The sequence below is a fragment of the Vibrio sp. 10N.261.51.A4 genome (assembly GCF_041471945.1).
Classification (GTDB): domain Bacteria; phylum Pseudomonadota; class Gammaproteobacteria; order Enterobacterales; family Vibrionaceae; genus Vibrio; species Vibrio crassostreae_C.
Genome location: NZ_JBFRPJ010000090.1, coordinates 57,672 through 115,342, shown reverse-complemented (window position 1 = coordinate 115,342; position 57,671 = coordinate 57,672). Strand labels below are relative to the sequence as shown.

The 57,671-nt window shown below is 44.4% G+C and carries 52 protein-coding genes and 1 riboswitch (2 of these 53 cut by a window edge); of the genes, 18 read left to right on the top strand and 34 right to left on the bottom strand.

What is annotated here, in order from left to right:
• Nucleotides 1–218 carry the final stretch of a siderophore-interacting protein gene (locus tag AB4384_RS19780; RefSeq protein WP_017070633.1) on the top strand. Its footprint begins 565 nt before the window's first position, so only the last 218 of its 783 coding nucleotides appear in the window; its start codon lies off the left edge, out of view; it ends in the stop codon at nucleotides 216–218.
• A gap of 134 nt (nucleotides 219–352) precedes the next feature.
• Here the strand turns inward: AB4384_RS19780 and AB4384_RS19775 are convergent, their stop codons facing one another.
• From AB4384_RS19775 to AB4384_RS19750, 6 genes are all read right to left on the bottom strand, one after another.
• A complete protein-coding gene (locus AB4384_RS19775) occupies nucleotides 353–1,255 on the bottom strand; it encodes a multidrug transporter (protein ID WP_372130011.1) in 903 nt (300 codons plus the stop codon).
• A gap of 137 nt (nucleotides 1,256–1,392) precedes the next feature.
• The gene (gene phnR, locus AB4384_RS19770) at nucleotides 1,393–2,097 is read right to left on the bottom strand and encodes a phosphonate utilization transcriptional regulator PhnR (protein WP_372130013.1); all 705 of its coding nucleotides are present in this window, start codon (nucleotides 2,095–2,097) and stop codon (nucleotides 1,393–1,395) included.
• A gap of 67 nt (nucleotides 2,098–2,164) precedes the next feature.
• Nucleotides 2,165–3,874 (bottom strand): putative 2-aminoethylphosphonate ABC transporter permease subunit, encoded by a 1,710-nt coding sequence (locus AB4384_RS19765; RefSeq protein WP_372130010.1) that lies wholly within the window; start codon nucleotides 3,872–3,874, stop codon nucleotides 2,165–2,167.
• Between the two features lie 21 nt (nucleotides 3,875–3,895).
• Nucleotides 3,896–5,005 carry a putative 2-aminoethylphosphonate ABC transporter ATP-binding protein gene (locus AB4384_RS19760; protein WP_136999162.1) on the bottom strand — a complete coding sequence of 370 codons (1,110 nt, stop codon included), beginning with the start codon at nucleotides 5,003–5,005 and terminating at the stop codon, nucleotides 3,896–3,898.
• Nucleotides 5,006–5,232: 227 nt separating this feature from the next.
• Nucleotides 5,233–6,654, bottom strand: a complete 1,422-nt coding sequence (locus AB4384_RS19755) for an FAD-dependent oxidoreductase (protein ID WP_372130009.1) — start codon at nucleotides 6,652–6,654, stop codon at nucleotides 5,233–5,235.
• 136 nt (nucleotides 6,655–6,790) lie between these two features.
• Nucleotides 6,791–7,801: a putative 2-aminoethylphosphonate ABC transporter substrate-binding protein gene (locus AB4384_RS19750; RefSeq protein WP_372130008.1), complete on the bottom strand. Its 1,011-nt coding sequence runs from the start codon at nucleotides 7,799–7,801 to the stop codon at nucleotides 6,791–6,793.
• A gap of 367 nt (nucleotides 7,802–8,168) precedes the next feature.
• On the opposite strand from AB4384_RS19750, the gene phnW reads away from it, so the two are divergent.
• The 4 genes from phnW to AB4384_RS19730 all read left to right on the top strand — a co-directional run bounded on the left by phnW (nucleotide 8,169) and on the right by AB4384_RS19730 (nucleotide 13,130).
• Entirely contained in the window at nucleotides 8,169–9,272 is a 1,104-nt protein-coding gene (gene phnW, locus AB4384_RS19745; RefSeq protein ID WP_372130007.1) for a 2-aminoethylphosphonate--pyruvate transaminase, read from the top strand.
• On the top strand, nucleotides 9,272–10,711 hold the full coding sequence (locus AB4384_RS19740; protein ID WP_372130006.1) for an aspartate aminotransferase family protein: 1,440 nt from the start codon (nucleotides 9,272–9,274) through the stop codon (nucleotides 10,709–10,711). Before phnW ends, AB4384_RS19740 begins: the two co-directional genes overlap by 1 nt.
• A 92-nt stretch (nucleotides 10,712–10,803) precedes the next feature.
• A complete protein-coding gene (gene phnX / locus AB4384_RS19735) occupies nucleotides 10,804–11,622 on the top strand; it encodes a phosphonoacetaldehyde hydrolase (RefSeq protein WP_136973801.1) in 819 nt (272 codons plus the stop codon).
• Nucleotides 11,623–12,059: 437 nt separating this feature from the next.
• Entirely contained in the window at nucleotides 12,060–13,130 is a 1,071-nt protein-coding gene (locus AB4384_RS19730) for an OmpA family protein (RefSeq protein ID WP_372130005.1), read from the top strand.
• Nucleotides 13,131–13,261: 131 nt separating this feature from the next.
• On the opposite strand, the gene AB4384_RS19725 is transcribed toward AB4384_RS19730, so the two are convergent.
• Entirely contained in the window at nucleotides 13,262–13,660 is a 399-nt protein-coding gene (locus AB4384_RS19725; RefSeq protein WP_017068628.1) for an OsmC family protein, read from the bottom strand.
• A 200-nt stretch (nucleotides 13,661–13,860) separates the two neighbouring features.
• On the opposite strand from AB4384_RS19725, the gene msrB reads away from it, so the two are divergent.
• The gene (gene msrB / locus AB4384_RS19720) at nucleotides 13,861–15,003 is read left to right on the top strand and encodes a peptide-methionine (R)-S-oxide reductase MsrB (protein ID WP_229647718.1); all 1,143 of its coding nucleotides are present in this window, start codon (nucleotides 13,861–13,863) and stop codon (nucleotides 15,001–15,003) included.
• Between the two features lie 98 nt (nucleotides 15,004–15,101).
• Here msrB and AB4384_RS19715 read toward each other — a convergent pair whose 3' ends face one another.
• Both AB4384_RS19715 and AB4384_RS19710 read right to left on the bottom strand, forming a co-directional pair.
• Nucleotides 15,102–16,469, bottom strand: a complete 1,368-nt coding sequence (locus tag AB4384_RS19715; RefSeq protein ID WP_372130004.1) for a TrkH family potassium uptake protein — start codon at nucleotides 16,467–16,469, stop codon at nucleotides 15,102–15,104.
• Nucleotides 16,470–16,488: 19 nt separating this feature from the next.
• The gene (locus AB4384_RS19710) at nucleotides 16,489–17,145 is read right to left on the bottom strand and encodes a TrkA family potassium uptake protein (RefSeq protein ID WP_017065605.1); all 657 of its coding nucleotides are present in this window, start codon (nucleotides 17,143–17,145) and stop codon (nucleotides 16,489–16,491) included.
• A gap of 186 nt (nucleotides 17,146–17,331) precedes the next feature.
• Between AB4384_RS19710 and AB4384_RS19705 the strand changes: the two genes are divergently transcribed.
• The 3 genes from AB4384_RS19705 to AB4384_RS19695 all read left to right on the top strand — a co-directional run bounded on the left by AB4384_RS19705 (nucleotide 17,332) and on the right by AB4384_RS19695 (nucleotide 21,564).
• Nucleotides 17,332–18,501, top strand: coding sequence for a mechanosensitive ion channel family protein (locus AB4384_RS19705; RefSeq protein WP_372130003.1), 1,170 nt, complete (start codon nucleotides 17,332–17,334; stop codon nucleotides 18,499–18,501).
• An 87-nt stretch (nucleotides 18,502–18,588) separates the two neighbouring features.
• Nucleotides 18,589–20,124 carry a mannose-1-phosphate guanylyltransferase/mannose-6-phosphate isomerase gene (locus AB4384_RS19700; RefSeq protein WP_372130002.1) on the top strand — a complete coding sequence of 512 codons (1,536 nt, stop codon included), beginning with the start codon at nucleotides 18,589–18,591 and terminating at the stop codon, nucleotides 20,122–20,124.
• A 15-nt stretch (nucleotides 20,125–20,139) separates the two neighbouring features.
• Nucleotides 20,140–21,564 carry a phosphomannomutase CpsG gene (locus AB4384_RS19695; protein WP_372123037.1) on the top strand — a complete coding sequence of 475 codons (1,425 nt, stop codon included), beginning with the start codon at nucleotides 20,140–20,142 and terminating at the stop codon, nucleotides 21,562–21,564.
• Nucleotides 21,565–21,674: 110 nt separating this feature from the next.
• On the opposite strand, the gene aroG is transcribed toward AB4384_RS19695, so the two are convergent.
• The 4 genes from aroG to AB4384_RS19675 form a co-directional block, all read right to left on the bottom strand.
• Entirely contained in the window at nucleotides 21,675–22,727 is a 1,053-nt protein-coding gene (gene aroG / locus AB4384_RS19690; protein ID WP_017061746.1) for a 3-deoxy-7-phosphoheptulonate synthase AroG, read from the bottom strand.
• Between the two features lie 313 nt (nucleotides 22,728–23,040).
• Nucleotides 23,041–23,256, bottom strand: coding sequence for a DUF3820 family protein (locus AB4384_RS19685; RefSeq protein WP_004730103.1), 216 nt, complete (start codon nucleotides 23,254–23,256; stop codon nucleotides 23,041–23,043).
• 13 nt (nucleotides 23,257–23,269) lie between these two features.
• A complete protein-coding gene (locus AB4384_RS19680; RefSeq protein WP_372130001.1) occupies nucleotides 23,270–23,941 on the bottom strand; it encodes a DUF3313 domain-containing protein in 672 nt (223 codons plus the stop codon).
• A 100-nt stretch (nucleotides 23,942–24,041) separates the two neighbouring features.
• Nucleotides 24,042–24,395: an XRE family transcriptional regulator gene (locus AB4384_RS19675; RefSeq protein WP_372130000.1), complete on the bottom strand. Its 354-nt coding sequence runs from the start codon at nucleotides 24,393–24,395 to the stop codon at nucleotides 24,042–24,044.
• A 323-nt stretch (nucleotides 24,396–24,718) separates the two neighbouring features.
• A riboswitch (cyclic di-GMP riboswitch) is annotated at nucleotides 24,719–24,808 on the top strand.
• A gap of 72 nt (nucleotides 24,809–24,880) precedes the next feature.
• On the opposite strand from AB4384_RS19675, the gene gbpA reads away from it, so the two are divergent.
• Nucleotides 24,881–26,347, top strand: coding sequence for an N-acetylglucosamine-binding protein GbpA (gbpA, locus tag AB4384_RS19670; RefSeq protein ID WP_372129999.1), 1,467 nt, complete (start codon nucleotides 24,881–24,883; stop codon nucleotides 26,345–26,347).
• 110 nt (nucleotides 26,348–26,457) lie between these two features.
• Here gbpA and cyoE read toward each other — a convergent pair whose 3' ends face one another.
• The 4 genes from cyoE to AB4384_RS19650 are packed head-to-tail and all read right to left on the bottom strand — an operon-like array spanning nucleotide 26,458 to nucleotide 30,086.
• On the bottom strand, nucleotides 26,458–27,432 hold the full coding sequence (cyoE, locus tag AB4384_RS19665) for a heme o synthase (RefSeq protein ID WP_372129998.1): 975 nt from the start codon (nucleotides 27,430–27,432) through the stop codon (nucleotides 26,458–26,460).
• Nucleotides 27,422–28,477: a heme A synthase gene (locus AB4384_RS19660; RefSeq protein WP_372129997.1), complete on the bottom strand. Its 1,056-nt coding sequence runs from the start codon at nucleotides 28,475–28,477 to the stop codon at nucleotides 27,422–27,424. The genes cyoE and AB4384_RS19660 overlap by 11 nt, the downstream gene beginning before the upstream one ends.
• A gap of 60 nt (nucleotides 28,478–28,537) precedes the next feature.
• Complete coding sequence (locus AB4384_RS19655) at nucleotides 28,538–29,146, bottom strand: hypothetical protein (RefSeq protein WP_372129996.1); 609 nt, start codon at nucleotides 29,144–29,146, stop codon at nucleotides 28,538–28,540.
• Nucleotides 29,139–30,086 carry an SURF1 family protein gene (locus AB4384_RS19650; protein ID WP_372129995.1) on the bottom strand — a complete coding sequence of 316 codons (948 nt, stop codon included), beginning with the start codon at nucleotides 30,084–30,086 and terminating at the stop codon, nucleotides 29,139–29,141. Before AB4384_RS19650 ends, AB4384_RS19655 begins: the two co-directional genes overlap by 8 nt.
• Here AB4384_RS19650 and AB4384_RS19645 point away from each other — a divergent pair.
• On the top strand, nucleotides 29,974–30,204 hold the full coding sequence (locus tag AB4384_RS19645; RefSeq protein ID WP_017066085.1) for a DUF2909 family protein: 231 nt from the start codon (nucleotides 29,974–29,976) through the stop codon (nucleotides 30,202–30,204). The two genes, AB4384_RS19650 and AB4384_RS19645, sit on opposite strands and share 113 nt — an antisense overlap.
• A 19-nt stretch (nucleotides 30,205–30,223) precedes the next feature.
• Here the strand turns inward: AB4384_RS19645 and AB4384_RS19640 are convergent, their stop codons facing one another.
• The 4 genes from AB4384_RS19640 to coxB are packed head-to-tail and all read right to left on the bottom strand — an operon-like array spanning nucleotide 30,224 to nucleotide 34,648.
• On the bottom strand, nucleotides 30,224–31,108 hold the full coding sequence (locus AB4384_RS19640) for a cytochrome c oxidase subunit 3 (RefSeq protein WP_009845661.1): 885 nt from the start codon (nucleotides 31,106–31,108) through the stop codon (nucleotides 30,224–30,226).
• A gap of 38 nt (nucleotides 31,109–31,146) precedes the next feature.
• Nucleotides 31,147–31,776 carry a cytochrome c oxidase assembly protein gene (locus AB4384_RS19635; protein ID WP_017064839.1) on the bottom strand — a complete coding sequence of 210 codons (630 nt, stop codon included), beginning with the start codon at nucleotides 31,774–31,776 and terminating at the stop codon, nucleotides 31,147–31,149.
• Nucleotides 31,777–31,787: 11 nt separating this feature from the next.
• Nucleotides 31,788–33,449, bottom strand: coding sequence for a cytochrome c oxidase subunit I (gene ctaD, locus AB4384_RS19630; protein ID WP_048612910.1), 1,662 nt, complete (start codon nucleotides 33,447–33,449; stop codon nucleotides 31,788–31,790).
• Nucleotides 33,446–34,648 (bottom strand): cytochrome c oxidase subunit II, encoded by a 1,203-nt coding sequence (gene coxB / locus AB4384_RS19625; protein ID WP_372129994.1) that lies wholly within the window; start codon nucleotides 34,646–34,648, stop codon nucleotides 33,446–33,448. The genes ctaD and coxB overlap by 4 nt, the downstream gene beginning before the upstream one ends.
• A 454-nt stretch (nucleotides 34,649–35,102) precedes the next feature.
• Here coxB and AB4384_RS19620 point away from each other — a divergent pair, with 454 nt between their 5' ends.
• Nucleotides 35,103–36,809 (top strand): phospho-sugar mutase, encoded by a 1,707-nt coding sequence (locus tag AB4384_RS19620; RefSeq protein ID WP_102393162.1) that lies wholly within the window; start codon nucleotides 35,103–35,105, stop codon nucleotides 36,807–36,809.
• 107 nt (nucleotides 36,810–36,916) lie between these two features.
• Here AB4384_RS19620 and AB4384_RS19615 read toward each other — a convergent pair whose 3' ends face one another.
• The 4 genes from AB4384_RS19615 to yegD form a co-directional block, all read right to left on the bottom strand.
• Nucleotides 36,917–37,549: a LysE family translocator gene (locus AB4384_RS19615; protein ID WP_017068640.1), complete on the bottom strand. Its 633-nt coding sequence runs from the start codon at nucleotides 37,547–37,549 to the stop codon at nucleotides 36,917–36,919.
• 150 nt (nucleotides 37,550–37,699) lie between these two features.
• Entirely contained in the window at nucleotides 37,700–38,332 is a 633-nt protein-coding gene (locus tag AB4384_RS19610) for a fumarylacetoacetate hydrolase family protein (RefSeq protein ID WP_102320581.1), read from the bottom strand.
• A gap of 288 nt (nucleotides 38,333–38,620) precedes the next feature.
• A complete protein-coding gene (locus AB4384_RS19605) occupies nucleotides 38,621–39,658 on the bottom strand; it encodes a porin (protein ID WP_372129993.1) in 1,038 nt (345 codons plus the stop codon).
• A 492-nt stretch (nucleotides 39,659–40,150) separates the two neighbouring features.
• On the bottom strand, nucleotides 40,151–41,503 hold the full coding sequence (yegD, locus tag AB4384_RS19600) for a molecular chaperone (RefSeq protein WP_372129992.1): 1,353 nt from the start codon (nucleotides 41,501–41,503) through the stop codon (nucleotides 40,151–40,153).
• 160 nt (nucleotides 41,504–41,663) lie between these two features.
• On the opposite strand from yegD, the gene AB4384_RS19595 reads away from it, so the two are divergent.
• Nucleotides 41,664–41,972 carry a DUF1289 domain-containing protein gene (locus tag AB4384_RS19595; protein ID WP_080582242.1) on the top strand — a complete coding sequence of 103 codons (309 nt, stop codon included), beginning with the start codon at nucleotides 41,664–41,666 and terminating at the stop codon, nucleotides 41,970–41,972.
• A gap of 134 nt (nucleotides 41,973–42,106) precedes the next feature.
• Here AB4384_RS19595 and AB4384_RS19590 read toward each other — a convergent pair whose 3' ends face one another.
• Nucleotides 42,107–42,457: a HopJ type III effector protein gene (locus tag AB4384_RS19590; protein WP_017061764.1), complete on the bottom strand. Its 351-nt coding sequence runs from the start codon at nucleotides 42,455–42,457 to the stop codon at nucleotides 42,107–42,109.
• Between the two features lie 194 nt (nucleotides 42,458–42,651).
• On the opposite strand from AB4384_RS19590, the gene AB4384_RS19585 reads away from it, so the two are divergent.
• Nucleotides 42,652–43,311: a PilZ domain-containing protein gene (locus AB4384_RS19585; protein ID WP_017064847.1), complete on the top strand. Its 660-nt coding sequence runs from the start codon at nucleotides 42,652–42,654 to the stop codon at nucleotides 43,309–43,311.
• A 59-nt stretch (nucleotides 43,312–43,370) separates the two neighbouring features.
• Here the strand turns inward: AB4384_RS19585 and luxQ are convergent, their stop codons facing one another.
• The 5 genes from luxQ to AB4384_RS19560 all read right to left on the bottom strand — a co-directional run bounded on the left by luxQ (nucleotide 43,371) and on the right by AB4384_RS19560 (nucleotide 48,575).
• Nucleotides 43,371–45,944 carry a quorum-sensing autoinducer 2 sensor kinase/phosphatase LuxQ gene (gene luxQ, locus AB4384_RS19580; RefSeq protein ID WP_372129991.1) on the bottom strand — a complete coding sequence of 858 codons (2,574 nt, stop codon included), beginning with the start codon at nucleotides 45,942–45,944 and terminating at the stop codon, nucleotides 43,371–43,373.
• On the bottom strand, nucleotides 45,944–47,038 hold the full coding sequence (locus AB4384_RS19575) for an autoinducer 2-binding periplasmic protein LuxP (RefSeq protein WP_371720949.1): 1,095 nt from the start codon (nucleotides 47,036–47,038) through the stop codon (nucleotides 45,944–45,946). Before AB4384_RS19575 ends, luxQ begins: the two co-directional genes overlap by 1 nt.
• 308 nt (nucleotides 47,039–47,346) lie before the next feature.
• Nucleotides 47,347–47,661, bottom strand: coding sequence for a GIY-YIG nuclease family protein (locus tag AB4384_RS19570; RefSeq protein WP_017061768.1), 315 nt, complete (start codon nucleotides 47,659–47,661; stop codon nucleotides 47,347–47,349).
• A complete protein-coding gene (locus AB4384_RS19565) occupies nucleotides 47,662–48,318 on the bottom strand; it encodes a YceH family protein (protein WP_017061769.1) in 657 nt (218 codons plus the stop codon).
• 56 nt (nucleotides 48,319–48,374) lie between these two features.
• Complete coding sequence (locus AB4384_RS19560; protein WP_017061770.1) at nucleotides 48,375–48,575, bottom strand: hypothetical protein; 201 nt, start codon at nucleotides 48,573–48,575, stop codon at nucleotides 48,375–48,377.
• Nucleotides 48,576–48,770: 195 nt separating this feature from the next.
• Between AB4384_RS19560 and AB4384_RS19555 the strand changes: the two genes are divergently transcribed.
• The 3 genes from AB4384_RS19555 to AB4384_RS19545 all read left to right on the top strand — a co-directional run bounded on the left by AB4384_RS19555 (nucleotide 48,771) and on the right by AB4384_RS19545 (nucleotide 50,312).
• Complete coding sequence (locus tag AB4384_RS19555) at nucleotides 48,771–49,085, top strand: DUF496 family protein (protein ID WP_004742367.1); 315 nt, start codon at nucleotides 48,771–48,773, stop codon at nucleotides 49,083–49,085.
• A gap of 197 nt (nucleotides 49,086–49,282) precedes the next feature.
• Nucleotides 49,283–49,909, top strand: a complete 627-nt coding sequence (locus AB4384_RS19550) for a D-Ala-D-Ala carboxypeptidase family metallohydrolase (RefSeq protein ID WP_017066096.1) — start codon at nucleotides 49,283–49,285, stop codon at nucleotides 49,907–49,909.
• Between the two features lie 166 nt (nucleotides 49,910–50,075).
• A complete protein-coding gene (locus AB4384_RS19545; protein WP_017061772.1) occupies nucleotides 50,076–50,312 on the top strand; it encodes a hypothetical protein in 237 nt (78 codons plus the stop codon).
• A 31-nt stretch (nucleotides 50,313–50,343) separates the two neighbouring features.
• On the opposite strand, the gene AB4384_RS19540 is transcribed toward AB4384_RS19545, so the two are convergent.
• Nucleotides 50,344–52,935: an ATP-binding protein gene (locus AB4384_RS19540; RefSeq protein WP_372129990.1), complete on the bottom strand. Its 2,592-nt coding sequence runs from the start codon at nucleotides 52,933–52,935 to the stop codon at nucleotides 50,344–50,346.
• Between the two features lie 966 nt (nucleotides 52,936–53,901).
• Here AB4384_RS19540 and AB4384_RS19535 point away from each other — a divergent pair.
• On the top strand, nucleotides 53,902–55,338 hold the full coding sequence (locus AB4384_RS19535; protein WP_017061774.1) for a glyceraldehyde-3-phosphate dehydrogenase: 1,437 nt from the start codon (nucleotides 53,902–53,904) through the stop codon (nucleotides 55,336–55,338).
• A gap of 239 nt (nucleotides 55,339–55,577) precedes the next feature.
• Here AB4384_RS19535 and AB4384_RS19530 read toward each other — a convergent pair whose 3' ends face one another.
• Together AB4384_RS19530 and hcp are read right to left on the bottom strand one after the other, a co-directional pair.
• The gene (locus tag AB4384_RS19530; protein ID WP_136982710.1) at nucleotides 55,578–56,639 is read right to left on the bottom strand and encodes a hybrid-cluster NAD(P)-dependent oxidoreductase; all 1,062 of its coding nucleotides are present in this window, start codon (nucleotides 56,637–56,639) and stop codon (nucleotides 55,578–55,580) included.
• A 101-nt stretch (nucleotides 56,640–56,740) separates the two neighbouring features.
• Nucleotides 56,741–57,671, bottom strand: the 3' portion of a protein-coding gene (gene hcp / locus AB4384_RS19525; protein WP_048608912.1) for a hydroxylamine reductase. It continues 731 nt past the right edge of the window; the window shows 931 of its 1,662 coding nt (coding positions 732–1,662); its start codon lies off the right edge, out of view; the stop codon is at nucleotides 56,741–56,743.

Here is a 57,671-nt window from a genome sequence, read left to right as displayed (position 1 = left end):
TTTCACAAACCGTGCGCAACACAGAATGGTTAGAAGGTCAGGTTTCAATATGGACAGCGTGTGAATTTGAAAGCATGCGTGAGCTAAGACAATACTTCCGCAACGAAAAAGAAGTCGCGAAAGAGAACATCTACATCAGCAGCTACTGGAAACGTGGTGTCACTGAAGATGGCCACAAAGTGTTGAAACAGCAAGATGCTCAAGATTTAGCGGGGTAAGTCTTTTACTACCTACAGCTTCTTACTAGATAAAGAGAAAACGCCCTTAACGAAGTTTGTTTCGCTAAGGGCGTTTTTTCATTTAACTTAATAGAGATACCTATTCACAAATCCCCAATCACTCAGGCGATCTTTTAAGTCAATGAGATAACTAAGCCAGCAATAATTAGAGATACGCCTACACCGCGAGTCGCGTGCCACTTTTCCTTTAAAAAGTAGATCCCCATCACTACGCCGAAAATGATACTCACTTGCCTAAGAGCAACAACCAAGCTGACATTTTCAGTCATGGTCATCGCAAACAGCACTAAGCCATAGGTCGAAGCCATCATAATGCCTGCAAGCGTGGCTTTCTTTCGCAGTATCCAAGCATTAGTAAACTCGATTCTTTGGTTGGTTACGAATAACCAAACACTCAACGGAATCACAATTGCCCAGAACTGGATACCTAGGTAGAAAATCGCGGTGTGCTTGTTAGTTATAACTGGTGTGCTCAAAGGATCGAGTAACAGAAGCGCTTCTTTATCAATGATGGAATAGCCCGTGGTACCAATGGCCGCGATTAACGCCCACAGTACGCCAAGGTTGAGATACGCTTTTAACCTAAGATCTGAAAACTTCTTAAGTGGTACAAACAAACAACCCAAGGTAATCAAGGTGAAGCCAAACCATTGATTAGGTGACAGCTCATAGCCTATCAACACCGTGCCTAAACCCACCATCAACACGGGCAGCGCTCGTGCCATCGGGTAAATCACCCCAATATCGGCCTGCTTGTAGGCTACACCTAAGCCGATTAAATAGATGATTTGGCAAATACCACTTAAAAGAAGTAGCTTCCAGAATAAAAGCGTGATATCCACAAAGCCGACACTGTAAATGAACCAAATCAAATAGGGAGTCAATATCGCAGCAGCGGCAAAGCCAGAGGCTAAGAAGAATGACGAGCCCGAGCCTTGATTAGATTTACCTAGAACGTTCCAACCCGCGTGAAGCAAAGCCGAAATGATCACGATTACAATCGCAGAGAATTCCATTTCATTCCTAAATTATTGATGAATTAGCACAACGGCTGACAACAGGTGATAAAAAAGGCCTCCGAATAAGAGACCTTTGAGCGTTTCAATTGGGCAATCCTGCATAATTGCAGATATGCCAACGTTATAACGTATGACTAGCGCTCTAGCTGTGCGATCGACTCGATGCTGATCGCGTCATGACGCCAATATTCAATATCGCAATCAATCAAATCACCGTCTTGATTGTAATTAACACGCTCGACAACCATAGCCGGAGAACCAGAAGTCGCACGCAGAGCTTGCGCGGTTTCGCCAAGCAAAGACGTTGTGCTCACTCGGTAGCGAATCTTCTGATACACCACACCAAAGTGTTCTCGGTAGATGTCCGTCAACGACTTAGACAAGTCGTAGTCAAGCAAGTTAGGGAACAACTCTGGTCGAATGTAGTTGGTCACATACACAACGGGCCTGTCTTCAAGATAACGAACTCTGTCTACTCGATAAACGTCCGAAAAAGGTTGCAGTTCAAGAAGCCTAGTTGCTTCCTTGGTCGCTAAAATGCCTTTCGCCGCCACCAACTCAGTTTTCGGCTGTCGATTCTGCGATAGAGCCATATTGGTGAAGTTCAGCGTTTGTGTTGGATCGTAACGAAGCGGCTCGGGAGAGATAAACCAACCACGTCGGTCTTCTCGATAAATGCGCCCTTCCGCTTCAAGTGAAGACAAGGCTTCGCGTAAGGTAACTCGAGTCGTATCAAACGATTCAGCCAGCTTACGTTCCGCAGGCAGCTTCTGTCGTGGTGTTAACATCCCCGACTCTATCTGCTCTACGATGACATCTTTGATTTTTACGTACTGCACTTCATTTCCTTTCATTCTTGTTCTTGTCGTCAGCCACTCCTTGGCCAACTGCAATATAAGTGGTTCGCTAGCATTTACGCCAAGCTTGGGTGCGCTTATCGAATAACTTGTTGATTAGCATATGAATCAACTTCGCACTCGCTGCAGATATCATGATCATCACCGCCATCGCTGCTGCTGCACCGGTTTGACCTGCATCGTCCATATTCAGTACTGATACTGACGCTGGAATCGTATTGGTAGAATACAAGAATACTACCGCAGATGTCGTGGTAAGTGCATTAATAAACAGGTATGTCGCAATATCTAAAATCGCCGGCAGACAAACAGGTACCGTCACCTTAAAGAACAGCTTGTATTGCGGTAAGTTTACCGAAGCCGCTGTTGCTTCAATTTCGGAAGGCAGTTGTTTCAATGCCGTTAACGCCGTCATGTGCCCTACCGTGTAGTAGTGAACCACGGTATTAATCACCAAGAACGCCATCGTGCCATACAAGAAGTTGAGTGGGTTACTCAAATCATTGAAGTAGAAGATATAACCCAAACCCAGAACCATACCCGGAACGGCCATCGGAACAACGCTGAGCATTTGCATTGCTTGACGAACAGGCCCGAATGCGCGGCCTTTCTCAATGCAGTATGCCCCTAGGAAAATCAGAACAGTACCAATTATCGCAGTCCAAGCACCAAGCGTTAACGAGTTGAAGAATGGCGCCCAACCATAGGTACTCATTTCTGCAAAGTTATAGTTGTTTAGCGTCAGCGCTTTGTTCCAAGGCCAGAAGGTGACCATCGAACCGTATATCGCCATGCCCAACACGATAACCACAGCAGCAGAGATGATGGTGCAATAAAGGAAACATAAGCCATCACGCAGAGAGCTAGGTTCAGGTTGGTACGCGACAGAACGAGTATCAAACAAGCTCTTCTGTTTCTTTTGAACCCAGCGGTCAACGGTAAACGCAAGCAACGCAGGCAATAGCAGTAAGATACTGGTTACCGCACCCATAGAGAAGTTCTGTTGACCAACCACCTGCTTAAAGATGTCAGTCGATAACACATTGTAGCTACCACCGATCACCTTTGGCACACCAAAGTCACAAACCACCAGCGTAAACACAACGATCAGGGTGCTGATCAAGCCGTATTTTGCCGCAGGTAACGTCACCATGAAAAAGGTTTTTAACGATGAAGTATTGAGTGCACGTGCTGCCTCATAAAGGCGAGCGTCAGAGGTTCTTAATGAGGTGGTCAGAATCATCAAGGCGTGTGGAAACGTCCAGAATATCAAGCCCAGTGAGATACCAATCAAGCCATAAACCGAGTTGCCACCTAAGACTTCTTTAGCGATACCTTGGTTACCAAATAGGAAGATAAGACTGATTGCAGGAAGCAGTGACGGAGCAAGAATAGGCGCAGAACCCAGCACTTGAAAAAGCCCCTTAAAAGGCATGCATGAACGAGTTAGCGCATAGGCATAACCAAACGCCAAGACGCCCACGACAACTGTCACTAGCAACCCAAGCGTGAAGGTATTGCCTACCGACTGCCATAAGCTTTGAGACGCAAAGTACGTTGCGAAATTCTCTAAGCCTACAAATTCTCCATCTGCGTTCTGAACACTCTTTTTCAACATCGCCCACAGTGGCATCAGGATAAACAACGTCATGACCACAGACAAAAAGGCCAACAGCCCAAACAGAATTACGTTGTCTTTGCTTAACCGAGCCAGAAAAGGTTGTACTCGTCGTTGAATTAGCAGCTTAGATTGCATCATTTGAGTCGATTCCATGATTGTTTACGCCGCCTCGTCTTTCATCACTTGCAGGCTTTTCGATGGGTAAGCTCTAAGGCCTTCTTGATCAAACGCCACGTAACGAATATCACTGCGACGCAGCTTCAATCGGTTGAACTCTTTGACGGGTACATCAACGATGATCTCTTTCGCCGTTGAGTCATGTTGCAATTGGCACTCAATACGATAAAACGCCCCTAAGAATTCGCTTGATACGATTCTCACTGGCAAGGATTCACTAAAACGATCAACAAACTGGATTTGCTCTGGACGAACGGCAATATCGAAAACATCACCCAGATTTGGCGTGAGATTATCTAAGCCAGGTAACGGCAGCATTGACTCAGCAATGCGCATCTTGCCTTGAGCCGCAACAGAAGCTTGGATAAAGTTCATGCTGCCAACAAACTCAGCAACAAAACGACTGACGGGTTTTTGGTAGATCTCTTGAGGAGCACCGACCTGCTCGATAACACCATGATTCATCACGACAATACGGTCTGCCATCGTTAACGCTTCATCTTGGTCGTGCGTCACCATAATAGTGGTGATACCCAGCTTGCGTTGCAGTTGGCAGATCTCATCACGTAGGTGTGTTCTTACCTTCGCGTCCAACGCAGAAAGTGGTTCGTCGAGTAGCAACAAGCCTGGAGATAACGCCAATGCGCGAGCCAGAGCAACACGCTGCTGCTGTCCACCAGATAGCTGATTTGGATATTTCTGACCAGACGTGGGTAAGCCGATGGTTTCTAACCAAGACTCAACCGTCTCAAGGGCTTCTTTGGTCGACATGCCTTGGTTTTTCAGACCAATCGCAATATTTTCTTCCACAGTGAGATTTGGAAACAAAGCGTAAGACTGGAACACGATGCCAAAGTCGCGCTTTTCTGGTGGCAAGAAGGTCGTATCATTACCGTTCTGCTCAATAGAACCTGACGTTGGTAAGTCTAGGCCTGCAATCGCACGTAATAAGGTGGTTTTTCCACAGCCAGATGGGCCAAGGAAGCAGACGAACTCGCCTTTATCTATCGATAGGGAGATGTCTTTTAACGCTGTAAATTGGCCAAATTGCTTTACAACGTTTTCAATATTCAAATAAGTTTGGTTGCTCATACTACAGCACTCTCTATATGGTATATACCAAATTTAAACTGAGAATATTGCAGTTGAGTGACAAATTTATAGTAGCTAAATGACAGTTATATTGCAGATATAATAAGCATTAAGGATTGCTATTTGTTCAGCATTAACAGTTCGTTCAACGTTGAAAGCCCTCAGTGACTTGCCCATAAATCACTGAGAGCCTTAATGTAAACTTCTAATTTAAACGCAAGATTAATCTATGATTCAACCTTGTCGGCTTTGCCCGCCGCACCTGCGAGTTTGGATAACTGTTTATCTAGCCACAATGGCGTGTTACCCGAATCTTCCGCGTTCTCTTTTCTTCGTACCGCATCACGCACCATCATCGCACCTACCCAACGAAATGGCTCTGGCGGGAAGTGTCCTAACGGGCCTTTAGTTAAACCGCTTCGTGTCCAAGCATTGTCGATATCGAGCACCATTGCTGACAAAATCTTCGCGCCCATACGGGTTTGAGCAACGCCATTGCCTGAATAACCAAGCCCATAATAGATGTTGCTTTGGCCTTTTAGGTTACCGAAAAATGGCAATCCGGTAACCGAACGATCTGAGCCGCCAGACCAGTTGTAATCGAATTCACTTTGTTCCAATTTAGGGAACAGTTTTTGGAACGATTGATTGAGAATCGGCAGGTAGTTAGTCGTTTGGTTAAACATGCTTTCAACTTGATTAGCAAACGAGAATTTATTGCCGCCTTTGCCCAACATGAGTCGTCCGTCCTGGGTATCTCGGTAGTAGTGGACAAAGATACGCGAATCCACCACCGCCGCCCCTTTCTCTGGGCCAAACTTCTTGAGCTTTTCAGGAATGGGCTTGGTCACCACCATATCTGAAGAGACAACCACAATGCTGCGTTTGAACTCTTTGAAGTGATCGAGCATCCACGCATTGAGTGCCAAAATCACTTTATCCGCAAATACTGACCCGCCTTTGGTTTGAATTCGAGCGGGAGAGCCATAGTCGAGTGATGTCATCTCTGTGTTTTCGTGAATTTCGACACCCAGTTCAAGCGCGACTCGGCGCAAACCTCTAGCCAATAACGCTGGCTGCACACTACCCGCAGCTTCTGAGTAGTAACCCTCAATATGGCGTTCAGATCCCGCTTTATCAGCCAAAGAATCGTCGCACTTCTTCCAGCTATTGATACCCTGCTTAACCAGCTCATTAACAACAGGCTCCATTCCACCCTTTTGAGCTTCATTGGTCGCCGTGTAGTAAGTTCCGCTGCGATATAGATGCGCGTCAATCTTGTGTTCGTTACAGAAGGATTCGATCTCGTATATAACCTTTTCCGATTCCTTAACCAACCATTTCGCTTGTTCTTTTCCATAGAGCTTTTTCAGCGTCGGATACTTGGTTGACCACGTCAGCATGCAACCGCCGTTCGCACCAGAAGCACCGCTACCACATAGGCCTTTTTCAATCACGACAACATGCTTTTCGGGTTGCTGTTGTTTGATTAAAATCGCCGTCCATAAACCCGTATAGCCACCGCCAACAATGGCGATATCACAGTTGACATCTTTTTGGAGCGGCTTAGCCGAATCTAGCCCCGCATTGATGTTGCCGAACTCTTGTTCCAACGCTTGCTTGAACCAATATGAGTAGTGCTTTGTCATTTGTTGTACCTTACTTAAAACCTGAAGGCGTAAAACTAAAAAAGGAAGACCGAAGCCTTCCTTTACTGATTTCTAACTTCTAATGAACTAAACAGTTAAATAGCTAAATAGTTAATTAACTGAGTAGCTCGATAGATTAAGATTTTGGCTCTGATTTAGCGTCAAACTTCTCAGACCATGTTTTCAATACGTCTGCACGCTCGCTGCCCATGCGAGCGAAGTCCATTTTTGCCATGTTCTTTTCTACATTAGGGAAGTTCTCTGCTTTGCCTGTCACATCTTTGTGACCAACAACTGGGTACATTTCGATGTAAAGCTCATTTGCCGCTTTAGAAATAGACCAATCGATAACACGTTGTGCTGCATCAGAAGGCTTAACAAGACCTACCGCTTCAGATTCCCAGCCGATGCCTTCAGGCGTAATCACTGAAAGTGGAGCGCCTTGAGTTTTCAGCTTAGCGCCACGGCTCGCCATAGAAATACCGATAGCGACTTCACCCATGCCAGCTTGAACACATGGCTTAGAACCAGAGTGCGTGTAGTGAGCAATATTTTGGTCTAACTTCTGCATGTAGTTCCAACCTTGGTCTTCACCCATGTTTTGTAGCCAAGCAGACACTTGCATATAACCCGTACCAGAAGACGCTGGGTTTGGCATCGCAATGTGGCCTTTGTAGATAGGCTTGGTTAGGTCATCCCAAGATTTAGGTGCTGGTAGGTTAAGTTGTTTCGCTACCGCTTCGTTGAAACAAACCGCATTGAAGAATGCATCGTTGCCATACCAAGCTTGAGTAGATTGCGGATCGTTGAGGTTTGAGCGCAGCGCTTCTACACCTTGAGGAGTGTAAGGCTTAAGAATGCCCTCCTCCTTAAGTAGAGCCATTGAAGAACCCGCAAGGCCCCACACCACTTCTGCACGAGGGTTGTTTTTCTCAGCCAATAATTTTGCCGTCATGATTCCTGTTGAATCACGAACCCATTTGATGTTGATGTCTGGGTTTTCGCTTTCAAAAGCATTTTTGTACTTCGCTAAGATGTCAGTTTCAAAAGCGGTATAAACCGTCACTTCCTGTGCCGCATAAGCGTTACCAGCTAATAGTGTGACTAATGCTGCAAGTGATCCTTTCATAAAACGGTTTTTCATCATTTTCTCCAGTCAGGCCCAACTCTAGAGTGAGAAGTTGCCAAAATTAAAAATTGCCAAAGTTAAAGTTGTTAAAGCTAGAAGCCCTATCGAGAGGCACCTATATTCAAAAATTCATTCCAGTTATTGGCACACACCCCTCACACTGGTATGTACCAGATTTCAATTATTAAGCTAACTGGCTTTTGTGACGATTAAATGAACGAAAAATGGCAATTTAAAGATCGGAAAATTTCTCAACACAAGTGACCATTTTTAATATGAAGCTTTTGTGAAAATGATGTTTGGGCTATTTACGACCGTTTAAATTGGTTGTTAAAGTAACTCTAAATATTGGTATAGTCCAAAATTAAAATCACGAGAGTTGAACATGAGAAACGAATACTTACTGCTGACACCGGGCCCTTTATCTACTTCTGAAACCGTTCGCCAAGCGATGTTAAAAGATTGGTGTACTTGGGATGATGAATACAACAAAGACGTTGTTGAAGTGATTCGTAGCAAGCTAGTGACTTTAGCGACTAAGCAAGCGGGATATACAAGCGTATTAATGCAAGGCAGCGGCACCGCTTCGGTAGAAGCAACAATCGGTAGCGTTATCTCTAACAACGGTAAGCTTCTTGTTGTTGATAACGGTGCGTACGGCGCTCGTATTGCTCAAATCGCAGAATATTTAAACATTCCATGCCATGTCGTTTCCCCAGGTGAAACATCACAGCCTGACTTGAACAAAATGGAAACGGCATTGGCCATGGATTCAGACATTACTCACGTGGCGATTGTGCACTGTGAAACCACGACAGGCATGCTGAATCCAATTGAAGACATTGCCAAATTGGCAAAACAGCACAACAAAACCGTCATTCTCGATGCAATGTCGAGCTTTGGTGGCATCCCTATGGATATCGCTGACTTAGGTATCGATTACATGATCAGCTCTGCAAACAAGTGCGTCCAAGGTGTACCGGGCTTCGGCTTTGTTATTGCTAAGCAATCGGAACTGGCAAAGTGCAAAGGGCAGGCTCGTTCACTAAGCCTTGACCTGTTTGACCAATGGTACTGCATGGAAAGCAACCACGGTAAATGGCGTTTTACCTCTCCAACTCATACAGTGCGTGCTTTCTATCAAGCTCTACTTGAATTGGAACAGGAAGGTGGTATCGAAGCTCGTCATAATCGCTACCAAACAAACCAAACCACACTGGTTGCAGGTATGCGCTCTCTTGGTTTTGAACCTCTGTTAAATGATGAACTTCATTCACCGATTATCACCTCTTTCTATTCTCCAACTCATAGCGATTACCAATTCAAGGAATTCTATGACCGTTTGAAAGAACAAGGTTTTGTGATTTACCCGGGCAAGGTTTCAAACGCCGACTGCTTCCGAATCGGTAACATCGGTGAAGTGTATCCGTCAGACATTGAAGCTCTAATTGGCGCAGTTAAGAATGCTATGTACTGGGGCATCAAATAATGACGATGGCCAATCAAGATTCTGTTCTAAAGGCGACACACTTTCGAAGCGAAGGCGATGTGAACACCACGCCAGCGCGTGAGAAATGGAACGAGTCGCTAAACGATGATGCGACTCAAGCGATGTTAAAGCGTGATGCTGACGTGTTTCTTCATCAAGCCATGTCAACACCTTGCCTAGACACGCTTGAAACCGCTGAAGGCATCTACATTCAAGATGCAACGGGCAAGAAGTACATGGACTTTCACGGTAACAATGTTCACCAATTAGGTTATGGCCACCCACATATTATTAATAAAGTGACTCAGCAAATGGCGTCATTGCCGTTTTCACCACGTCGATTCACCAATGAGACGGCCGTTCAGTGCGCTGAAAAACTCACACAGATCTGCGGTGGTGATTTGAATCGCGTGTTGTTTGCGCCAGGTGGTACATCGGTTATCGGTATGGCACTGAAACTGGCTCGACATGTCACTAACAACTTCAAAGTCGTTTCATTGTGGGATTCCTTCCATGGTGCGTCGCTGGATGCAATTTCAGTGGGTGGCGAAGCGTGTTTCCGCGAAGGCATGGGGCCATTAATGGCTGGCGTAGAACGCATTCCACCAGCGGTTTCCTATCGTGGTGCTTTTCCGCTTAATGTCTCTTTATCGCGTTGCGGGCAAAACTCAGGCGATAACAATGAGACGGCATGTGATGTGCACTATGCCGATTACCTTGAGTATGTGATTGAAAAAGAAGGTGGCATTGGTGCCTTCATTGCGGAAGCAGTGCGTAACACAGACGTTCAAGTACCAAGCAAAGCTTACTGGAAACGTATCTGTGAGATCTGCGATAAGCATAACGTCATGTTGATCATCGACGACATTCCAAACGGTATGGGTCGCAGTGGCGAATGGTTCACTCACCAAGCTTTTGATATCGAACCTGACATTCTTTGTATCGGTAAAGGCTTTGGCGGCGGCTTAGTACCAATCGCAGCCATGGTCACTAAAGACAAATACAACACGGCAGCGCAAGTATCACTTGGTCACTACACCCACGAGAAAAGTCCTATTGGCTGCGCGGCGGCACTGGCTACGATGGAAGTGATTGAGCAAGAAAATCTACTTGAAAAAGTACAAGCGGACAGCGCATTCGTGCGTGAACAACTGCTTCAAATGAAAGAGAAATACCCAGTCATTGGTGACGTTCGCGGCATCGGCCTGCTCTGGGGAGTGGAATTGGTCACTGACCATATCACCAAAAACCGAGCGTTCGATGAAGCAGAAGCAGTACTTTACCAATGTCTGAACGATGGCCTGAGCTTTAAGGTGTCACAAGGTAACGTGATTCAATTAAGCCCGCCATTGATCATCAGTCGCAGCGAGCTAGAAGTCGCTCTGTCTGTATTCGAAAAAGCGATAGCCAAAGTCTGCAAAGATTTTGAATACCTTTAATTCTCGAAATCAACATTTAAACCAATAACCTTAAACAACCATTTGTTTCCCAGAACTTTGAACTGGGAGTGACACAAAAATAGGACACTATTATGAACACGACATCACCTATCCAAGCGGTTATCTTTGACTGGGCCGGCACTATCGTTGATTTTGGGTCGTTTGCTCCAACTAGCATCTTCGTTGAAGCATTCAAACAAGGTTTCGACTTTGACATCGACTTAGCTGAAGCTCGTGAACCTATGGGTATCGGTAAATGGGATCACATCCAAGCGGTGGGTCGAATCCCTGCTGTTGATGCTCGTTGGAATGCCCAGTTCGGACGTTCGATGACCAGTGAAGACGTTGATGCGATCTACGCGGCATTCATGCCTCTTCAAAAAGCGAAAGTAGCCGACCACGCAGCGCCAATTTTAAACGCGATTGAAGTAGTAAATAACCTTAAAGAGAAGAACGTAAAAATTGGTTCTTGTTCAGGTTACCCACGAGAAGTGATGGACGTACTGATTCCAGCAGCCGCAGATTATGGTTATCTTCCTGACAACGTAGTAGCGACTGATGACTTACCGCAAGGCGGTCGCCCAGCTCCATTCATGGCACTTAAAAACGTCATTGACCTAGGCGTGACGAGCGTTGCAGCGTGTGTGAAAGTGGATGACGCAGCACCCGGCATTGATGAAGGTCACAACGCAGGCATGTGGACGGTAGGCCTTGTTCTATCAGGTAACGAAGCAGGCTTAACGTATCAAGAATACTTAGACGCAGACGAAGCAACTCTGGCAACGGCGCGTGAAAAAGCAAGCGTGAAGCTGAACAAATCAAACCCTCATTACCTGATCGATACCATTGCAGACTTACCTAGCGTAATTGCAGATATCGAGAAGCGTTTATTGGCGGGTGAGCGTCCGTAAACAAAGTCGAGCTATTACGTGATGTAAAACGTGAAAATACCGCTATAGCTTCAATTCAAATCCCTATCTAATCATGTACTCAACCGAGTTAGACATGGTGGATGGGGATTTTGCGTTTAATAAGCATGATAAAGCGCAAGTTTTTTACTTATTCCCCTCAGAGTCACTGGAAAATACACGAGGCTAGGCTATAGCTTTAAATATAGGCATTCCAACAAATGATAAAACTAATAATAAAAGCCATCTAAATATATAATATCTAACAATTCCATTGACTCCAATACGCAATCAGATTAACAATATAAGTACTGAGAAAGAAATAGGTTCAGCTGAACCAACACCTTGATTTACTTATTATAAGCAGTGTCGTAACCCAATAAGTGATCGTTTTACTGGTAAGTTCAGATAACAATAAGAGTTAATCCAAGGATAAGATTATGAAAAAACTGTCGAAAATCATGTGTGCTGTTGTTGCCGCTTCAGGCCTAGCAGCAGCGCCTTCTATCGCTGCTACAACTTATGTTGGTGCTAAAGTGGGCGTGGGCTGGTTAGATAGCGCATGCGTAAGCGGTGAAAAATGTGATGATGATGCAATCGGTGCTGGCATCTACTCTGGCTACAATTTTAATGACAAGTTTGGTATTGAGCTAAGCTCTGATTTCCTTGGTGATTACAAGACAAGCTTTTCAAAGAACGGCACAACCGCTGCGTTCAGCGATCCACTAATCGCAATCTCACTAACGCCAATGTACCGCCTTCCAGTACAGCAAGAGTTTGACGTATTCTTCAAAGCAGGTCCTGCTTACATCTCGCACGGTGGTGAAGATGACGTTGTACTTTCTGCTGGTATCGGTGTAGAGAAGCAACTTTCTTCTGATTGGGCACTACGCGTTGAGTACCAATACTTTGATGACTTCGACGACAACTACGTTCAAGACCTAAACTCAAACCTACTGTCTGTTGGTGTTAGCTACAACTTCGGTACTGGTAACACAACTGCATCAGCGGCAGCAGCAGCAGCTTCTGCGGCAGCAGTGACACAAGCACCATCTGAGCCAATCACAGAGCCTGCAGTTGTTGTTGAAGAGAAAAGTACTGTTGTTGTGACTAAAGCACAAACAGAGAGCTACTCTCAAGAAATGTTCGCAACTAACAGCACAGAATTGTCTACAGACGGTAAGATTGCACTACAACCTCTAGTTGAAGTTCTTAAAGCTCACCCTCAATCGACTGTTGTTGTTGTTGGTCACACTGACTCAACAGGCGCTGCTGAATACAACATGATGATCTCTAAGAAACGGGCTGCTGCAGTTGCTGCACACATCGAAGAGCAAGGTATCGAAGCTGAGCGTATCACTGCTACTGGCGAAGGTGAAGAGAACCCAGTTGCATCAAATGATACAGCTGAAGGTCGTGCTCAAAACCGTCGTGTTGACGCAACGATCCCTGGTTTCGAATACCAAGAAGAAGTACAAGTTGAAGAAGTTATCGTAGAAACTGCTGAATAACAGCACTCTACCTTAGCCGAAATAATAAGGGCGGAGCACTCAAAGTGCTCCGCCCTTTTCTGTATCTGTCTTTACTAATAAGCCGTAAGCCGAAAAGTACCGGCCCCAAGCTAGGCTGTACAAACCGAAAACTAAACGATTTCCCAGCTGTGAGTCATTTCTACGCCAGCACCTAACATTAGACATACTGAACAGTATTTTTCTAACGAATCAGCACATACTTTAGCCACTAACTCAGGATCTAGGTTGTCACCAGACACTTCAAAGTGAATGTTAATCACAGTAAAGATTTTTGGTGCTGTTTCACGACGTGTCGTTTCAAGTTTTGCATTACAGCCTGTGATGTTCTGGCCTGCAGATTTCAAACCATCGACGACATCAACAGAGCTACAACCACCAGCGGCCATAAGGACCATTTCCATTGGGCTTGGCGCGGTTGCACCACCACTGCCATCCATTACTACAGAGTGGCCAGATTGAGATTGACCTAGGAATTTAAAGCCTTCGACCCATTTAACTTCTGCTTGCATGTTGTTCCTTAGATGTACGATAACCGCCATCGCTGTCAATTATTGGATATCAATACTGACACCCTACTACTGGCGGCATTTATGAGCAAGATTTTCTCGGCGACATATTTTTTTGTGAATGATGCAATTTTTTCCATCTAAAACCTGTCTCTATTCGTACATTCAAAATCGAATGAGAAGAACGTCAAGATGAGGTATCTATGAATAAATTATCTAAAATATTGGTATCACTCGTGGTTGCGCTACCACTGATTTCGCTGTTTGTAAGCCAGACTGGCACTGCCAATACAATGGATAAAACGGCTAATTCAGGTAAAAGTGAAATCGCGACACTGGCTGGTGGCTGTTTTTGGTGTACGGAGTCCGATCTAGAGAAGCTAAAAGGTGTAACCGACGTTATCTCTGGATACTCTGGTGGTGAACTGGAAAACCCAACCTACAAACAGGTCTCTTCGGGTAAGTCAGGTCACATCGAAGTGATCAACGTGACCTATAACCCTGATGTGGTTAGCTACGAACAGGTTCTTGACCAATTCTTCCGACACATCGACCCAACCGATGACAAAGGTTCTTTTGTAGACCGAGGCCGTCATTATCGACCAGCTATTTTCTATCATAACCAAGCACAAAAAGATGTTGCTCAGAACTTCATGATGGAAATCGACAAAGCTAATATCTTTGGTGAACCACTAAAAACAGAACTGATTGAATTTGAAAAATTCTGGCCAGCGGAAGACTATCACCAAGACTATTACAAGAAGAGTAAAGTTCGTTATAACTACTACCGCTATGCTTCTGGCCGCGATCAGTACCTAGATAAAATCTTCGGTGATGATAGAAAGGACAACCCTAAAACACTACGTCAGATCATCGACAGTAAGAATGCGACAGCCAATGCTAAAACCTACGTTAAGCCGTCTGACGCGGAGATCAAAGCCAAGCTAACGGCACTTCAGTACGATGTAACGCAAGATGACGCGACAGAACGCCCGTTTGATAACAAATACTGGGATAACAAACAGGAAGGAATCTACGTCGACATCGTTACTGGTGAGCCGTTGTTCTCATCAAAAGACAAATACAAATCAGGTACGGGTTGGCCGAGCTTCACCCAACCAATCAGCGAAGCTTATGTCGTTACAACTACTGACTACAAGCTGCTTTACCCAAGAACAGAGGTTCGAAGTAAGTTTGGCGATTCCCACCTAGGGCATGTATTCAAAGATGGTCCAAAACCAACAGGGTTACGTTACTGCATGAACTCAGCCGCAATGCGCTTTATCCCTGCGGATAAATTAGCAGAAGAAGGCTATGAGGAATACGTTGAGATGTTTGAGGGATAGGCATTCAGCAATTAACGATCAGCCTATGACAACAAAGCCAGCATATCGCTGGCTTTGTTTTTATTTACAGAGCTTTATTTATCAGCCCATGGACCTAATTAACCCGTTAACACCGTGTCTTCAGGGTATTTCAACAAGGAAGGTTCTGGGCGAGCTAGCATATAAGCCAAGGTCAGGGGGCCGATACGTCCAATCACCATAACCACAATCATGATGTATTTACCTGGCTCAGTCAGGTTTGCGGTTAAGCCAGCTGTTAAACCAACCGTTGCAAAGGCAGAAATCACCTCAAACATGACTCGATCAAACGCTGCCTTTTCAGTAAGCATTAACAAAAACATCGCGGTGGTTAATAACGCCCCACTTACCACAATAATGGCCAATGACTTTGTTACCGCTTGCCAAGTCACAGTGCGCTTAAACATCACCACGTGCTTTTTCTGACGGAGGAAGGTCCACGTTGCGACAAAGGCTACTGCAAAGGTCGAAACCTTAATACCACCACCTGTTGAGGTAGAACCTGCACCAATCAACATCAGTACAATCATTACCAGCAACGCAGGCTGTGTGTACTGAGACAAATCCACACTATTAAAGCCAGCAGTACGAGCACTTGCCGACTGAAAAAATGCGGCTAGCCACTGTCCTTGAGTCGATAACCCTTCCATGGTTGCTGAGTTATTTCTTTCTAGCAGCCAGAACAATACCGTACCTACCAACAATAGAGTCGGAGTGGCGGTTAGCATAATCTTGGTGTGTAAATGAAGATGTCGAAAACCTTTACGCCAGTTACTCGATAGGTCGCCGACGACTGTGAAGCCTAGCCCACCGAAAATGAACAAGCCAGCTAAGGTGAAGATCACCAGCGGATCATCAACAAAACTCATCATACTGTCTGAAAACAGTGCAAAACCTGCGTTATTGAATGCAGATATCGCATGAAATAGAGCATAAAAACTGCCCGTTGACCATCCCATCTCAGGTACCCAGCGGAAGCAGAGCAATACAAAACCGATAAATTCAGCCACTAATGCAAAGATGATGATCTTCTTAACCAATTTACGAAGGTTAATCTTACGATCTTGGCCAAGCGCTTCTTTCGCGAGTGCTTGTTGTTTAAGGCTTAACCTAACACCGAACATGTAAAGCAGTACCGCAGATAGAGTCATCTGCCCTAACCCGCCGACTTGCATCAAGAACATCAGTAAGATTTTACCCGCAAAGGTGAAATGCTCACCGGTATCGACAACACCTAATCCTGTCACACTGATCGCCGAGGTTGCTGTAAACAGTGCATCCGTAAAACTTAGGCCTGTCACAGAGAATACAGGCATCGTCAACAATATTGCAGAGGGGATAAGTACGCCTAAGAAGCTCGTAAGGATAATCTTAGGTTCAGAGCCTTTACGTGGCTTTTTATCACTCTTAAGCGTGTAGAAAGTACCTTTTCGTTTTAACGAATTCATACTGTTACCTTATTGCCAATTACCAATTGCGTAGCTTTCTAGATAAGGTCTCTTTCGGCCCAGCGATGATCACCACATCCCCAATTTCTAAACTCACATCCAGTTCTGGAGCTTTAGTTAGGTTCGGTCCTCGCTTGAAGCCAAGTACTTCAACACCATTTTCTTTACACAGCTTAAGGTCGCCAAGTTTCTTACCCAACAAATTAGAACCAATAACAATCTCCGTCATCGCTAAACCGCTGCCAAGATCGATAAACTCAAGAACGCGTCTATCCAACATTTTACGCGCAACACGAATGCCCATATCTCGTTCAGGCATGATGATATGGTCAGCACCAATCTTAGAGAGAATCTTGCCGTGAAACTTATCGTTCGCCTTTACCCAAACAGCTTTTGCGCCTGACTCTTTTACCACCAGAGTAGTCAGAATACTGGAATTAACATCAGAGCCAATCGACACCATCACCATGTCGTAATCGTCGAGTCTTAACTCTTTAACTGTCTCCTCGCTTGTACAGTTCGCAACAATCGCTTGTGAAACAAAAGCCGCCGCTTCTTTCACTCGCTCTTCATCAATATCGACGGCCAGTACCTGTGCCCCTGAACTTTGTAGCTCTTTGCAAACAGACAGACCAAATCGCCCTAAACCGATAACTGCATATTGTTTGTCGCTCATTTGAAATCCTGTTTAGAAATTTTAATTACACGGGATAGCCAAACCTACATTAGTTTCTATCTCAAAAAAAGTTAGTTCTGCAAGAATAAGGTTATACTATTGTCATAATCGCTTGATTTATAAAGGTAGAGAACAACTCGAGTTTCTGCTAATTTCCAATTCATAATTTCTGCGGCAGCACACACAATGAATGAATTCTTAACCCAAGTACAAACCTACATCAACCAGAGCCATAGTGATTGGGCAAACAGCGTCCTATTCATCACTATTGCGAGTTTTCTCGCTTGGGTAGCTTGGCGAATTATCCATAATCGCTTGGAAGTTCTGGTACAGAGAACCCACTTTCACTGGGATGACCTACTACTAGAGGCACTGAAAACCCCTGTCAGCACATTACTTTGGTGTTGGCCTGCTACTGTATCTGTCGGGCTCATCCTTCAAGACCAGTTTGGCAATGAAATCAACTGGTTAAAAACACTTAAGCACATATTAATTATCTGTACCTTCGTTTGGTTTACCTTACGAATGATCACTAACACAGAAGCCTATGTCTTAGAGCAAAAAACCAGAGACGAAACCACAGTACAAGCGATAGCGAAAGTCGCTCGCTTGTTCTTTATGGTGATGGGCGGCCTAACCATCATGCAGGCGTTTGGGCTCAGCCTTTCCGGCTTACTTACCTTTGGTGGTGTGGGTGGTTTAATCGTCGGTTTAGCCGCTAAAGATCTACTGTCGAATTTCTTTGGCGGCATGATGATTTACTTCGACCGCCCTTTTAAAGTCGGTGATTGGATACGCTCTCCCGATCGTCAAATCGAAGGTACTGTCGAACGCATTGGCTGGCGCATGACGATTATCCGCACTTTTGATAAGCGTCCTTTGTACGTTCCAAATTCGGTGTTCAGTAGTATTGTGGTAGAGAACCCATCGAGAATGTTGAATCGTAGAATCAATGAAACCTTTGGTCTTCGTTATCAAGATGCAGACAAATTGGCGCTCATTGTTGATGATGTAAGAACCATGCTCGAGAACCACCCAGATATTGATGCCAAACAGACGTTGATCGTTAACTTTGACAAATTTGGGCCATCAACACTGAACTTCTTTATCTATACCTTCACAAAAACGGTCAACTGGATCAGGTACCACAAAGTGAAGCAAGACGTTCTGTTACAGGTTCTGGCGATTATTCATAAACACAATGCAGACATCGCGTTCCCAACACAGACACTCAAGATTGACCCTCAAGACTTTTCTAATGTTCAAGGTCATAACAGCGTTCAAAGCCGAGGTGATAATCAGAATGTTAGCGATCCCAAAGATATGTTGAACTCCCCTACGGAAGGTCATCGATAGTCAACATCCTTCTTGGTTATCGATAAGTAATAAGCGTGAAGCGTGGTAATATGATGGCAGTATTCTAATGCACACAATTACCACTCTATGATTTTACCTGTCATCCTAGCTGGCGGCTCTGGAAGCCGCCTCTGGCCACTGTCTCGAGAGCTCTATCCTAAGCAATTCCTGAATATTGCTGGCGAACAATCGATGCTTCAGCAAACACTTCAACGCCTGCAAGGTATCGACGCACACCTAACGGATAGCAGCTGCGATGCGCCATTCATTATCTGTAATGAAGAGCATCGTTTTATCGCTGCTGAACAAATTCGCTCAACTAACGTCCTGCACAGTGGCATTCTATTAGAACCTGTCGGTAGAAATACTGCGCCAGCCATCGCACTTGCAGCCTTGCAAGCTTTGACCAAGTCTCATAGCACTAAAGGAGAAACGGCTGACCCAATCTTATTAGTGCTTGCTGCCGACCATCACATCGCTAAAACCTCTGAATTTCAACAATCGATTAACCGTGGTGTTGATTATGCAAAACAAGGCAAACTGGTGACATTCGGTATAACCCCAAATGCTCCAGAGACTGGCTATGGCTACATCAAACAAGGGCAACCTCTTGTCTCTAGTCTACAACTAGAAACCAACACTACAGACCAACCAACCCATTATGCTTACGACATTGAGTGCTTTGTAGAAAAGCCCGATAAAGCAACCGCAGAAGCATACATCCGCTCAGAACAGTACCTATGGAACAGTGGCATGTTCATGTTTAAGGCATCACGCTATCTTGAAGAACTCGCCGAACACCACCCCGAGATATTAGCGGCTTGTAAACTCGCTCTTGCAAAGCAAAATACCGACCTCGACTTTATCCGTATCGACGCTGAAGCATTCAAAAGCAGCCCAAGCGATTCCATCGATTATGCCGTGATGGAGAAAACCTCGCACGCAGCTGTGATCCCGATGGATGTCGGTTGGAATGATATTGGCTCATGGTCTGCTATCTGGGATGTAAGCGACAAAGATGAGCATAACAACGTCATTGAAGGTGACGTGTTAACCGTCGACTCTCAACACAACTACATTCATGCTGAAAACAAGCTAGTTGCTACTGTAGGTGTCGATAACCTGATTATTGTCGAGACCAAAGACGCTATATTGGTCGCAGATAAAGACAAGGTTCAGGGTGTTAAATCGATTGTTAGTCAACTAAGTCAAGCAGGTAGAACAGAGCATATTCATCACCGTGAGGTATTTAGACCTTGGGGTAAATACGATGTGATTGATTTAGGAAAGCGAGACAAAGTTAAGCGTATCACCGTAAAATCGGGTCATCAGCTTTCACTTCAGATGCATCATCATAGAGCGGAACATTGGGTAGTAGTAGCTGGCACTGCGAAAGTGACCAACAATGAGAAAACCTATCTGGTTGAAGAAGATCAATCCACTTACATCCCTTTAGGTCATATTCACAGCCTAGAGAACCCAGGGGATCTCCCACTCGAGATGATTGAAGTACAAACAGGCAGTCATTTAAGTGAAGGCGACATCATTCGATATCAAGACAGTTATGGGCGAGACGTGCGCAAGCAACAAGTCCACTCATCAAAGCACAACCAAACGAAATAAAGCAGCGACAAATCGATGAAACCAACATTAGACCTAAACTGCTTTAAGAACAACGATATCCGCGGCGTCATTGGTAAACAAATCAATGAGCCACTCGCCTACCTGCTCGGTAAGGCATTTGGCGAATACGTCCTATCCGCTAAGCCTGAAACCTCACTCGATGGTTTGGCGCAGGTAGTGATTGGTCGTGATAACCGCAAAACCTCCCTGTCATTACAAGAAGCCATGACCAAAGGCTTAATCGAGTCAGGGATTACCGTCATTGATCTAGGTATGACTGGCACTGAAGAGGTCTACTTTGCGACTCGTTACCTAAAAGCGATTGGCGGAATACAAATCACAGCCAGCCACAACCCAATCAATTACAACGGCATGAAAATGGTCGGTGTAGACGCTAGCCCTATCAGTAAAAACAGTGGTTTAGATGAAATCAAACGACGCATTGAAGAACTTAATCAAGAGCTGAACTGCAATTTACCGTTCGTTCATGCACAACCAAGTAACTCTAGTAGATCGAACAGTATTCTTGCTCCGTACGTCGAGCACCTACTCTCGTACATAACCCCATCAAAGCTGTCACCGATGAAGATTGTGGTTAATGCTGGGAACGGTGTTGCAGGACATATCATTGATGCTTTAGATAATAAATTTAACGAACTCGGTGTCCCTATCACCTTCATCAAAGTTCATCATAACCCTGATGGAAACTTCCCAAATGGTATTCCAAACCCTTTGATTAGAGAGAACCAAGCAGCCACTCGAGATGCCGTTTTAGAGCATTCTGCCAACCTTGGAATTGCTTGGGATGGAGACTTCGACCGATGCTTTTTCTTTGATGAGCAAGGCGATTACATCGAGGGTTATTACATTGTAGGGTTGCTTGCTGAAGCATTCTTGGTCAAACAGCCTAACACGACTGTATTGCACGATATGCGCATGACCTGGAACACAATTGAAATCGCAAAAACGCATGGTGGAAAAGCGATTGGAATTAAAGCAGGACACGCACTGATCAAAGAGAAGATGCGTGAAACGAATGCCGTCTATGGGGGCGAAATGAGCGCACACCATTATTTTCGTGATTTTGGATATTGCGATTCAGGCATGATTCCTTGGCTATTGGTTATCGAGCTGATGTCGAAAACTCAACAATCTCTTCACCAATTAACGAGTACTAGTATAGATAGATTCCCCTCTTCCGGGGAGATCAATCGAAGAGTCTCAGACCCAGAGCAGGTCATGGCTTGCGTGTTATCGCACTACCAAGATCATGCCGTTGAGATCGATCACACAGACGGAATCAGCATGAATATGGGCTCATGGCGCTTCAACTTAAGAAAGTCCAATACCGAGCCATTAATACGCCTTAACGTTGAAACCAAACAAGATAAAGCTTTACTGTCACTTAAAGTCGACGAGTTACTGTCTTTTCTCATTTAAGAATACAGACACTTCCAGTTTTCAACTAAGATCCACAAAAAAGCCCTTATTAGCTGTTGCTAACTAAGGGCTTTGAATTTTCAGTAGCTTAATCGCTGACTGTAATTAGTCTATTTGTTACGACGAGCTTCAACAGCGTCTGCCAGCTGGCGAAGTACTGTTTCAGTGTCTTCCCAACCAATACACGCATCAGTAACAGATTGGCCGTACGTTGCAGCTTTGCCCTCAACCAGGTCTTGGCGACCTTCAACAAGATGAGATTCAATCATCACACCAAAGATAGCTTTGTCGCCACCAGAAATTTGTGCGCTTACGTCATCAGATACGTTCATTTGACGCTTAAACTGCTTAGAGCTGTTTGCGTGGCTGAAATCGATCATCACTTTTTGTGGAAGACCAGAAGCTGCTAGCTCTTCTTTAATCTTACCAACGTGTTCTGCGCTGTAATTTGGCTCTTTGCCACCACGTAGGATGATATGACAATCAGGGTTACCTGCTGTTTCAACGATAGCTGAGTGACCGTACTTAGTTACTGATAAGAAGTGGTGAGAAGCGCTAGCAGAGCGAATAGCATCTGTTGCAATCTTGATGTTGCCATCAGTACCATTCTTAAATCCAACTGGGCAAGATAGGCCAGAAGCCAGTTCGCGGTGAACTTGAGATTCTGTAGTACGTGCGCCGATTGCACCCCAGCTGATTAGGTCAGCAACGTATTGAGGCGTGATCATGTCTAGGAATTCGCTTGCCGTTGGCATGCCCATGTCAGTTAGGTCCAGCAGTAGCTTACGTCCTAGACGAAGGCCATCATTTAGCTTGAACGTATCGTTCATGTACGGGTCATTTATTAGACCTTTCCAACCAACAGTTGTACGTGGTTTTTCAAAGTAAACACGCATTACGATTTCAAGGTTATCACCAAGTTCGTCGCGCAACACTTTCAAACGTTTACCGTACTCAAGAGCAGCTTCTGTGTCATGAATAGAACATGGGCCGACAATAACAAGCAAGCGATCATCGCTCTCTTCTAAAATATTGTGGATCGCTTTGCGGCTTTCAAAGGTTGTAGAAGAAGCAACTTCTGTCGCTGGAAACTTTTCTAAAACAGCAACAGGGGGTAATAACTCTTTTACTTTGTTAATTCTTACATCATCAGTCTGGAACATTGCTTACTTCTTCCTTTTTTCTATCCTTGAGCTGAATGTACGTTGTCTCACGTCACTTTCTATCAGCACTAATCTTCTTGTTCCCTGTAACTTAACTAGTAAAAACTCTAGTTTCAATCACTAATTAAAAATAAACGCAATTTTTTTTGTGTTTTATATTTAAAACACCCTGTATACCATTATTTACACGATATCGATTGCGTATTTTATAGCAAGGTAAGAAGAGCCATTCTTCAAGCTACATCATGCATGTAAAATTGTGTCGAACTCAAAAACAAAAAAGCTCACGTGATCAGCGTGAGCTTTTATTTAATTACATTCTTTTCAATGGCTTGACGACACTATCAAGCCCTTCAATTTTCAGAGCAAGGCACAGTTTCAATAAATCGCCGAGTTCACCAGACGGGAATCCCTTTTTATCAAACCACAGCAAATATTCTTCAGGTAAGTCAATCAGTGTACGACCCGCGTACTTTCCAAATGGCATCTGCATTCGAGCCAACTTAATCAGGTTCTCTTTCTCTAGCATTATTCGGTCTTTACTATGCGTCATCTATGTTGTGTAGAGTATCACCTAAACGTTCAACCCAATAGTTGATCGCGTCTTTGGCATCATCCAGCGAATCAATCATGGTTGAAAAATCTTTGTTACCCGCTTCACGGTCGATGGCTGCAAACAGTAGTGTGCCCTCTTGAGCATCACTGACCAATAACTCTACACTCGCACTCCCAACATTGGTGTGCTCACCAGTCGTGACCTTAGATATGGTTGACATCGCAAGGCCAAACGGCAGAACGCTGCTCGTTACAGCTAAGATCGGATTGGGCGTTTCAACGTTACTCAGAGCGATACTCAAGCGGAGCGTTTTTCCTGTCGGTTCATCGACAATCGTTTTATGAGGCGATATTTTATCTTCCAAGCGCGCAACCATGTGCTCTGTGAGTTCCTGAATCTCTTCCTGATCCAACGAACCTTCTTCTGTTAAAACAAAAATTTGGTCGATCACTACAGAATCGTAGTCATCTAACTTGGATTTCAAACGCTGCGCGTCACGTAGCCCAACCCTTGCCCAAACCAAGTCGACGCCTCCGTCAGGCCCAGCCTGAAAATCTTCGTAGCTGGTAAATTTAGTAGCGGTTCTAATTGGGCCGCCTGCACAACCAAGCAAGAAAATGCTGGTTGCAACAAGCAAAAGGACTTTTAAAGGGTTCATAACGCACTTAGTCAAAATTAAGGAATCTAATTAAGTATGACATACCCTATGTGAAAAGGTTGTAGAAAAAGGGGGTTAAAAATCAGAGCTAACTCTAAAATTAATCATGTTGAACAGTGTGTGCGTACTCTACAATTACCTGATTTCCTTCAATATAAGCATTTTGGATCTCACCATCAACACTCATTCTACTTTTCAGGTAGACCACTTTAGGCCCCGATTCATTGACCTCTTTTAGCGAGGGGAATACATTCCTTGGTTCCAAATGAAGTAAACGACAAAAATGACTAATGAAAGACATGGTTAATGGCGTCTCCCCTCTTAGCACTCTTGAGAAATCAAGCTGGTTCATGCCTAGCTTTTTTGAAAACTCCATCTGCGTAATTCGCATTCTCGATTTTTGTGACATCCACGTTTGATACAACGCGTCTCTGCCTAGTTCTGTGAATTCCATACCGGCTCCTTTATATAATTCATACCAATCAATTGTCCGGTTTTTCATACATGGCGTGTCAGGGTTCGGTTAGTGGAAACCAAAGGTTTGGTTTTGATATGTGCACAATTGTTGTACAGAGCGAAGCGAAACAACCCAAAGTCATTCACTAAAACGATTAGATCAAATGCTTTCTTTATTTATATCAATAATTTATACGTTAACGAACTAAACATATAGCAAGTTAATTTGTATCAAGAATTAAAAGTTCGAGATTGGCATTCCACATTTCAATCGATTGATTCGCATTTATAAAACTGGTTGGCTACATTTCGATTGCTCAAACGCACTTCTGGCAAACTATTTGAAAGAATAGGACGCAAAGCCACCGGTCTGTCGACAAATATTCTGTCTATGATAGCGGGGCCGCCACTTAATAGAATCTAAGTGTAAATGCATGCCGGGGTGTTCTCTTTTTTGTCGGCCAAATACAGTAAGGACAAATAATGAAACAACTCCAAAAAAAATCACTCATCGCGCTATCGCTTCTTAGCGTAAGCGGTGCAAGCTTCGGTCACGGTTATGTCTCGGCATACAACAATGGCGTAGCTGAGAGCCGTGTTGCCCTATGTAAGTTCCCTGCGAGTGATACGCAAGAGAAAAACACCAACTGTGGTGGTATCCAATACGAACCACAAAGTGTAGAAGGCCCTGAAGGCTTCCCAGAAGTTGGCCCTGCTGATGGGAAAATCGCCAGTGCGCAATCTTCTTTAGCAGCAGCACTAGACGAACAAAAGGCAGACCGCTGGGTTAAACGCCCTATCAAGTCTGGTTCTCAATACTTCGAGTGGACATTCACAGCTAACCACAAGACTCGCGATTGGAAATATTACATTACTCAACCCGACTGGAATCCAAACCAGCCGTTGGCTCGCAGCTCTTTTGACTTAACGCCATTCTGTGTTGTTGAAGGCAATATGGAACAGCCACCGATGCAAGTCAGTCACTTGTGTAATGTGCCAGAGCGTGAAGGTTATCAAGTGATCCTTGCCGTATGGGATGTAGGTGACACTGCAGCGGCTTTCTACAACGTTATCGACGTGAAATTTGATGGTGACGGCCCTATCATTCCTGATTGGGATCAAGGTGGTCAAATCAACCCGACACAAGACCTGAATGTTGGTGACGCTGTTTATACGCGTGTATTCGACCAGTCTGGTGAGAACGCTTCATACAGCACTGAGCTTGTGATTGAAACTTCTGAACAAGGCAAAGCCAATAACTGGTCTTACGCGCTTGCTTCTAAGATCAACCAAGAGCAGACGCAAATCAAAGCAGGTCAATTGAATGACCAAGGCGATTTCGCACCCGTTTACGGCACGAATCCTGTTTATCTAAAAGCAGGCTCTGGCTTTAACAGTGTCGAAATCGGCTACAAGATTGATACTCCAGAACCCGAGCATGATCTTGAAGTCTCGGGCTTAGAATCAGAGTACATTATCGATGAGAGCCAACCTACTCAGCTTGACCTTACGCTAGCGGCAACAGGCGATATTCAAGCTGAGCTTACCGTGTACAACCATCACCGTGAAGCACTTGCCTCTCAGAAATCGGACCTAACAGACGGACAAGTTGAAGATATTCAACTGACTCTTTCTAAGTCTGAAGCTGGTCACCACATGCTTGTGGTTGTGACGAAAGATGACCAAGGTAACTTAGTGGATCAGAACACGCTTGATTTCCACCTAATGGACGAGCAAACACCGCCACCAGCAGGCGACTACGACTTCGTGTTCCCAGAAAGCATTGAGTCTTACACAGCAGGAACAAAGGTTCTAAGCAGCGATGGTGGCGTTTATCAGTGTAAAGAGTTCCCATACTCTGGCTACTGTGTTCAATGGGCTCCAACAGCAACTCAGTACGAACCAGGTGTCGGTTCACACTGGCAAAGTGCTTGGAACAAAGTGGACTAATTGTTAGCGAGTTACTTATTTTCAAGTATGTGAGCTTGTGTAATTAGCCAAACAAAAGCGGATGCCCAGAGCATCCGTTTTCTTATTCAGCAACAGCAGAAATGCGGTTATCAAAGTAGATAGTGGTCTGCCAACAGAGCCACAAACAAGATCATGAGATGATAGATGGAGAACTTAAAGGTCTTCATGGCCATATTGGGTTCATCACGATATTTCAGTACCCAAGCGTGGTAAACAAACCCACCGTTGAGCACCAATGAAGCACTCAGATATATCCAGCTGCTCATGCCGACCAACACCGGCAATATACATACGATGCTAAGCAACAAGGTATAGAGCAGAATCGATGTTTTGGTGTAAGCAATACCATGGGTCACAGGCAGCATGGGGATATTCACCTTGGCATATTCGTCCCGACGATGAATTGCCAACGCCCAGAAATGAGGAGGTGTCCAAATAAAGATGATCATCACCAACAACCAAGCATTTGAGTGCAGTTCATTGGTAACCGCCGTCCAGCCCAGTAGCGGTGGCATTGCACCAGCGATCCCTGCTATCACGATGTTTTGCGGCGTCGCTCGCTTCAGATACATGGTATAAATCACTGCGTAACCCAACAAGCTTGCAAAGGTTAACCAAGCGGTGAGTTGATTGACCCACACCACAAGCATGACGAAACCAAGTAAGCCGATACCCGCGGCAAAGCTGAACACGCGCGCACTACTCAGTTCACCGGATGGTAAAGGTCGTCGATTTGTTCGAGTCATTTGTCCATCGATCTTTTTGTCGATCAAATGGTTAAACGCGGCTGCCGAACCTGCCATTAACCCTATCCCAATCATCCCGAATAGAGTTTGTTGCAAAGGCAATCCATTAGGCACAGCCAAACACATTCCAACCAGTGCAGTTAGCAGCATCAAAGCTACCACCTTCGGCTTGGTCAGCGTTAAATAAACTTTCCAAGTTGCTTTGTTTTTTGCAGCTATTTCGTTACTTAAAGCTGTGTCATTGTTGGCTGTTATCTTATGAATTAAGGCTGCGTCTTGAGCCACCACTTCATACTGTGTTGACGTTCTACTGACCATGATTACCTCCTTGTAATACACTGTTCTTCACCAAGCTCTCACTCGGTTTGCGTTGCCACACCACAAAATTGGTTACAACCATGCTGATGAGCAACATTGCTGCGACTAGGTTATGCAAAACCGCGACTGAGATTGGCAGGTGAAACCATACATTACTGATCCCAAGGCTGATTTGGGTAAACAGGACTATTGCGACAATCACGCTCAGCTTTTGGTGAGGCACTTGGCCAAATTTCCATAGCTGGTACACGATCATCAGCACCGTTAACGTCGCCACAATAGCCCCGAACCTGTGCATGACATGGATGGTAAGCCTTGCGGGATATTCCAACACACCAAACTCATAGTTATCGTGTCCATGTTGAGCAAAATCGAACGCATTTTTGAAGTCGAGGAAGCTCATCCAGTTACCTTCACAAATCGGTAATTGAGTACACACCAGAGCGGCATAATTAGACGATGTCCAGCCACCGAGCAGTATCTGCCCGACTACAATGAGTAATCCGAATAGTGCCGAGACTTTAAGTGATGAAGAATAGGTAGCCTCACCAAAACGGCTTTGGAATTGAGACAAACGACAGTAGAGCAGACACAGCAGTGACAGCAACGTGAAGCCCCCCATCAAATGCGCCATAACCACAACAGGCATCAACTTGAGAGTCACCGTCCACATTCCAAGCAAAGCCTGAAAAATCACAGTGGCAGAGATAAGTAATGGAAGACCAACTGGTGTGATGTTCTTTTTAATACACCAAGCTACAACGACAAAGATAAGCAACCCTAATGTTCCTGCAAAGTAGCGATGGATCATCTCTATCCACGCTTTGTCTGCTTCAAGAGCTCGCTCTGGAAATTGCAGATTGGCTTGACTCACCGCTTGGGCATCAGACGGAACGGTGATCTTACCGTAACAACCCGGCCAGTCAGGACAGCCAAGGCCAGCATCAGACAGGCGTGTATAAGCTCCGAGAACAATCACGGTAAGGGTTAACAAGATAGTTAATCTCATCACAAGCATCAGTAAATCAGGGGCTTTATTCTGCATCACTTATCTCCCTATACTTATTCCCTTTCGCTGCTTAAGCTCAAGCATTTGCGCCATCAACTACCCAACTCGTGACAGCTTAAGTAGCTTTCTTAAATCATGAATCATACCTTTGGATTGCCCGACTAACTGCGACGGTTCCGACACGCTTTTGTACTCCATAACCAACTGTCCTAGCGGGTCAATAATGACAATGGAAGCCGGCGAAAACTCGGTGCTTAACTGATCACCACCAGCTAACAAAGATAAATCAGGCTTGTTGAGCGAACCCGACAACGAGTTACCTTCTGAGACGAAAACAACGGCGGTCACTCGCTCTTTGTTTTTCCCTAACGCTAAGTAGCTTTGATTCAAATAATGAAGCTGTTGTTCACACAAGCTTTCGCACTCCATCGGTGCGATATACCCCACAACCCAACCCTCTCCTGCCATGGGTACCGTTACGCCAACATCCGCTAGTGTAATTCTTGGTTCTACCAATTCGCCTGAGTTAGTGACACCTGACGTATACCAATTCTGATCCAACACAGTTTTGGCGATAATGGCTGGCAAAGCGAAAATTAAAACGAGTCCGATTAATACCAAGCGTCCTTTAGTACGACGGCTTCTGAGCTCAGCCATGTTTGCCTCGGTAATTTCCCTGTTCACTTGTGCTTGAGATTTATCCATCCTTATTCCTCGTGATAGGTGTTGCTTTTAGGTACCGATAGCCAATCAACAACATCAAAAACAAAAGTACCGCAGCCATAACAAACCATTGAAATGAGTAACCAAAATGCTTCTCAGACCTCATCGCCGTTGGACGCCATAACATTTCATAGGGCCATGAATCTAAACTCTGAGGTTGGAAGACAAAGGGCAGCACTTCTTGTCCTGTATACTGTGATAACGCTGCTATGTTTAGGTTTTGGATTCTATTCGGTGTCGTATTTTCTAAACCCAACTCATGACTTAAAGGATTAATTGAGCGTGTATACAAGCGCCCTGACATTTTGGTTGGTACAGTGATACTTCCTAATTGCGGTAGTTCTCTTCTGTCATTACTTGCCGGAACAAACCCAAGATCGATCAATAACTGCTTTTCGTGTAAAAGCTGGTTGCCTTGCTCTTTAGATTGAACCTCACCCAACATGTAAATCACATACCCCACCGTTCCTTGGTTAATCTGATTGTCTAACAAGACCACCAAACCACTTGGTGTTTCCAATTCAACATCAACCTTCAAACCATTTAAAAACTGCTGTTCAGATGTACCTTGGGGTTGTGTACGCGAGCCCTTCCATTCAGAGATAACCGTGTCCAATGACCTAAACGATTGCTGCGCTCTTTCTGATAGTTGCTGTTCATAACGTAATTTCTCGTTACCACGATCGAGTTGCCATAAACCTAACTTGATTAAAGCGCCGACTGAAACCACAGTTAAAACAACCGCTATCCAAAAACCTTTACTGCGGAACTTGTGTTCATCATCAATCAATCGGTTTGGAGTTATCACTATGGCGTCATCTACCTTTGTTCTGTTATTTAAAGTCGTATTGGTCGCTTTGCTGTTTTTTATCGCTTTCAATTTGATGAAAGGCCTAATCCAAATCGCCTCAGGTAAACACAATGGAAAAAGACTCAGTTACTTCTTGGGTCGTCGTGTCATGTGGTCAGCCGTTGTCGTGCTACTTTTATTACTTGCTTTGGGATCAGGAGTGATAACTCCTAACCCTCGCCCCTATTAATCCCCGATAGGCTCAGCAGTTAAAGCACATAGACAAATACAAACAGGCCTAACCAAACCACATCAACAAAGTGCCAATACCAACTGCCCGCTTGGAACGCAAAGTGGTCTTTCGGAGTGAAGTGGTCTTTCGCAACCCTTGCCAGCAACACAATCAAAAAGATCGTCCCTAAACAGACATGTAAGCCATGAAACCCAGTAAGCAAAAAGAAGGTATTACCGTAGATGCCAGACTGAAGTGTCAGCCCCATCTCTTGATAAGCGTGAAGATACTCTTCAACTTGGAAGAACAGGAAGAAGCCAGCCAGAACAATGGTTATCTCCAACCACACGATCAAAGCCATACGCTTATTTTGTTCAAGACTGATATGTGCCATGTGCAGCGTCACAGAGGAAAGCAGCAGAATAATGGTGTTCTTAAGCGGGATACCTTGCCAAGGCATGGCTTGTGTCGTTACGCCATCAGGGGTCGTCGTTAGTGGCCAAATTGATTGGAACATCGGCCACAATACTTCATGGGTCATTTCATTATTGCCCGCACCACCAATCCAAGGCACAGAAATCATTCGAGCATAGAAAAGCGCGCCAAAGAAAGCGCCAAAGAACATGATTTCGGAAAAGATGAACCAACTCATTCCTTGTCTAAAAGAACGAGAAATCTGCTCAGAATAGAGACCACTCAATGATTCTGTGATCACATTGCTAAACCAACCTGCGAGCATGTAAAGCAGCACAGCAAACCCGACTAACAACACCGCTTTGCCAAACACACCACCTGCGGCGTCGGTACCCATGTTTTGCACCGTCAAGCCAGCGCCAACCGCGACCAAAAACAGTGCTACAGCACCCACCAATGGCCAGTGACTTTGATGTGGAACGAAATACACTTCCTTTTTAGAACTCATCGCTCAACTCCTTATGTTGATACTGGTTCTGTAAATTCCTAGTTACTTGCGAGTACGTTAGGCTCAGATTTATTGGCCGCAGCACCCACCTCATTCGTGATATTGAATAATGTGTAAGAGAGCGTCAGCGTATGTATCGATTCTGGAATATCTGGCTCAATGTAAAATATCAAACCCATTTCTGCGCTCTTGTGCCCGTCCAATGGCTGCTGATTAAAGCAAAAGCATTCCATCTTATTGAAGTAGGTTGCCCCCATACCTGGAGAAACCGACGGTACGGCTTGGCCAACCAATGAGGCTCCAGAAAGGTTTTTGGCAATGTAGTTAGTTTGAACCACCTCACCAGGATGAACCTCTAACACTCGAACTTCAGGCGAAAACTGCCATGGCATATCTGGCTTGATGTGGGACATGAATTCGACTCGAACCGTACGAGAGTAGTCTGGCTGCATTCCCTGAGGTTGCACCGCTGAAACAGTATTAGTTTTGCCATTGATGCCTAAGGCCTCACACATGACATCGTAGAGCGGCACCAAAGCGAAACCGAAGCAAAACATCGCAACCACGCTCAACACCAAGTAGCCCGTCAGCTTTTTGGTCGATCGCTTATTAGACAGGCGCTTAGGTTGTTTTTTATCTTGATTGGGATCGCTTTGCTTATCACTCATGGTTCTGCCCTCTAATCCACTTTCGGTGGGTGAGTAAAGGTGTGGTGAGGCGCAGGGCTTGGTACTGTCCATTCAAGACCTTCAGCTCTATCCCAAGGTTTGCTTGGTGCAGGTTCTCCCCCTCTTACGCACTTAATCGCTAGCCATAAGAAAATCAGCTGAGACAACCCAAAGGCAAAGCCACCAATCGACACGACTTGGTTAACGTCAGCAAACTGAATCGCATAATCAGGAATACGACGCGGCATACCCGCTAGCCCTAAAAAGTGCATAGGAAAGAACAGTACATTGACTGAAATCACCGACGTCCAGAAGTGCCATAGGCTGAGCTTGTGGTCGTACATATGCCCTGTCCACTTAGGCAGCCAATAATAGGCGGCAGCCATAATCGAGAACACGGCACCTGTTACCAGAACATAATGGAAGTGCGCCACAACAAAATAAGTATCGTGATATTGGAAATCAGCTGGCACGATAGCGAGCATCAATCCAGATAACCCACCAATCGTAAACAAAACAATAAAGGCAATCGCAAACAGCATTGGGGTTTCAAAGGTCAAAGCCCCCCGCCACATGGTCGCCACCCAGTTGAAGACTTTCACACCGGTCGGCACCGCTATCAACATGGTGCAATACATGAAGAACAGTTCAGCAAATACTGGCATACCCGTGGTGAACATGTGGTGCGCCCAAACCAAGAATGACAACAGTGCGATACTACAGGTCGCATAAACCATCGAGTGATAACCAAACAGGCGCTTACCACTGAATGCTGGAATGATGGCTGACACAATACCAAAAGACGGTAAGATCATGATGTACACTTCGGGGTGCCCAAAGAACCAGAATATGTGCTGGAACATCACCGGGTCCCCACCACCAGCGGCATCAAAGAAACTAGTCCCAAAGTATTTGTCAGTCAGTACCATAGTCACAGCCCCGGCGAGCACGGGCATCACGGCTATCAGCAAGAAAGCGGTAATTAACCAAGTCCATACGAACATCGGTAGCTTGAACCAAGTCATGCCCGGTGCGCGCATGTTCACTATGGTTACGATCACGTTAATCGCCCCCATGATCGAACTGATCCCCATAATATGAACTGAGAATACGAATAGCGCGGTACTGTCTGGGCCATAAGTTGTCGAGAGTGGCGCATAAAAGGTCCAACCAAAACTCGGGCCGCCCCCTTCTGTAAACAAAGATCCGATTAAGATTAGAAACGCAAAAGGCAAGATCCAGAAACTGAGGTTGTTCATTCTAGGCAGCGCCATATCTGGTGCACCGATCATCATCGGAATCATCCAGTTAGCCAAACCCGTAAATGCTGGCATCACGGCACCAAACACCATGATTAAACCATGGACGGTAGTCATCTGATTGAAGAAATCTGGCTCAACAAGTTGTAAACCCGGTTGGAACAGCTCCGCACGGATCACCATCGCCATGGCGCCACCGGTTAAGAACATTGCAAAACTGAACCAAAGATATAATGTACCGATGTCTTTATGGTTGGTTGAATACAGCCAACGAGCCCAACCTTTAGGTGCCGCATGTGAGTCGTGATCATCAACAGGCAAATCATTATTGCCCAAGGTGCCTTCCACAGAATGGCTCAGTACTTGATCTTCTGCTGGAGCCGATTTCACCGGCTTATTGATTGGTGAACTCATAACTGATCCTTAGCATCATTTTGTGCATCATCCGTTGAGCTTTCAGAGCTGCCTTCTTGCTTGGCTTTATAAGCGTTCACATCTGAAGCCTGAACAATATCGCCGGTGTCATTACCCCAAGCGTTTCGTTGATAAGTCACTACCGCTGCGATCTCTTTCTCAGTTAACTGATTATCGAACGCTTGCATCGCCGTACCGCCACGACCATAAACAATGGTGTCGATATGAACATCCGCATCACCAAGGGCAATAGGACTTCCTTTGATGGCAGGGAATGCTCCAGGAATGCCCTCACCGTTTGCTTGGTGACAAACCGCACATCGAGTTTTGTAAACCTCTTCACCGATGGTATTCAACTCCGCCAAGGAAAGTGACGCATCTAATGCATCTTTTGCGGCTTGTTGTTCGGCTATCGCTAACTCTTTCTGCTCCGCTAGCCATGCGTCAAACTCATCTTCTTCCATGGCATGCACCACGATCGGCATGAAACCATGGGCACGACCACACAACTCTGCACACTGCCCTCGGTAAACACCGGGCTCATCTATCTTAGTCCAAGCCTCATTAATAAAGCCCGGAATGGTATCTTTCTTAACGGCGAATGCTGGCACCCACCATGAGTGAATCACATCATCGGAAGTCATCAAGAAACGGACTTTACGGTCTACAGGCAGTACCAGCGGCTTATCAACTTCTAGCAGGTAATGCGCGCCTTTCACTTCGAGGCCTTCAATCTCTTTGTCACTGGTCGCTAGAAGGCTGAAAAATTCGACGTCTTCACCAAAATAGCTGTAATGCCATTTCCATTGTGACCCGGTGATTTTAACGGTCAGATCTGATTGGGAGGTATCTTCCATCGCTATTAAGGTTTTGGTGGCGGGTATCGCCATAGCGATGAGAATGATGATAGGGATGATGGTCCAAAGAATTTCGACTTTCGTGCTTTCGTGAAAATGGGCAGCAACTGCGCCCTTCGATTTCCTGTGCCTCAAAATCGAATAAAACATCACACCAAAAACAACAAAGGCAATCGCACAACAGATGTAGAAGATCAGCATATGAAGTTCATACACCTTACCACTGATCTCAGTGACGCCTTGAGTCATGTTGTAATCACTGCTAGCGTGCACTAAAGGCGATACTAAAAGCACAACAAAACTCTTCAAAAGCCACGCTAGCCTAACCAGTAATCTTTTCAAAAGATCTCTCCTTGTCCTTCCTAATTGGATACTTGCGACCTAAATGTCGTTGCGAACTGGACAACATTCATTGTTATTCCGGCTACACATGAAAAGGCTGAATCTCAATCTACAACTCACATGGAACTAGCCTGTGAGCAGCCTACTGACCTCATATAAACCCAAGAACTAATACGGTTCAAAAGCGTTGGAGGTTTCCATGAAAGATTCAAAAACGGCGAATTTGTTAAATTTTGTTATATTTATGTAAAAGGCTAGTTAGTGATATCCAATTATTCAAGGTAAGTTTACTTACTAAACAGTCAATTATTTGAAGTGGCTTAATCTACGTGCCCTCTTGCCGTTGGAATTTATTTTATATCGAGTTTTACGATTGCTTCTATGTAAATGAGAATCAATATCACTTAAATTAAATCAACGGTAAGTCATACAGACATTAATAGGTTTAGTGATTATGCAAGATGCAATGAATTGGTTAGCGAGAGACCCAGATCCAAGAACTCGTGAAGAACTTCAACACCTCATCGATGAGGGAATGCACGACGAACTTGAAGACCGCTTTACTCAACGATTAGAGTTCGGAACGGCAGGACTTAGAGGCAAAGTTGGATGCGGCCCAAATCGAATGAACCGTTTAGTCATACAGGAAACAGCAACCGGGCTCGGCCACTACTTAATCGAACATGTCGCTAATGCGACCATTCGCGGTGTGGTCGTCGGTTATGACGGCCGTTTAGATTCAAAGCAGTTCGCGATTGATACCGCTTCCGTACTCACGGCTTTAGGCATTAAGGTTTATCTAACCTCGAACGTCGCGGCGACCCCTATCGTTGCCTTTGGTATTGAGCACTTCAACGCCGCAGCTGCCGTTGTGGTGACGGCCAGCCACAACCCACCGGAATACAATGGTTTCAAAGTGTACTGGGAGAATGGCGCTCAAATCATTCCTCCTCACGATGCGGGTATTGCCGCTGAAATCGATATCGCATCGACCAAGCCGCTCCCTTTAATGAGCCTAAGTGACGCTGAATCGCAAGGAAAGTTGGTGTGGTTAACTGAAGGCTATTATCAAACCTACCGCGCTGCGATAAATCAGAGCCCATACGTGAGTGATGAGATCGAATCGGCGAACACCACCATCACCTATACCGCAATGCATGGTGTCGGCGCACAAATGGCCGAGGATCTACTTCACGATTCTGGTTTCCATAAGGTGTTCAGCGTCGCCGAGCAAAGAGAGCCCGATGGTAACTTCCCGACCGTCAACTTCCCGAATCCGGAAGAAAAAGGCGCAATGGATCTGGTGGTTAACTTAGCAAAAAGTGTCGATGCCGACATTGCTTGTGCCAACGATCCAGATGCAGACCGATTTGCGGTTGCAGTGAGAACAGATGATGGCTCATACAAAATGCTAACAGGTGACCAAGTCGGCGTGCTATTCGCTCATTATCTACTCTCAAAGCCGCATACCAAAAACCAATTAGTTGGTAACAGTATCGTATCTTCAACATTGCTTGAAAAAGTAGCTCAATCCCACGGGGCGACTTATTTCCAAACGCTGACAGGTTTTAAATGGTTAGCGAATATTGGCATGCAATTGGAAAATGATCAGAACGACTTCTTGTTCGCCTATGAAGAAGCATTAGGCTACACAATTGGTACTCAAGTACGAGACAAAGATGGGCTGTCTGCTATTGTCGTGTTTGCTCAATTGGTTGAGGAGTTAAAATCTCAAGGTCGAACAGTTTGGGATCTTCTCGCTCAAATTTCATTTGAACATGGGGTTCATACCAACGCTCAGCGAAGTATTGCTTTAGACCCAGACTCACCATCGATTGGTTCTAAGCTCCGCTCAGCACAGCCTAAAGCAATCAACGGTGTCGCTATCTCTGTAATTGAAGATTTGCAGTCTTCTTTACGCTTCGTCATTGGAGGCAATACTGAAGCCATTAACCTGCCTGCAAGTGACGTACTCATCTATCATCTCGAAGATGGTTCACGCATTATCGTAAGACCTTCCGGTACTGAGCCAAAAGTTAAGGTCTACTATGAGACGGTAACAAAATTTGAAGGGACAGAAACCTACGAAGACACTCGCCTGCGCGGTGAGAAGTACATGGAGAAACTGATTGAACAACACCAACAAGAGTTGAATTCATAGCGATTTAGCGCGTTCAACATGTAACGGTTAAATATAAAAAATGGACGCTCGTAGCGTCCATTTTTGTCTCAGCGGCTAACCACGAGAAGATGTCTGATTTGATTCGTCTACGAAGTAAAGAAAGAAGACAACATCCAGATAGCTAACACGATGAAAACTCCGCCCATGACTTTCTGTTGATAGGTACGAAACTTCGCGTTTTCTACGAGAGATTTACCAATCGTACCCACTAACGCCACCAGCAAAAAGTTAAACGTTAAGCCGAGAACATTCAGTAATAAACCCAGAACAAGCATCTGCTGACCGGAAGTCGCTTCAATATTCGTCGACACAAACTGAGGCAGAAACATCACAAAGAAAACCAACGCTTTAGGATTAAGCAGGTTACTGATTAGCGCTCTTTGATAGTAGGCTTTTGCTGCAAAGTTATCGCTTAACTCAGGCGCGTTACCCTGCTCTGTTCGCAGGCAGTCCCATCCCATCTTCAACAAGTACGCGCCGCCTAACAAATGTAGAGCTTTAAGCGCTATTGGGCTCATTGCGATCAACGCTGATACACCCATAGCCGCTAATACTGTCAGAATGATTCCAGAAGTCGCATTACCTAGGCTTGCAAACACGCCGACCTTACGGCCATAGCTCATGCTTGAACTCGCAATCAGTAACATATCAGGGCCAGGTAAAAGAAGAAGTGCAACAACGGCAGTCAGGTAGACAGGTAAAATGGTTAAGTCGATCATGAGGGTCAGCATTGATAAAAACGGAGGCGGATTTTATATCAATTACCAACACCCTTCCAGATGCAATCAGTTGTTCGACGTTTATTTAATCGAATTAAAAACCAACATTAAGCGACAAAGCCAATTTATTAACTAAATAGAAAAGACTAATTAACTTGCTACCCATTCGATCTCAATCAATGTCGTATCGCCACACTTTAGGCGACCAAGGAAGATATCGCCTCGATGTACGGCCCCAACACCTTTTGGCGTACCTGTCATCACAACATCGCCGTCTAGTAAGGTGGTATAAGAAGACAGCTCTTCTAGGATAGTTTTTGGAGAGTAAAGCATCTGCTCAACATGTCCTTTCTGAACACGAACACAGTTAATAAACAACTCTAGGTTTAAGTCTGCAAGGTCTAAGTTATCAATTGGAACAAAGCGACTAAATACGGCTGAGCCATCAAAAGCTTTGGCGCGTTCCCAAGGTAAGCCTTTCGCTTTTAAGCTACTTTGCAACTCACGCTTGGTGAGGTCTAACCCTAAGCCCACGGCTGAGTATTGGCCATTTTCAACGATAAAGCAGATTTCAGCTTCATAGTGCAGTGCTTCTTGATGAAACGAAGAAAGAGAGGAAGTCACGCTGGTGCTTGGTTTATTAAACACCACCATAGAATCAGGGATCGCGTTGTTAAGTTCTTCAATGTGATCGACATAGTTACGCCCAACACACAGCACCTTGGTCGGTGTTGCGGTTCGTTTCGAATTCATCAATTGTTCCTGATCTACAACGCTGCTCATAGTTTGTCCCTGAACTATTCTTGGAACGCAGAGTTTACCGCATCATAAAATGAGAGTCTTCGACAAGATGGTTACTAAGATCTAAATTCTGATCTTTAGCTCAATTCGATGATTTGAAAGCGTTTATACGAAGGTCGCAATAGTGCGAAATCACCATTCAAGACAAAAGCCCAAAACGAAAAAAGCCCTCTCTAACCAAAAGGTTTGAGAGGGCTTAGCATGGTGTCTAGGACAGTATCCTAAAAGGTAAACCTAAGGAGTAAACACTATGCTAAATCAGTCTGCGACTTATAGGTAGTAACGAGCACCAAGTAGCCATTGGTCGTCAGCTTTCTCTTTGTACTCACCAGAACCTTGTAGGTCGAATTGGTAACCAGCGAAGCCTACGAACTGAGATGTGAAGTTGTATTCAGCTTGTAGAGCTGTTGTAGAGAATACTGTTTCGCTCTTCTTATCGTCTTCTACCGCTTCGTAGTTAACGCTTAGGTTAAGGCTGTTAGAAAGCGCGTAAGATGCAAGCAATTCAACTGCAACTGACTCTTCAAGAATCTGGCCGTTACCTGAGTTCATGTAGTTGTTCATTGCGTATACACCAGCAAGGTATAAACCTTCAGCGCCGTATGAACCGTAAGTTGCACTTACTACATGTGAATCAGCAGTTTGTGAACCAGCAAGAGCGTAAGTTACGTCACCTGTGTTGTATGCGTAGTTTGCAGTGAAATCAGCGATCGCGTAGTTCAAAGCGATTTGAGCACGGTTGCCGTATTCGTTCGCACCATCAGCTTTGCGACCTTGCCATGCAACAGCTGCGTTTAGAGAACCAGCGTTACCGAAGTCGATAGCGTTGCCGTAGCTAACCATCTCTTCGCCACGACCAGTACCTAGATTACCGTGATCTTCGTAGATGAAGTCATTCGCAAATGCGATTGGCATATCTGCTACACCAGCAACGTTGTAGTAAGGTGCCCATTGAGTACCTACTGCTGCACGACCGTAATCATCGTGAGAAAGGCCAACGTAACCAAGACGAGTTGTGAATGACTGATCACCACCGTCTAGCATGTTTAGCGCCCATTCACCTTTAGCATCAGCAGTAAAGCCGTTACCAAGTTCATGAGTTGCACCGAAGTTGATACGTGGAGAAACAGTTTCAACACCGATGTCATCGCTGTTTTGACGATCGTCGCTGTTTACATCACCAACTGCAACTGAAACGTGACCGCCAACTGAGAATGTTGTGCCGTCTTCGTTGTAAAGTTCTACTGCAACTGCCTGTGTACCAAATACTGCACCAGAAATTGCTAGCGCTAAAAGTTTCTTATTCATTTGTCATGTCCATTATGTAACTGGGTGAGTTATTCACTAACAACCTCGTGCTTACGGAGAAGTTGTTACCTGCATTTAACAAGTAGGCAAACCCTAATATACGAATGACAAGAAAGTTGCATTAAAATATATAAAATAAAAAAAATCGCACTATAAAAAACAAAAATACCTTTTAAAACAGTTGATTAACGCGACAATTACTGGAATCTCCTTTCATTCTTTGAGATAAATACTTTGATTATTTTTGATTTTATAATCACTAAAAAAGCATTAAAAATCTAAACCCAAGGTAACTCATCAGACCATCGAGAGGCTCGCCTTTGCCTTTGAAACATTTTGTAACACGTAGAGCTCAGCTGAAATATTTAGCTTTGTGAAACAAATCCCAATATGAGCTAGGAAAAATCGTTCAATAGAAAGTTCATTAGAGAAAAACAAAAAAAGGGCAACCAATCAGCGACTGGTTGCCCTTCATAACTCATCATTGAACTCTTATTTGAAGCAAACCTCAGCCCAACGAGCTAAACCTGCAGTTACTGAACCGAAGTAATTACCACTCACAATCGGTACATTCGGCACAGCTTGTTGTACGGCTTCACGAAGTATCGGTGAACGAGCGGAACCACCCGTCATGTAGATTACGTCTGGCTTTTTCTGGCCTTGTTGAATCGCTTCTTTAACCAACTCAATCATCTTAGACTTTGGTGTTTCAATCGCTTCAACCATCTGTTCGACTGAGATATCTACCTCGACCAGTTCAGAGGCAACATTAATCGCAGCACGATATTGAGGGGATTCTGCCAGCGCAATCTTGGCCTCTTCCGCTCTACGCACAATACCGTAACCCAAAGCGTCGTGATAAACCTTCATCAAACGTTCTAGCTTTTGAGGCTCTGACGCTTCTTTACGAAGTAATTTTAATGCCGCTAGGTTTTCTCTTGAATAGAAGTTCTTTTGAGCTTCAACATTATTAATCGCAATTGGGTTCCAGAATTGAGTCAGTGGCATATCAATACCCGAAATGCCTTTGCTGCCCATACCAAAAGGTGACATCAGTTGTTTGAATGCAAGATAGATATCGAGGTCATTCCCCCCTACCCTTTGCCCACTGTGTGCCAACAAGCTCTGGGTACGATCCGCTTTACCAGACCACGTTGGTCCCATTTCTAATAATGAGCAATCGGTGGTACCACCGCCAATATCAACAACCAATACTGTTTGGTTTTCAGTTAATGTGCTTTCGTAATCAAGGCCTGCGGCTACGGGCTCAAATTGAAAAGCGATATCAAGGAAACCGGCACGCTTAGCTGCGCGAGACAGTATGTCTTCAGCTTGTCTGTTCGCCTCTTCACCACCTCGACCGTGGAAGTTAATTGGTCGGCCGATAACAGCTTGCTTGATCTGCTCTTGAGTCGTGAGTTCGGCTTGATTCTTGATATTTGCCATCATGGCGCACACTAAATCTTCGAAAAAGCTCACCTGCACATCATGCAGTCCACTCGCGCCAAGGAAAGATTTAGGGGACTTAACATAATAAACATCGCGAGGGTCTTCTAAATATAAGTCCAACGCAGCCTGACCAAATGCCATGTCTTCTGGCACTAAGTCGATACTCTCTTCTCTGTTCAGCGCAATCGCACGTCGTAGTACTTGCTCACCGATCGCATCACTCGGCTTGATATTCAAGTGGCGGAATAGATGTTCAGAAACACTCTCACGAGTAGGCGCAAACACGGTTGAGGGAATATAGTGGTTGTTACCTTCTAGCGGTAACAGGCTTGGCTCTCCATTAACCATCGCCGCGACAGAACAGTTCGCTGTTCCATAATCAAATCCAATAAACATAATATCCCCCCACTCAACAAAAGGGGCGAGATGCTACATGAAAAGCCTAAAAATTACGAGGTCATTTCTAAATTTAACTGAGTAATTTCTTAGCTTAACGGCTCTTCAAGAAGAAACAAATATGCTACATTTCAGCCCAAATGAATCACAGGTTAGAGAAATGAAAACACCTTGCCGAGCGGCTTGTAAAAATAATGGCGGAATGTGTAGTGGCTGCTTTCGAACAATGGATGAAATTATAGGTTGGAAAGGCTTATCTGAAGAAGAGCAAACGTCGGTTATGGATAATCTTAGTGGCGCGAGTTCGACTCACCAATGTCCACAGTGTAATGAGCCAGCTCAATGCGATATCAGTGCGGGCAAAGAGACGTGTTGGTGTTTTGAGTTAGAAAAACGAGATACTAGCGATATTCCAAAGGCTGGAGTTTGTATGTGTCGTAAGTGCTTGTCTGCCCTGCCCGTTCAGTAGTTTAGAGCCCATTTAGTAAGTTACTGGATAGCAAGTTACTAGCCAGTTCAACATAGACAAAAAAAGCGAGAGGTTGTTTTCTCGCTTCAAAATACTGAGATTAAATTTCGACCTAATCGTTACCTGGTTAGTGTCTACTTCACTTTTGCAACCAGCGCAGGCTGAGAAAACTGGATACCATTCCAGCCATGAACCATAAAGTTACGAATATTTTGATGGTCGCTGTTCTCAGGAAAACCTAGCACGTCGTTACGATAAAATTGACCAAAACAAGCAAGTGTTTGCTCTGCTGATAGGCCTTGCTCTAAACCAAAAGCAAAAATCTTACACGAACCATTATTCTGCCCTGCAGCGTTCACTACCTCACCATTGCGAAATTCGCGCTCAGAAAAATCATAGTGAGCTTCGATCACTTGCATTGTATCTTCAAATTGCACGGCCTCTGGGGTTTCAGCCAGAGTATTCAATAAGGTTTCCAGTTCCATTTACTATTTCTCCATCAAGTATATATCTGTCAGCAGTGTATCTTGTTTTACGACAAGAGTAAGCCGTTGTTTACTTGAGATAGCGATTCACTTTTTTGTTGTACGCTGCTAATTACTTCAATGAAACTAATGACATAGTTTTATCAGGGCGTTATATTATTTTATCAAACGATTAACATTGTTCAGTAACGAATATGCATAAAGATAAAAACTTAGAACTGTTCAGATACCTAAAGCCAGGTACAAAAACAGCAGGTGTATTGGAATTTGGCCCAGACGACTCAATCCAGATCAGTACACTTTATATCGGACACAAAGAAGATCAGTACCTCATCCTAGAGCTTACGCAAAAAGCGACAGAAGCACTGACGCTGAGAAAGCTCACAAACGTTGATATTATTGTTCGTGCGATTACCGACACCGAACTTGGGCACATTGTCGCGTTCAAAACCAATGTACTGGCTCATATCACCTCTCCAGCACATCTAATCTTCCTTCGCCCACCCTCAAACTTTGCAAGCAAGCCTATTCGTGAACACGAAAGGTATAAAGTACGTCTCAGCTGTGAAGTCACTTTTGATACCTTGTCGCTGGATGCCACACTAGTCGACTTTTCAGCGTCAGGGTGCGGTATCTATCTTACCCAGCAATCAGATATTGATGTCGGCTGGAAGATAAAAGTCAATTCTGACTTAAATGAGTACTTAGATGACGATCTTGTCTACAAGGTGGTAAGTAAGAAAAGGCAAAGACAAGGCTGGCTGCTAGGTATCCAATTCCCTGAACACCTAGATATGAGTGATGAGTTGAAAACGCTGCTATTGGAACAAGCCTTTGTCGCTGGCTCGATATAAAGGCAGAAAATTAGTTACTTCTCTTCAACAGACTCCATTAAAGAGCACTAAGTTAAAGCCTAGTGCTCTGTGTCATTCCAGTATGAGTTTTTGAAATGAACAAACGCTTGGTGGAGCGACTCTTCTTTAATCGGCTTTACAATCACGTAATTCGCCCCTGCGGCCATAAAGCTGTCTCTAGTTGACTCTTGAGCATCAGCGGTACACGCATAAATAGGGGCTGACACACCAATCTCACCTCTTAGCTGCTGAGTGGTTTCAACACCACCGAGATTAGGGAGTTGGTTATCCATCAAGATCAAGTCATAGGTAATCGTCTTAGCCATCTCAATCGCTTCTAAGCCATCTTTTACCCAGGTGACGACCATGCCATATTTCTTACAGAAAGCCTGAGCAATAAAGGCGTTGGTGTGATTGTCTTCCACCAGCAACACATTCAAAGGTCGACTAAACAACGCCTCTGGCTCAACCTCAGCTTGTTGCTTAGCATCGACTAATAGCGGCTTGGCGTGTACGACTACAGGAATTTCTATCGTGAACTCTGAGCCTTGACCTATCACGCTGCGGACTTGAATGTCCCCTTCCAGCATATCGACCAGATTTTTTACAATTGTAAGTCCTAAACCAGTGCCACCATATTCACGAGTGGTGGTCTCTTCGGCTTGAACAAAGGGTTCAAAAACAGCATCAATTTTGCTTTCATCAATACCAATGCCAGAATCTTTCACTCGAACGATCAAGCTGGCGTGATCGGAGTTAAAGATACTCTCGAGCTCAAAGCTGACGGAGATACCGCCTTGATGAGTGAATTTAAAAGCATTACTCAACAGATTAAACATGATCTGATTGAGGCGTACTTGGTCGGTATTGATTTCAATGTCATCAACCAAGTGATTCACAATGGTAAATTCGACGGATTTATCTTCACACAGCGGTCGATAGATGCTGTCTAAGGTATTAACTAACTCCCCTAAACGGAAGTCTTTCTTTTGAATATTAAACTGCCCTTGCTCAATCTTTGAGAAGTCCAAGATATCGTTAAGTACCGCCAGTAAATGTTCCGCACTATTACACAGTACATCCACCTGCTCGCGATTATCTTCATTGTGCATAGAGCGCTTGAGCAGCTGAGACACACCGAGAATACCGTTGAGCGGCGTGCGAATCTCATGACTCATCTTAGCTAAGAAGTCTGCTCGCACATTCGCAAGATGCTCAGCTTCTTCTCTTGCTCGATCAGCCTGTCTTTCCGCCTCGATTAGCTTAGTAATATCTTGCCCTTGTACCACCACTCCTGTGATGCCGTGTTCCACGCGAATAGCAGACATGTTCCAACGAAACACCTTTTCACCAATGGGTACGTTAATACCCGTCAGTTTAGAACCCTGAACCACCATTTGAATATTAGGCAGCATTCGCTGCTCAAACTCTTGGGCAATTGGACCATAATTGTCATCAGCATCGAACAACGCCATGCGAGCGGCGGGGTTCATCTGAATCAAATCGCCTTTTTCAGACCAAACTAAGATAGGCGAATGAGCAAAGTTAAAGAGATCTTGGAATTTTTGATTCTGTTCAGATAAGCGCTCAAAGGTGTCTTCAAGAGTACAACCAATATGATGAAATTCGAAAATGTTAGAGCCATCGAACTTGTTGTACTCTTCGCTAGCACTTGCCGAACGAGTAAAGTCCATTAGCTTATCAAGCTCGGCTGAGACTCTCTTTTGAATCCAAGTTCGAGCAAAAAAAGACATCAATATGATCACCACAATCACCACGATGATCGCACGCTGATAATTCTCTTCTAACGCAATGAAATTATTATTTTTTTGAACAGCTCGAATGATTAAAGGAGTTTCAACAGCATTAATCTTAATGGTTGCGATGGTAACGAAATGACGCGGCAACTGTTCGTACATTTGGTAATTGAGGATGTCAGTAATGGTGTAGCTTTCATCACCACTGAATGTCGATGTCACCGGTGTACCGTGCGCTTCAATCACGATATTTTCGCTATTACTGCCCTGTTGGATTGACTCAGCCAAAGAGAAGTTATTGTCAAGCACAATGGCGATATAGAGTTGACCAAGGACTTCCCCAGTAGCGTTATCAACAATAGGGGTACGGCGAGCCAACAAGTGACGCTTACCTATATCTGTCCTCAGTTTAATAAAATGCCAATTACTGCTGAACGAAACCTCATCAGAAATATGCTTTAAGTTGGACTCATCCAAACCATAAAATTGACTGTTGCCGTCTTCCCAAGCCAAACCATCGTGGGTTGAGACAAAGCGTAAATCTGGTGCATGATCCGGTTCACCTTGGTCAACACCAAAGAAAAAGTAGCTCAGAGTCTCGTCATTACCCGTATCAAAGTGCTCTCTGAGAGTTTCACTGTGTGAGCTACTGTCTTGATGGATTTGCAGCACCGACAAACGATAATCAAACATGTTTTGGATCAGGCTTGAGGTTTGCTGTACCGTTCGATTCGTCTCTTGCTGTACGATATTACTGCTGGTTTCATAATTATGAATAAGCACGCCAAGTGCCATCACGCCTATCACCAAAATAACGATACGCGTAATGAGTCTAGCTAAAGTGTTTCTAGGTGTACTGGCGTAACTTTTCTTCATTAGTGACCTGAGTACCTAAATGCTCGCTGTTTAAGTTCTGAAATACGTTCTGGGGAATCTTCCTTGGTGACAATTTCAAATTCACCAGAGTAAACGGTAGGCACTTCCAAACCGGCTAGATCCCACTTGATCGCCTCTGCCATTGCAATGCCTGTATCGTCGTTCATACGCATGACAGTAACATCTAGGTCGCCCCTTGCAATGGCTTCAAGTTCAGCAGAGCCGCCTCCCCAACCATTCACTAAGATGTCTTGGCCCGATTCACGAATCGCTTCCATTGCACCGAGAGCGACATCCGTTGAACATGCATAGATAAAGTCTAGATCCTTATCGTTCTCTATGCTGATTTTAGCCGCTTGGTAGCCACTGTCTTTGTTTGATTTTGTGTAAAACGAAGACTTAAGGGTAAAGTTGGTATCCGTATTCACTTCATGGATAAAAGTATCTCCACGCGCATCACTGATATAGCCTTGTGAGTAATACAAAACAGAATACTTACTGTCTGGCGGACTTACTTGTTTAAAATAGTCCGCCAGTTTTAAACTGCCTGTCGCATGGTCAAAACCCACATACATAAATGGCTGTCTATCTGCCCAAGCTCGCACTGGCGTCGTGATATTTTGAAGAATCAGTTTGGTGTCTGTAGAGGTCAACACGTGCTCGATAAACTTGCGGTGGCGCGTGGTATCTAGCGTGAAAATCAAATAATCCGTCTTGTTTTCAATCGCTTCTTGCAACGAAATACTCTGCTGCGCGAGATCGGCATTAATACGGGTAAACACTTGATTTATTTGATAGCGGATCTTCAGCCTATCGAGACGCTTCTCAAAAGCTTGAATATTGCGAACCCAGTAATCCGAGATCTGTTGGCCCGGATACACCACGGAAATCGTAATTGGTTTGTCTTGGATTCTTCTCAGTGGCACAGGGTGATTTTGTACAGCCTCGACCATTTTATCGGTCAATGCTCTTTGTTCTGGAAAAGTGGAAAGATAATCTTGGTATTCCCAGTACCCATTGAGGACATGAGTACCATGGGAGAGAGCGGACGCAGAAAATACGGCAAGTCCAAACAACATCAGTAAACGTTTCATATTTTTCTCGTTTTATATGAGCTACTTTGGCTCATTTTTTAACCTAGCATGACACCATCTCTTTGTATGGCTAATGGATATTATGTAGGACAACGATGATAAATGATAGCGTCTAACACTAATTAGAACGACATTCTAAATGAGCAATATGTTAATTTGGAATGGAGATTAAGAACAACGAGTTAAATTATGATTTCAGCCCATTCACGGTAAGAGTAATTACCATTTAAATTCATAAGCTTAGCTAGAGCCGATATAGCTCCTTACACTATTAAGATTTAATCAATAACAAACATTTTAGCTATGAATTATGAGACTTCGATATATTGAATTTTGTCTTTTTGCCACTCAATAATCAGTTTGAGTGATACCAGTTTTTCTTTGCGGGATTTGGGCAACTGCTTGATCGCGTATTCGGTTTTCAACGCCTCACTTTTTGAGCCAACACCAAAGCTCCAAACCAGCTTAAGTGGGCCTTTACCTTTTAAAGCTTTGGCGCCTTTACCGGTTTGATGTTGTTCAAATCGACGTTCTAGATTGTTCGTCACGCCACAATAAAGGGCATTGTGACGATTGCGGATCAAGTACACGACCCAATCCGCATTTTTATCAGCATCTGACATTTAAAGCAGTGATTCAACCAGAGCCTTAAGCTCTGCCACTTCTGCTCGTAGGCTTGCAACTTCAGACTCAAGCTCTTCAAACTTTTCACTCGTTGCAGAGGGGGCAGCCGCGCTTACTGATGCCATCGCAAACGCTTCAACGTCCACTTCACCGCTCAACAAATGCTGGTACCGTGATTCACGTTTACCCGCTTCGCGTGGCAGCTTCACAACCAAGGCACCTGCTTCTCTTGCAGCGAGTTTGTCTAATGTTGCTTCTACTTCTTTCACATCACTAAAGTTTGCAAGGCGACCCGTTCGAGTACGAAGTTCACCGGGTGTTTGCGCACCGCGCAGTAACATACAGCAGATGATTGCACGCTCTTGCTCTGTAAATTGCAGATCGCCGAACTCAGTGTTGCAGAAACGATGCTGATACTTATTAACACGGCTATTGAAGCTGCTCTCATCACTCACCATGCGACGTCCGATTAAACCATCAACTGCATCTAAAACATCTGACTCAGAAAGAGAGAGAACAGGTTCACGGTTACTCTTTTGATTGCATGCCGTGGTTAAACTGTTCAGTGTCAGTGGGTAATGATCGGGAGTAGTGACTTCTTTCTCGATCAAACAACCGATAATTCTCGCTTCAATTGGGGAAAGTACTGTGTTCATCGTTTTTCCTTTTTATTATTTTGATAATTCCATCTCAACACCTAACAATGCAGTAACTAGTGTTCAGACAAAATTGGTACTCGTTTCTTTCTGCCCTGTTCATCAATCATTATGATCTTAGAACGGTTTAGCTCTATTTCCACGACTTCCAAATAAGTACGCTCTTGTACATACGCATCACGAAGCTTGTTTTGTTCTGCTGAAGATTCAGTGACATTCTCGTCCAATTCTTCGTTTTCCAATTGTTGTTGATTCATTTCACATTTCGTATCAATGCAGTATCTACATGGGATACTAACTTGAACGGTAAGATAAAAACAATCACACATCAGCGAGAGTGACGAATAATTAAACAACCTTACTTTTGCTTTGATCTAAAGACTGTTACATCATCAATTGATGTGCTTTAATCAGAAGCAGACAACGTATTTGACGAATAGGAAAAGGAATCTATGAGCAGCGTATTTGAAATTGTTAACCAAGCACGACGTAAGAACAAACTTAAGCGTGAACTTTTAGACAACGAAAAGAAAGTTCGTGACAACCGTAAGCGTGTCGACCTTCTTGATAACCTACTTGATTACATCAAGCCAGAGATGACCCACGACGAGATCCTAGGCATTATCAAAAATATGAAAGCTGACTACGAAGACCGTGTTGATGACCACATCATCAAGAGCGCTGAGATTTCTAAAGCTCGCCGTGACATCAGCCGTCGCATTCGTGAACTGACAGAAGAAGACAAGCAAATCCAAGGTAAGAAGTAATCTAACCTCGCTAATTTACTTGTAACAATGTTAGTAACCCACTCTTAGTAGTGGGTTTTTTTTACCTAAACTCCAGCGTCTATACTTAAGCATCTAAACCTAACCGTCTAGGCTTAAGCGTACCTAAGCAAAATGAATGAAACTCAACAGCAGTATCAAACTAAATAACCAGTGTACACTAGCGATGGAGAGACTTTATGTACGGAAGTATTCTGATTACCTTGGCGTTATCAACGACACAACCTTACCCTGAAAAATTTGAGAAACTTTATACCGAAGAAACCGAAATCACTTATGACGATCTCGTGGTCGATGTTCATGGCTACAAGGTTCCGACCCGATCAGCATTTCGAGGTTGGATGCTCCTCAATCACGCTCAAGACCAAGTGAGAGCAATCGGACAACAACTCAAGGACAATGGCGTTACTCAGAGCATGCCTCTGCATCTCGTTCTATTGCAAGGGACGGATTGGGCAATGAGTAATACAACCTTGTTTACCCTCCCAAATAAGAAACATGTGCCAAACATGATCAATACCCTGAAGTACATACAACAATATATTGAGCCTGAAATCGGTGTTGTTATACCAGTATCTGGAGAGCGAACCGATATCTACAATCAACAAGCTGGTGGTGCACTGCGAAGTAAGCACTTAGAGTTTTGTGCCTTAGACCTAGTGCCTGCAAATGACATTACTCGCGAAGATCTACACGTGAAACTTAAAAAGATTCATTCGGAATTCGGGCAAAAAAATAATGTTGGGCTTGGTTTATATTCAGGTGTTCGATTCCACATCGATACTTGTGGGTTTAGACAATGGTAAAGAAACACGATCAAGTCATAAAGACCTGAAATTCGCACGTGTCACTTAGACTCTAAAAACAAGTGAAATTACATAAGATTATGATTTTAAATGTAAATTAAAACTGGAACGCTAATTGATATTAATAACAAGTATCATAATTATTAATAGCAATTAGGAATTCAATATGAAGACGATGACTCAACGCTTTCAAACTCTGCTTTCTGTTTCAAACTTCAGTCTAGCTATCACAACCTTGCTTATGCTTCTCAGTATTATTGTTGCTTATCCAATGGCCGATCACTTCTCACTGCCAATTCAAATCGTCGCCCACATCAGCACCATCTTAGTCGCAGCCTTGCTGAACATCAGCTATGTCGGTCGTTGCCTTGCACAATACAACCTTGGATTGGAAGTTCGTTAAGTAGCGCCGCGCTAGCCTTGATACGGGAGCCCTAGACAATATCAAGGCTACTGAAAAGATCGTACAGCTGGTGAGATTTATAGGGTTTAGGTAAGTAGGCGTTCATACCGGCTTCAAAACAATCTTTGATGTCTTCTTCTAGAACACTGGCGGTTAAAGCTATGATGGGTAATGGTGTGACTTGTTGATCGGCTTCCCACTGACGTATCGCACGAGTCGCCGTTATGCCATCCATAACAGGCATCATGCAGTCCATTAAGACTGCATCAAACTGAGCACCCTGGGTGATCACATCCACCGCTTCTTGGCCATTACTGGCAATCAAATATTCATAACCCGCTTGCTCAAGGAAGAAGCTCGCTATTTTTTGATTCATCAGATTGTCTTCAACGATCAAAATGCGTCGATTCAGAGAGCGAACTTCTTCATCTTTTGCTTCCACTTGAGGCGTTTGCTCTTCGCCCACATCGAGAGATTGTAAGCTGGTTAAGAAACGTCGGCCCAAGAATGGCAAGGTATGAGTCGAGTGGACCGTTTCTCTGATTAGGTTGGTTTTAAATAGGTGATGCTGACAAACGATGACGCGAGCAAGAGGATATATCACCTTCAACGTCGCAAGATCTTTTTCCATAGAGTGGTGCAAGGTATGACAATAAAGTATGAAGTCACTTTCTTTTACACTTTCACTAAGGGCAGCAATGGATGACACCACATTGGCTCGAACATTCAAACGCTCACACTCTTTAACGAGCTGATCGAGGTAATTGAAAGAGTTCGAGATGATGGTCGCTCGGCTCAGGTTATCGAAAGTTTGAACAGGCGCTTCTACAACATCGACATACAAACAAAAAGTGAATGTAGAGCCCTCTCCTTTCACTGAACGCGCGGTAATGTAACCACCCATCAAATCAACAAGCTGTCGACAAATCGCAAGCCCTAACCCCGTACCGCCAAATTGACGGGTAATGCTGCCATCTTCTTGAGTGAAAGGTTCAAATATGGACTCTAACTTCTCGGTCTCAATCCCAATCCCGGTATCAGACACGCTGCATTCAAGCTTGCCCCTGCCCATAGATATGGGTGTATAAGCAATGTCAGTTGTAATTGTGCCCTTAGACGTAAATTTGATGGCATTAGAAAGCAGATTGGTCAGCACCTGTCTCACGCGGTACTCATCGAAAAACAGTTGTGACGGCGTTTGATAATCGATATTGATGTCGAGCTCAATATCCTTACTTATCGCTTTCGACTGAATCACACTCACAGAGTCATAAACCGCTTCTCGCAAATCAGCATTGTGTGGTGACAACATCAAGTTACCCGACTCGATTTTAGACAGGTCGAGTATGTCATTCAGCAGCACCAGTAAAGAGTGAGAGGACGATTCGATATCCCCCAGTACTTCTTGTTGATTTGGGCTCAGTTGGCTTTGAGATAAGATCTCAGCCATGCCAATGATCCCGTTAAGTGGCGTGCGTATTTCATGTGACATATTTGCTAAGAATGCGCTTTTGGCTTTGTTAGCCGAAATCGCGTCTTCTTTTGCTGTTATCAACTCTTTGTTGTGCAGATAGTTGCGTTCCATCACTCGATTTAGGGTTTCAGTGAACTCGGCAAGCTCATCGTTCCCTTGGATACGAATCACCTTTGGCTGGCCGTAGCTATCAGCGCATTCCGACACACCTTTCAAGATAATCGACAGGTTTCTGTTTAAGCGCAGAGATGTCGCAACCCCAAGCCACATCAAAACACCAGAAGCGATGAGTATAAGCAACGTCATGACCAAGGTTTGCCTTTTCTGCAACGCGATATTCTTGGTCAGTTCAAACTGTATTTGATTGGTGTAAGCGCCAATCGCGTCTGAAATAGCCCGTTTTTTAACCTCTAAGCTTTTCAAGTGTTGATATATTTCGGGTGATGAAAAGTCCCCTTTGAGGATTCGAGATATAAATTTGTCTTGAAAATCATCTTTGGCGACCGCGTTTAGCAGTTGCCTAATTTCAGGTGAACGAGTATCAGAGCGGAAAAATGTATCAAGCAACTGTTGCTGCCTCTCTAGCGCACCTACATAGCTCAATAAATATTGATTTCTTAGCTCGGGCGAGCGATACAAACTGAAGCTTAACCACGCTTCTCTCTGAGTCCAAAACACATAATGCGTAAGATTGATAAACATCGCGTCAGCTTGACTGATCTTTTCGTCCACGATGTTAATGCGATATTCAGATAGCTCCATTAACACGCCTTTTAGCAAGTCGAAAGCATGCTCTGCCAGTTGCGTGTTGTTGTCCGTAATCTGTGTTGCGTCGTTGTTCATACTGGAGGTTACGCGAGCGAGTTTCGCTAACACACTCTTAAGCTCAACCAACTGTGGTTCAACAGTCCAATTGCTGTCGAACTGTCGAAGCTGTTTCTCGTACTGAGCGAGTCTAGCTAAATCAGCTTGCAGCTTTAAAAGCAGCAGCTCTTTCTCTGGAGAGTCATTAGACAGAACCAACCATCGATAAGCATCGCTTGAAACCGTATTAAAAAATTGAAGCGCTTCGACCTTAATACGCGTTGTTTCAAGGTGATTCATCTTCTCATCGTTCTTAAGCACTTCATTCACTGTAAACCCGAACATAATGAGTACCGAAACCGTGGAAAGAAAAATAAGACGCCATCTAATTGACATATTTATCATTTTTATAACGACTCCCTTCCCGAAAGTAATTTACCTAGCCCAAATTAAGAATAGGACATTAACAGGGGGTTATTGATCAAATTGGATATGAACAAATGATACTCTGAGCCCAGAACGAAAAATTAGAATCAACAGGCATCCAAAACAGGGCTTTAAAGCGGAGGAGTCTGCTTTACTAAGTGAGATTGAGACAAGCCGATTTTAGACAAGTGAACGTTACGTGAGAGAGGTCTACTCGAGGAGGTTTCTACAAATGAGATGTAAGCAAGCGAGGTTTTAGTGAGCAAAATGTAAACAAAAGACGTTTTCTCCAGTTATTATCACCGGCATAACAAGTACACATCCACATTCTGCGGCTCAACTAGACTGTGAATAATGACTCTGCGTGCTAACAAAGTGGATAGTTAGGTTAAAATTGTGACATCCAATCGTTTGCGTGATGCACTTTTCACACTCAAGCTAGGCTTATTCAAAGGTCAAACATCAATACTCGTTAATTCCCTTATTTATCGTTTACTGTTTACGTGTAACTTGAGTTAGCGATCACACCTTTAATGTTCAATATGACCTGTATTACATATTATCCTTTGAATTGAGTATTTTTTGACGAAAAATAAGTGCTACAGATTATTAAAGTCAATAGTCTTTATCGACGTTCAAATCTTGATTTATGGCTAATATAAAGCCAATTTACAGACATTTTGTCTGCATTTATTTTTCCTAGCAGAATAACCCGTCGTACCTTACAATCCTGCCACATAAAAATTACAAGTTACACACAAGGTATATCAGCACATTTAAGTGGCAATAAAGACCACAGACTGATGCCTCAAATCCCCTATGCTGATTGGCTTCCCTACAACCGCCATGAATGCAGAAACTTAACGTGAAAGGTCCCGAGTAAAGATGAGTCCCGAAAAGCACCTCCTAGATTGGCAAACTAGTCAAACCATTGCTGAATCCATCGCTCCAACTTTAGGTCAGTTATACCGTCAAAAAGGCGTAGAAGTTATCCTCTTTGGTAAGACCTTAGTTAACGCGACAACTATCGACATCATCAAAGCTCACCGCATCGCAAAACGTTACACTGGTTCTCCTCTTACAGCAGAACAGACTCAACCGATTATTCAACACCTTCTCTCTATGGACTTATCTCCATGTCGTATTGATGTTGGTCGCCTTGCGCATTCATTCTGGCAAGATCGCGAACACACACATGGGTTGGATGATTTCCTACAAACTGCACTTATCGAATCGCTTGAAGGCGATGCAATGACAGAACCTCGTGACGTTGTATTGTACGGTTTTGGTCGTATTGGCCGACTGCTAACTCGTCTGTTGATCGAGAAAAGTGGCCCGGGGTACCCACTGCGTTTACGTGCAATCGTTGTACGCGGCGGCAAAGATGGCGACCTAGAAAAACGTGCAAGCCTGCTTCGTCGTGACTCTGTACACGGCCAATTCAACGGCAGCATTGTTGTAGACCAAGAACGCAAAGCGATCATCGTTAACGGTAACTTCATCCAAGTTATCTACGCAAACAAACCAGAAGAAGTGGATTACACGGCTTACGGTGTTGAAAATGCACTTGTGGTTGATAACACAGGCGTATGGCGTGACGCGGAAGGCCTGAGCCAACACGTTGCGTGTAACGGTGCGAAGAAAGTGCTACTGACTGCACCTGGTAAAGGCGACATCAAGAACGTGGTATTTGGTGTGAATGAAAATGTTATTCAGCCAGAAGACACCATCATCTCTGCAGCAAGCTGTACTACTAACGCAATCACGCCAGTATTGAAAGCGGTTCACGACAAGTTTGGCGTGCTGTCTGGTCACATCGAAACGGTGCACTCATTTACCAATGATCAAAACCTAATCGATAACTTCCACTCGGGTGATCGTCGTGGTCGTGCTGCATCATTGAACATGGTACTGACATCGACTGGCGCTGCTAAAGCAGTATCAAAAGCGATGCCGGAAATGGAAGGTAAGCTAACAGGTAATGCGATTCGCGTTCCTACGCCAAACGTTTCAATGGCAGTTGCGAACCTAAACCTTGAGAAAGGCACAAACAAAGAAGAGTTGAACGAGTACCTGCGTGAAATGGCGCTGTCTTCTGCTTTGTCTGCACAAATTGATTACACAGACTCGACTGAGATTGTATCTACCGACTTGGTTGGCTCTCGTCACCCAGGTGTGGTTGACGGTGTGGCGACTATCGCACAAGACAACCGTGCCGTGCTGTACATTTGGTACGATAACGAGTTTGGCTACAGCTGCCAAGTTGTTCACTGTATGGAACAGATGATGGGTGTACGCTACAAGACATACCCAGAAGTTTAATTAACTTCGCTCTTGTAGATACGTCCATCGCAACAAGCTCCACAACATAATAACTATATCTGCGAAGTCTGTATGGACTTCGCAACCCCTTTTGTTTTACTCCCCCGTATAAACAAGAGGGTTGCCACTTAGATCTGCTCTCTCTAACTGATCTAGGTGGCCTTTTTACATCTAGCGCCCTAACTTTTATCGCTATAATAAGATCTTGTCTTCATCACTCTTGCACAGCTTTACGTCTGTTATAACTCAACCTCAACATCTGACTGAATCGAGCTTGAACATGCAAGCACGTAGCCCTGTTCAATCTGCTCTGGCGTCAATGTTTCTTGGCTGCTTGATTCCACAGATCCTTTGGTCACTTTGCATTTACACGAACCACAAATCCCACTACGACAAGCGATAATAATTGGAACGCCTGCTTTTTCTAATGAATCCGCCAATGGTGTGCCAGTTTCCGCTTCAACTTCAGCGCCGAACGCAGGCACAAATACCTTAACAGCACTATTCGTATCGTCAGCAATTTCGGCGTTTGACGCTTCTGATTGAGCATCCTGAGTAGCAGGAGTAAAGCTTTCTTGATAGAAGTTATCCATGTTGAACTCAAGCTCTTTCAGATAACTCTCAATATCTTGCATGAAGCCGACAGGCCCACACAGGTAAACCGTTCTATCTAAGATATCTGGGCTCAGTTTCACCAACCAGTTTTTATCTAAACGACCTTGAGGGGCGGTTGTTCCTTCGTTGTCTTTTAACAGCAGTTTTAAGTTGAAATTCGCATGTGATTCATCGAGCTGATGAAGTTCTTGAAAGTAGATAGTCTCAAGCTTGTTGCGTGCCATGTGGACGAAATCAATCTCAATGTCACTGTCACTGTCTTGAGACAGCCAATATTTTACCATCGCCATTACGGGTGTAATGCCACAGCCCGCACTCACTAGCGTTACTTTCTTTGTTGCCGTTGGCATGCAATCAATACAGTTAAACGAGCCTGCCGGCTTCAACACAGAAACCTCGTCACCTTCATCAAGCTCATCAACAATAAAGTTCGAAACCAAGCCACCTTCCACACGCTTGACCGTCAACTTCAGGCGGTTATCTTCGGGGCAAGAAGCCACGGAATAAGCACGGTAATCCGTTTTCGTCGGCATATCTAAACCCAAGGTGATGAACTGACCGGGCTTAAAATTGAAATGTAAGTCTTGTGGAATACTGCCAAGCTCAAAGCTGACCGTATCTGGCGTCTCGTGCCATTTCTTTAAACACACTAAATTGATTGAATCGCTATCCGACCATGCATACATAGTTCACACACCTTACTGATACTAAAGAATTAAATCTAGAAAGCCCCGCCGCTGCACGTTCCTAAAGAACAGCAACAACGGGGCTTGGGAGTGGGCTTATATTAAGCCGCTAAGATTGTTTTAAGATCTTGCTCTGGCGTTGAGATAGAACGCATGTCGAACTCGTCTTGAATAATCTTTAGTAGGTTCTCTGTTAGGAAAGCAGGTGCTGTTGGCCCTGTGTAAATGCCTTTCACACCAAGAGCAAACAGAGTAAGCAGGATAACGATCGCTTTTTGCTCGAACCAAGAAAGAACCAGTGTTAGCGGTAGTTCGTTGATGCCACAATCAAACTCTTGCGACAGCGCAAGAGCAAGCTGAATCGCTGAGTAAGCATCGTTACATTGACCAACATCGAGCAGACGTGGAATACCGTTAATGTCACCGAATTGGTTTTTGTTGAAACGGAATTTACCACACGCCAATGTCAGGATTACTGAATCTTCTGGTGCTTGAGCTGTGAAATCTGTGTAGTAGCTACGTTCAGATTTGTCGCCATCACAACCACCCACAAGGAAGAAGTGCTTGATGTTGCCTTCTTTCACTTGTTCAACAACCGCAGGCGCAGCTTCCATCAAAGCATTACGACCAAAGCCGACAGTGATCATTTGCTCGATCTCGTCATGCTTGAAGCCTTCTTGCGCAAGAGCACAATCAATTACTGCACTGAAATCGTCACCTTCAAGGTGAGCAACACCCGGCCAGCCTACGATGCTACGCGTAAATAGGCGGTCAGCGTATGAGCCCACATCAGGATTAAGCAGACAGTTCGATGTCATTACGATCGCACCTGGGAAGTTCGCAAATTCTTTTTGCTGGTTCTGCCAAGCACTACCGTAGTTACCCGCAAGGTGTGGATATTTGTTTAGTTCAGGGTAGCCGTGTGCAGGTAGCATCTCACCGTTGGTGTAAACGTTAATGCCCTTGCCTTCCGTTTGTTGAAGGATCTTTTCTAGATCATGCAGGTCGTGACCAGAAACAAGGATACAGTGA

Excerpts from the sequence above, each read along its gene's own strand:
- aroG (WP_017061746.1), bottom strand. The coding sequence starts at position 22,727 with ATGTTCCAGACTGATGATGTAAGAATTAACAAAGTAAAAGAGTTATTA.
- AB4384_RS19620 (WP_102393162.1), top strand. The coding sequence starts at position 35,103 with ATGCAAGATGCAATGAATTGGTTAGCGAGAGACCCAGATCCAAGAACT.
- AB4384_RS19750 (WP_372130008.1), bottom strand. The coding sequence starts at position 7,801 with ATGATGAAAAACCGTTTTATGAAAGGATCACTTGCAGCATTAGTCACA.
- msrB (WP_229647718.1), top strand. The coding sequence starts at position 13,861 with ATGAATAAATTATCTAAAATATTGGTATCACTCGTGGTTGCGCTACCA.
- AB4384_RS19565 (WP_017061769.1), bottom strand. The coding sequence starts at position 48,318 with ATGAACACAGTACTTTCCCCAATTGAAGCGAGAATTATCGGTTGTTTG.
- AB4384_RS19645 (WP_017066085.1), top strand. The coding sequence starts at position 29,974 with ATGGCGTCATCTACCTTTGTTCTGTTATTTAAAGTCGTATTGGTCGCT.
- cyoE (WP_372129998.1), bottom strand. The coding sequence starts at position 27,432 with ATGGTCAGTAGAACGTCAACACAGTATGAAGTGGTGGCTCAAGACGCA.
- AB4384_RS19675 (WP_372130000.1), bottom strand. The coding sequence starts at position 24,395 with ATGGAATTCACAGAACTAGGCAGAGACGCGTTGTATCAAACGTGGATG.
- AB4384_RS19550 (WP_017066096.1), top strand. The coding sequence starts at position 49,283 with ATGTACGGAAGTATTCTGATTACCTTGGCGTTATCAACGACACAACCT.
- AB4384_RS19535 (WP_017061774.1), top strand. The coding sequence starts at position 53,902 with ATGAGTCCCGAAAAGCACCTCCTAGATTGGCAAACTAGTCAAACCATT.
- AB4384_RS19695 (WP_372123037.1), top strand. The coding sequence starts at position 20,140 with ATGAAACCAACATTAGACCTAAACTGCTTTAAGAACAACGATATCCGC.
- luxQ (WP_372129991.1), bottom strand. The coding sequence starts at position 45,944 with ATGAAGAAAAGTTACGCCAGTACACCTAGAAACACTTTAGCTAGACTC.
- phnW (WP_372130007.1), top strand. The coding sequence starts at position 8,169 with ATGAGAAACGAATACTTACTGCTGACACCGGGCCCTTTATCTACTTCT.
- AB4384_RS19700 (WP_372130002.1), top strand. The coding sequence starts at position 18,589 with ATGATTTTACCTGTCATCCTAGCTGGCGGCTCTGGAAGCCGCCTCTGG.
- AB4384_RS19730 (WP_372130005.1), top strand. The coding sequence starts at position 12,060 with ATGAAAAAACTGTCGAAAATCATGTGTGCTGTTGTTGCCGCTTCAGGC.
- AB4384_RS19680 (WP_372130001.1), bottom strand. The coding sequence starts at position 23,941 with ATGAACCCTTTAAAAGTCCTTTTGCTTGTTGCAACCAGCATTTTCTTG.
- AB4384_RS19725 (WP_017068628.1), bottom strand. The coding sequence starts at position 13,660 with ATGCAAGCAGAAGTTAAATGGGTCGAAGGCTTTAAATTCCTAGGTCAA.
- AB4384_RS19755 (WP_372130009.1), bottom strand. The coding sequence starts at position 6,654 with ATGACAAAGCACTACTCATATTGGTTCAAGCAAGCGTTGGAACAAGAG.
- AB4384_RS19715 (WP_372130004.1), bottom strand. The coding sequence starts at position 16,469 with ATGAATTCGTTAAAACGAAAAGGTACTTTCTACACGCTTAAGAGTGAT.
- AB4384_RS19740 (WP_372130006.1), top strand. The coding sequence starts at position 9,272 with ATGACGATGGCCAATCAAGATTCTGTTCTAAAGGCGACACACTTTCGA.
- AB4384_RS19575 (WP_371720949.1), bottom strand. The coding sequence starts at position 47,038 with ATGAAACGTTTACTGATGTTGTTTGGACTTGCCGTATTTTCTGCGTCC.
- AB4384_RS19760 (WP_136999162.1), bottom strand. The coding sequence starts at position 5,005 with ATGAGCAACCAAACTTATTTGAATATTGAAAACGTTGTAAAGCAATTT.
- AB4384_RS19775 (WP_372130011.1), bottom strand. The coding sequence starts at position 1,255 with ATGGAATTCTCTGCGATTGTAATCGTGATCATTTCGGCTTTGCTTCAC.
- AB4384_RS19605 (WP_372129993.1), bottom strand. The coding sequence starts at position 39,658 with ATGAATAAGAAACTTTTAGCGCTAGCAATTTCTGGTGCAGTATTTGGT.
- AB4384_RS19555 (WP_004742367.1), top strand. The coding sequence starts at position 48,771 with ATGAGCAGCGTATTTGAAATTGTTAACCAAGCACGACGTAAGAACAAA.
- AB4384_RS19765 (WP_372130010.1), bottom strand. The coding sequence starts at position 3,874 with ATGATGCAATCTAAGCTGCTAATTCAACGACGAGTACAACCTTTTCTG.
- AB4384_RS19595 (WP_080582242.1), top strand. The coding sequence starts at position 41,664 with ATGAAAACACCTTGCCGAGCGGCTTGTAAAAATAATGGCGGAATGTGT.
- AB4384_RS19705 (WP_372130003.1), top strand. The coding sequence starts at position 17,332 with ATGAATGAATTCTTAACCCAAGTACAAACCTACATCAACCAGAGCCAT.
- AB4384_RS19545 (WP_017061772.1), top strand. The coding sequence starts at position 50,076 with ATGAAGACGATGACTCAACGCTTTCAAACTCTGCTTTCTGTTTCAAAC.
- AB4384_RS19570 (WP_017061768.1), bottom strand. The coding sequence starts at position 47,661 with ATGTCAGATGCTGATAAAAATGCGGATTGGGTCGTGTACTTGATCCGC.
- phnX (WP_136973801.1), top strand. The coding sequence starts at position 10,804 with ATGAACACGACATCACCTATCCAAGCGGTTATCTTTGACTGGGCCGGC.
- AB4384_RS19685 (WP_004730103.1), bottom strand. The coding sequence starts at position 23,256 with ATGCTAGAGAAAGAGAACCTGATTAAGTTGGCTCGAATGCAGATGCCA.
- AB4384_RS19590 (WP_017061764.1), bottom strand. The coding sequence starts at position 42,457 with ATGGAACTGGAAACCTTATTGAATACTCTGGCTGAAACCCCAGAGGCC.
- AB4384_RS19640 (WP_009845661.1), bottom strand. The coding sequence starts at position 31,108 with ATGAGTTCTAAAAAGGAAGTGTATTTCGTTCCACATCAAAGTCACTGG.
- AB4384_RS19710 (WP_017065605.1), bottom strand. The coding sequence starts at position 17,145 with ATGAGCGACAAACAATATGCAGTTATCGGTTTAGGGCGATTTGGTCTG.
- AB4384_RS19655 (WP_372129996.1), bottom strand. The coding sequence starts at position 29,146 with ATGGATAAATCTCAAGCACAAGTGAACAGGGAAATTACCGAGGCAAAC.
- gbpA (WP_372129999.1), top strand. The coding sequence starts at position 24,881 with ATGAAACAACTCCAAAAAAAATCACTCATCGCGCTATCGCTTCTTAGC.
- AB4384_RS19585 (WP_017064847.1), top strand. The coding sequence starts at position 42,652 with ATGCATAAAGATAAAAACTTAGAACTGTTCAGATACCTAAAGCCAGGT.
- AB4384_RS19615 (WP_017068640.1), bottom strand. The coding sequence starts at position 37,549 with ATGATCGACTTAACCATTTTACCTGTCTACCTGACTGCCGTTGTTGCA.
- AB4384_RS19540 (WP_372129990.1), bottom strand. The coding sequence starts at position 52,935 with ATGTTCGGGTTTACAGTGAATGAAGTGCTTAAGAACGATGAGAAGATG.
- AB4384_RS19610 (WP_102320581.1), bottom strand. The coding sequence starts at position 38,332 with ATGAGCAGCGTTGTAGATCAGGAACAATTGATGAATTCGAAACGAACC.
- AB4384_RS19660 (WP_372129997.1), bottom strand. The coding sequence starts at position 28,477 with ATGCAGAATAAAGCCCCTGATTTACTGATGCTTGTGATGAGATTAACT.
- AB4384_RS19560 (WP_017061770.1), bottom strand. The coding sequence starts at position 48,575 with ATGAATCAACAACAATTGGAAAACGAAGAATTGGACGAGAATGTCACT.
- ctaD (WP_048612910.1), bottom strand. The coding sequence starts at position 33,449 with ATGAGTTCACCAATCAATAAGCCGGTGAAATCGGCTCCAGCAGAAGAT.
- AB4384_RS19635 (WP_017064839.1), bottom strand. The coding sequence starts at position 31,776 with ATGAGTGATAAGCAAAGCGATCCCAATCAAGATAAAAAACAACCTAAG.
- yegD (WP_372129992.1), bottom strand. The coding sequence starts at position 41,503 with ATGTTTATTGGATTTGATTATGGAACAGCGAACTGTTCTGTCGCGGCG.
- AB4384_RS19530 (WP_136982710.1), bottom strand. The coding sequence starts at position 56,639 with ATGTATGCATGGTCGGATAGCGATTCAATCAATTTAGTGTGTTTAAAG.